The sequence below is a fragment of the Curtobacterium sp. MCPF17_047 genome, from assembly GCF_003234045.1.
In the GTDB taxonomy this organism is placed as follows: Bacteria; Actinomycetota; Actinomycetes; order Actinomycetales; family Microbacteriaceae; genus Curtobacterium.
Genome location: NZ_QKSF01000010.1, coordinates 1 through 56291, shown reverse-complemented (window position 1 = coordinate 56291; position 56291 = coordinate 1). Strand labels below are relative to the sequence as shown.

Sequence of the window (56291 nt, the reverse complement as noted above, 5' to 3'; positions counted from 1 at the left end):
TCGTCGCCGGTGCGACCGGCGACCTCGGTTCGCGCATCGTCCGCGAACTCCTGCTCCTCGACACGCACTTGCGGGTCCTGACCCGCGGGGGATCGAACCGCGCGGCCGAGCAGTTCGCCGACCAGGACCGGGTCGAGGTCGTCGTCGCCGACTACACCGACCGCGCCGCACTGCTCCGGGCGCTCGAGGGCGTCGAGGTCGTGGTCTCCGCCGTCAGCGGCACCCGCTCGGTCATCGTCGACGCCCAGCGCGCCCTGCTCGCAGCCGCGGTCGACGCCGGCGTGCAGCGGTTCGTGCCGTCCGACTACGCGGCCGACTACCGCTCGGTCACCCCGGGCACCAACCGCAACTTCGAGCTCCGCCGTGAGTTCGCCGCCGACGTCGATACCGCGTCGATCCGCGCGACGTCCGTGCTCAACGGTGCCTTCGCCGACATGCTCACGGGGCAGGCGCCGCTGGTGCTGTTCGACCGGCAGCGCGTGCTGTTCTGGTCCTCGCCGGACCAGGTGCTCGACTTCACGACGAAGGACGACGTCGCGTGGGTCACCGCGCGGGTGGCGCTCGACGACGACGCCCCGCGGGTCGTCGAGGTGGCGGGGGACCGGGTGACCTCCCGGGAACTTGCGGACACGATGTCCCGGCTCACCGGACGGACGTTCCGGCTGCAGTGGGCCGGGACCACGGGCCTCCTGTCCGCGATGGCCCGCACCGGACGGCGACTGTCGTCGACCGAGGACGAGACCTTCCCTGCCTGGCAGGGGATGCAGTACTTCGTGAGCATGTTCAGCGGCGAAGCCGAGCTGCGCCACGTCCGCAACGACCGCTACGGCCCCCACGACTACACGTCGGTGCGGGACGTGCTGGCGGCGCACCTCGGGGTCTGACCGCGAGGTCCGGGCCGCCGAGACGCCGCCGGGCTGTCGAGACGCCGCCGTGTCGTCGAGACGCCGCTGGGAACGGCGGCGTCTCGACGTCGTGGCGGCGTCTCGTGGCGGCGTCTCCTGTCCGGCGGGGTGTCTCACGGCCGGGAGGCCCGCACCACGTCGGTCGTCCGGGGTACCGTCGACGCATGGACCGTTCCGAGATCCTCGCGGCCGCAGCAGCGGCCCACGCCGCCCGCATCGCCGCCGCGGGCGGGGACGACACCGCCGCACGTGACCGCGCCGAGGCGGCCTCGGCTGTGCCGGCACCCGAGCGTCGTCGGTCCGCGGACGCCGAGCTCGCCGCGGAGTCCGGCCGCGCCGCCGACCGCACGGAGGGCGCGCTCTCGGACTGGCGCCGGATGGGCACCCGTCGCGGGGTCACGCCGGACGCACAGGTCCGGAGTGCGTGGACGGTGACCGGCATCCCGGAGCAGGGGGACGCCCGGGCCTTCGCGAACGTGCTGCTCTCCACCGCGGGGCACGCCGGCCGGGTCGCCGACGCCGCGCGACGCAACGAGCGGCTGACCGGTGCGGCACGCGCTGCCGCGCGACGGACGGTCCGCCGCTACACGGACCACGGCGCCGGCATGTCGGCCCTCGGCGACGTCCTCGACGCCGGGCCGGTCGGGCACGACGGGCCGGTCGGGCACGACGGGTCGGCCGGGCGCGACGGGTCAGCCGGGCACGACGGGGCGGTCGGGCTTGACGGGTCGGCCGGGCCCCATGGATCGGCCGGGCGAGACGACACAACCGGACGCTGACGTCCGCTCTGCTTAGCGCCGGAACGGGTCCAGGTTGAGCAGGGTGTCCTCGTAGAGGTACTGCTGGTCGCCGTAGACCGTGACGTCCGGGTTCAGCCAGACCAGGTCCTTCACCGAGAGTCCGAAGCGGTTCGCCACGGCGCCGATGAGGTCCTCCGACGCGATCCGGTAGGCGGTCGGGGCGCCGTCGGTCGAGCCCTCGCTGCTCGACTTGCCGGTGGCGTTCGGCCGGGCTCCGCCGTCGACCGGGTGCACGTTCGTGGTGCGGGCCGGTACCGACCACCGGACGGGCTGCACGGCGAGCACCTTGCCGGGCCCGATCTCGACGGGCAGGTCCGGGCTGGCCGAGGCCGCCGCCGAGTAGACGACGATCGTGCCGAGCCAGGACGGGTCTGCGCGGCCGGGGTCGAGCGCCGTCGAGGCGGGTGCTGCCGCTGCGCCGGGGCCGCCGCCGAGGGTGGTGTCGCCGACGCCGTGCCAGGTGATCCCGTCGCCGACCGAGGGCGGCGTCTCGAGGAACGTGGTCGCGACGGGGACTGGCAGGGTCGAGGCGAAACCGGTCCACTGCGCGGTGGGGGTGCCGTCCGCGCCGACGACGACGCGGTAGTGGAACCGGACGCTCCCCTTCGGTGAGACGACGTCGGCCTCGCTGAGGACGCTGCCCACCGGGATCGGCGAGACGGTCGGGTCCGGCGCGGCGGCCTCGGTCGGGACGGCCGTCGGCGTTCGCGGAGAGGCGGACTCGGAGATGCGGCGGGCCTCTGCACTCGCGCTCGGGTCGGCCTGGGGTGTGCGGGGAGCGGCGCTGGCGGAGCTGCGCTGCGGCGCGGGGAACTCGTCCGGACCGCGGAGCAGCGAGCAGCCGGCCGTGGCGGTCGTGACCACGACGGCGAGCACGAGTGCTGCCGTCAGTCTGCGGCTGTTCCCCTGGAGTCCGTCCCCGTGGTGCATGGTCCCCCTGCGCTCGTCCCCTGCGATCCGTGTCGTGCGTGATGGATCGTCGTCCTCTGACCCGGAGAGCCTACCGGCGGCGACGTCACCAGCGGGATGGGAAGATCAGAGACGGTCCACCTCGCGAGCGGAGACGCTCTCCGGACACGCGATGGACCGCTCCGACGCTGACCAGGGCTTTCATGGACCGGTCCAAGTCGGAAACGACAGGTTGTCCGGTTGACAGGACAAAGTTTCTGGGTCACGATCACTTCCACGCGACGACGCGCGATCACGGACGAAGGAGTCACCGACATGGTCGACATCAAACCGGCAGCACCGACTGTCGCCCTGCCCCCGGTCGGCACCGGCCCGCACCGCCGCCGCCTCGGGCTGCTGGCGCTGGTCGCCACCTTCGGCGGGCTGCTCTTCGGCTACGACACCGGCGTGATCAACGGCGCCCTGCTCCCGATGAAGCAGGAGCTCGGTCTGACGAACTTCACCGAGGGCGTCGTGACGAGCTCCCTGCTGTTCGGTGCGGCCATCGGCGCCATGCTCGGCGGACGCATCGCCGACGGCTGGGGTCGCCGGAAGACGATCCTGGTGCTCGCGGTGACGTTCTTCGTCGGGACGCTCGCATGTGTGTTCGCTCCGACGTTCGGCGTCATCGTGGTCGGCCGCGTGCTCCTCGGCCTGGCGGTCGGCGGGGCGTCGACGGTCGTCCCGGTGTTCCTCGCCGAACTGGCCCCGTACGAGATCCGTGGGTCGCTGTCCGGCCGGAACGAACTCATGATCGTGATCGGGCAGCTCGCCGCCTTCCTGGTGAACGCGCTCATCGGCAGCCTCTGGGGAGAGGGCAACGGTGTCTGGCGGATCATGCTGGCCGTGTGCGCCCTGCCCGCCATCGCCCTGTTCGTCGGCATGCTCCGGGTCCCGGAGTCGCCGCGCTGGCTGGCGTCGAAGGGCCGCAACGACGAGGCGCTCGACGTCCTGCGGCAGATCCGCTCCGACGAGCGGGCCGAGGCCGAGATCGAGGACATCAAGCGGAGCAACGAGATCGAGGCGCAGGTCCAGCGTCAGAGCGGCTGGCACACCCTGCTCGGCAACAAGTGGCTGATCCGGATCGTGCTCATCGGTGCCGGCCTCGGTGTCGCGCAGCAGCTCACCGGCATCAACTCGATCATGTACTACGGCCAGACCGTCCTCATCGAGTCGGGCTTCCAGGCCTCCGCGGCCCTCATCGCCAACATCGCACCCGGGGTCATCGCCGTGATCGGTGGCGTCATCGCGATCATGAACATGGAGCGGATCAACCGCCGCACGACGCTGATCATCGGGTTCTCGCTGACCACGGTCTGCCACTTCCTCATCGGCATCGCCTCCGTCGCCCTGCCCGACGGCAACCCCGCCCGCCCCTGGGTGATCCTGTTCCTCGTCGTCGCGTTCGTCGGCTCGATGCAGACGTTCCTCAACATCGCCGTCTGGGTCGTGCTGTCCGAGATCTTCCCGACGCAGATCCGCGCGCTCGGCATGGGCATCTCGGTGTTCTGCCTGTGGATCGCGAACGCCTTCCTGGGGCTGTACTTCCCGTCGATCGTCGCCGCGACCGGAATCACCGGCACGTTCTTCGGCTTCGGCATCGTCGGTCTGCTGGCGCTGCTGTTCATCTGGAAGTTCGTGCCGGAGAGCCGCGGTCGCACCCTCGAAGAGGTCGAAGAAGGCGTCACGACCGGCAACATCTTCACCGTCGACAAGGTCGGTCGCCGCACGCACTGACGTCGCGACCTCACGACGGACGGGAGGCCCGGTACCAGCTGGTACCGGGCCTCCCGTCCGTCGCGTGGTCGCGTCCTACGGGCGCAGGAGCACCTTGCCGACCCGGCCCGCGGTGTCGCTCGCGCGGGCGGCGTCACGGGCGTCCTCGAACGCGAAGGTCTCGGACACGGGCAGTGTCAGCGACCCGTCGAGCACGCGTGTGATGAGTTCGCCGAACAGCTGCTGCTTCGTGTCGGACGGCATCGTGCGGCTGACGACGCTGCCCCAGAAGCCCTTCACGGTGAGCTGGCCGAAGATGACCTTGCCGGACGGGATCTCGAGCGTGGGGGAGGCCATCGCGCCGAAGACGACGAGGGTGGCCTCGTCGCCGAGGACCGAGGCGATGTCGCCCGCTGCCGGTCCGCCGACGGACTCGACGCCGGCGAGGATCGGGGCACCGCCGGTGATGGCGGTCACCTGGTCGCGCCAGTCGTCCGCGTCGGTGGCGACGATGCGCTCGATGCCCTGCTCGCGGAGCTCGTCGACACCGGCGGCGCGACGCACCAGGCCGATGACGTTGATGCCGCGCGCGGCACCGAGCTGCGCGACCATGCGGCCGACGGCACCGTTCGCCGCGTTCTGGATGAGCCAGTCACCCTCGTGCAGGTCGAGCGAGTGCAGCAGGCTGATCGCGCTGAACGGCATCGAGACGAGCTGGGCGGCGGACTCGTCGGGCATCGCGTCCGGCACCGGGATGAGCCCGGCCGCGTCGGCGACGTAGTACTCGGCCCAGACGCCGAACGTGCCACCGGCGACGCGCTGGCCGACGGTCAGGTTCGTGACGCCCTCGCCCAGGGACTCGACGACGCCGAGCGCCTCGGTGCCGGACTGGGCGGGCAGGTCGGGCTTGAAGCCGTAGGTGCCGCGGATCGTCCACAGGTCGTGGTTGTGGATCGGGGAGAGCACGGTCCGGACCAGGACCTGGCCGACGCCCGGGGTGGGGACGGGGCGCTGCTCGACGGTCAGGACGTCGGCGGGCTCGCCGAACTCCGGGTGGACGACGGCGCGCATCGTGGTCTGGTCTGCCATCGGTTCAGTCCTCCGAGACGGTGATCGTGACGTCGATGTTGCCGCGCGTCGCGTTCGAGTACGGGCACACCTGGTGGGCGGCGTCCGCGAGGGCCTGGGCCTGGTCGTGGTCCATGCCGGGGATGACGACCTCGAGCATGACGGCGAGCTGGAAGCCGCCCTGGCCGTTCGGGCCGATCTGGACGCGACCGCCGACGGAGGAGTCCGCGACCTTGACCTTCTGCGCACGGGCGACACCCTGCAGCGCGGAGTGGAAGCACGCGGCGTACCCGGCGGCGAAGAGCTGCTCGGGGTTGGCGCCGGCGCCGGAGCCGCCCATCTCCTTGGGGATGGCCATGTCCAGCTCGAGCGTGCTGTTGCTGATCTGGACCTTGCCGTTCCGGCCTTCGCCGGTGGACAGGGCTTCTGCGGTGTAGAGGACGTCCATGTGGGGTTCCTTCCTTCGTGGGTCTGTCGGGTCAGTCCGCGACCGGGGCGGGCGCGGCCGCCGCTCGGTGCATCGTCTCGGTGAGGTGCTGCAGGGTCGCGATGAGTTCGACGGCCGACTGCTCGTCGGCCAGCCCGGTGCCCGCGGCGATGCGTGCCGGGACGTGGGCGAGTTCGGAGCGCAGGGCCAGGCCGCGCTCCCCGGTCGTCACGGTCACGACGCGCTCGTCGGTGCTGCGGCGTTCGCGGCGGACCAGGTCGGCCTGCTCCATCCGCTTGAGGAGCGGGGAGAGCGTGCCGGAGTCGAGCTGCAGGTGCTCCCCGAGGCTCGAGACGCTCTGGTCGCCCTCCACCCACAGGGTCACGAGGACCAGGTACTGCGGGTAGGTGAGGCCCCACGGCTCGAGCAGCGTGCGGTACGCCTGGGTCGTCGCCCGGGTCGCTGCGTAGAGGGAGAAGCACACCATCTCGTCGGTCACGGGCATGTCCACCACTGTTGCACGCCACCGGGTTGCGCACAACTGAAAGGGGTGGATGTCCAGGCAGGGCGGGTGACGCCGGGGCCGGTTAGGCTGGCCGGACCGACGATGACCAGCAACGACCCAGCCTCCGCACCGACGACGACCCCAGCGATCCCGCGAGTCGGCTCCTCGGCGTCCCACGGCAAGACGATCCTGATCGGCGAACACGCCGTGGTCTACGGCGCACCCGCCCTCGTCCTGCCGGTGACCGACGTCCGGGTGACCGCCACCGCGAGCCCGCTGCCGGCCGATGACGAGCACACGCTCGAGTCGACGGTGCACACCGGGCCGCTCGGACTCGCGCCCGCCGCCGTGCTCCCGACCGTCACCGCGGTCACCGCGACGCTCCGACACCTGGCCCGGCACGGCCACGCCGACGCCGAGGGCACCCCGCTCCACGTGCTCGTCGACAGCCAGGTCCCCACGGCGCGTGGGATGGGGTCGAGCGCAGCCGTCGCCGCCGCCGTGACCGCTGCCGTCGCGGACGTGTTCGGCGTCGCGCTCGACACGGACACCCACCACGAGCTCATCCAGGAGTGCGAGCGCGTCGCCCACGGCCGCCCGTCGGGACTCGACGCGCGCGGGGTCGTGGCCACGGAGCCGGTCTGGTTCGCGGACGGCGTCATCGAGCCCGTGCAGGTCACCGGCCGGTTCGTCTTCGTCGTCGCCGACACTGGCGTGCCGGGCCACACCCGCGAAGCCGTCGCCGCCGTCCGCGGCCGCCACGACCGCGCCCCCGCCGCGGTCGACGCCGTCGTGGACCGGATCGGCTCGCTCGCCACGACCGCGCGGGGGACACTCGGCGACGGCGACGCCCAGGCCCTGGGTGCCACCATGGACGCCGCGCACGAACTGCTCACCACCCTCGACGTGTCGAGTGCGGACCTCGACCGGCTCGTCGGCGCCGCACGGAAGGCGGACGCCCTGGGCGCGAAGCTCACCGGCGGTGGCCGCGGCGGATGCGTCCTGACGCTCGCCGCCGACGACGAGCACGCCGTCCGCATCGCGACCGCACTGCGCAGCGCCGGCGCGACCGCCACCTGGACCACCTCGATCGGAGCCCGTGCCTGATGACTTCCACCGCCGTCGCGCACCCGAACATCGCGCTCGTGAAGTACTGGGGCAAGGCGGACGCCGACCTCGCGCTGCCGGCCACCGGCAGCGTCTCGATGGGCCTCGACGTCTTCCCCACCACGACCTCGGTGACCCTGGCCGACCAGCGGGAGCACGACGCCTTCACGCTGAACGGCCGCGTCGTCGACGACGGCGCACTGGTGCGGGTCGAGCGCTTCCTGGACCTGGTCCGCGAGCTGGCCGGATCCGACGCCCGCGCCGTCGTCGTCTCGGAGAACACCGTGCCCACCGGCGCCGGACTGGCCTCGAGCGCGTCGGGCTTCGCCGCCCTCGCGGTCGCCGCCGCCGACGCGTACGGCCTCGACCTGTCGCCGCGCGAACTCTCACGACTCGCCCGACGCGGCTCCGGTTCGGCCACCCGGTCGATCCCCGGTGGGGTGTCGGTGTGGCACGCCGGCGACGACCAGGCCTCGTTCGCCGAGACCGTCCCCGCGCCGCCGATGGCCATGGTGGTCGTCACGATCGACGACGGCCCGAAGGAGATCGGCTCACGGGAGGCCATGCGCCGCACGATCGCGACGTCGCCGTTCTACCCGGCCTGGGTGAGCTCGACGACCGTCACCGTGGACGACATGCTCGCCGCGTGTGCCGCCGGGGACTTCACCCGGATCGGCCAGCTCACCGAGAGCAACGCGCTCCGCATGCACGCCACGATCGAGGGCGCGTTCCCTCCGATCCGCTACCTGAACAGCCGGAGCGTCGCGGTGTTCGACGCCGTCGCCGCGATGCGTGGCGAGGGGCTCGAGGCGTACGCCACCGCGGATGCCGGCCCGAACGTCGTCGTGCTCTGCCGTCCGGAGGACCGTGCCCGCGTGGCGGCGGCCCTGGACGGGTTCGGAGCGGTCATCGAGTCCGGCACCGGACCAGCCGCAGGGCTGGTCCGCTCCGAAGGCACGGGGGAGAACCCCGAGGCAGAGGAGAGCACCGCGTGATCGAGTTCCGAGCCCACGGCAAGCTGTTCGTGGCGGGCGAGTACGCCGTCGTCGAGCCCGGACAGCCGTCGGTGCTCATCGCCCTCGACCGGGCGATCACCGCACGCGTGAGCGAGGGCCACGGCGCCGGCAGCGTGCACTCCGAGGAGTACGGCAACCTCCCGCTGACCTGGACCCGGGCCGAGGACGGCCTGGCGCTCGACCGCGAGCACCACCCCTACGACTACGTGATGGCGACGATCGACCTGGTCGAGAAGCTCCGCGCGGAGCTCGGGATCGCGCCGCGGTTCCACGACCTGCGCATCGAGAGCCAGCTCGACGACGCCAGCGGCCGGAAGTTCGGTCTCGGGTCCTCCGCCGCGGTGACCGTGGCGACCGTCGGGGCCCTCGACCGCTTCTACGGCCTCGGACTCTCGCAGCGCCGACGCTTCATGGTGGCACTGCTCGCGACGATCCGTGTCGCACCGCGTGCATCCGGCGGCGACCTGGCCGCGAGCACGTTCGGCGGCTGGCTCCGCTACAGCGCGCCCGACCGCGAGGTCCTGGCCGGCCTGCTCGACGAGCGCTCGGTTTCGTCGATCCTCGACGACGACGAGGCCTGGGCCGGCTTCGACGTCGAGCACCTGCCCGCCCCGACCGACCTGCGCCTCCTGGTCGGCTGGACCGGTTCGCCGGCGTCCACCACGAAGCTCGTCGGCGTCGTCCGCCGACACCGTGACGGCGACTACGCGGCGTTCCTCGACGCCAGCCGGGCCTGCGTGGACGACCTGACCACCGGCCTTCGGACCGGCGACGCGGATCGCACGCTCGGTGCGCTCCGACGCGCGCGCGGCCTGCTGCAGGACCTCGGGACGTCCGTCGGGTCCCAGATCGAGACCCCGCGGCTGGCGACCCTCTGCGACGTCGTCGAGGCCGCCGGTGGTGCGGCGAAGCCCTCCGGCGCCGGCGGCGGCGACTGCGGCATCGCGCTCGTCCCCGCGGACAGTGACGCAGCCGACATCTTCCGCGCCTGGGAGGCGCACGACATCAGGCACCTCAGCGTCGCGGTGCAACCCGAGGAAGGGACCACGCGATGAGTGACCTGCAGACCCCGATCCCCACGAAGTGGGTCGGACCGATCCGCGTCAGCGGCAACGCCGTCGAGGGTGAGCACGAGGTGCCCCTCGCCACGTACGAATCGCCGCTCTGGCCGTCCGTCGGCCGTGGCGCCCGGATCTCCCGCATGATCGAGGGCGGCATCGTCTCGACGGTCGTCGACGAGCGGATGACCCGGTCGGTCGTCGTCCGTGCCGCCAGCGCCGCCGCCGCGCACATCTCCGCCGGCCGGATCCTGGCGCGCCAGGCCGAGCTCGAGGCGATCGTCGTCGGGCAGAGCCGGTTCGCGAAGCTCATCGAGGTGCACCCGGAGATCGTCGGGGACCTGCTCTTCCTGCGCTTCGCGTTCACCACGGGGGACGCCTCCGGCCACAACATGGTGACCCAGGCGGCGGACACCCTGCTGCCGGCGATCCTGGCGTGGGAGCCCGAGCTCCGCTACGTGTCGATCTCCGGCAACTTCTGCTCCGACAAGAAGGCCACCGCCGTGAACGGCATCCGCGGCCGCGGGCGGAACACCATCGCCGAGATCGTGATCCCGGGCGATATCGTCGAGAAGCGGCTGCGCTCCTCGACCGAGCGGATCGTCGAGCTCAACACCGCGAAGAACCTGGTCGGCTCCACCATCGCCGGGGCGCTGCGCTCGGCGAACGCGCACTACGCCAACATGCTGCTCGGCTTCTACCTGGCCACCGGACAGGACGCCGCGAACATCGTCGAGGGCTCCCAGGGGATCACGCTCGCCCAGGCCCGCGGCGACGAGCTGTACTTCTCGTGCTCGCTGCCGCACCTGATCGTCGGCACCGTCGGCAACGGCAAGGGCAACGACCTGCCGGTGGTGGAGGACGCCCTGGTGCGCCTCGGCTGCCGGGAGGACCGCGAGCCCGGCGCCAACGCCCGCCGTCTGGCCGCCCTCTGCGCCGCCACCGTGCTGTGCGGGGAACTCTCGCTGCTCGCCGCCCAGACGAACCCGGGCGAGCTGATGGCGGCCCACGTCGCCATGGAACGCCGCGGACACCGACCCGAAGGAGCCTCGGCATGACCGCCCAGCACCCACTCGCACTGGGCATCCACGACCTCGCCATCGCGACGGGGCACCACGTGCTCGACCTCGACGACCTCGCCGCCGTGAACGGTGTCGATCCGGCGAAGTACCACGTCGGCATCGGCCAGGACGCGTTCAGCGTGCCCGCCCCGGACGAGGACATCGTCACGATGGGTGCCGCCGCCGCGAAGGAGGTGCTGGACCGCCACGGGGTCGACGGCATCCGGACCGTGCTGTTCGCCACCGAGTCCGGGGTCGACCAGTCGAAGGCGGCCGGCGTGTACGTGCACGGACTGCTCGGACTGCCCCGCAACGTCCGCGTCGTCGAGCTGAAGCAGGCCTGCTACGGCGGGACCGCCGCGGTGCAGATGGCTCTCGGCATCATCGCGCGCGACCCGAGCGAGCGCGTGCTCGTCATCGCCGCCGACGTCGCCCGCTACGACGTGGAGACCGCGGCCGAGCCGACGCAGGGTGCCGGTGCGGTCGCCATGCTCATCGCCGCCGACCCGGACCTGATCGAACTCGAGCCGCAGTCCGGCCTGTTCACGGCGGACGTCGACGACTTCTGGCGGCCGAACGACCGGTCCACCGCGCTGGTCGACGGCCGGCTGTCGGTCACGGCGTACGTCGACGCCTTCATCGGGGCCTGGGACGACCTGGCCTCGCGAGGTGGCCCGGGCATCGAGGCGATCGACCGCTTCGTCCATCACCAGCCGTTCACGAAGATGGCGATCAAGGCGCACCGGAAGCTCGCCCAGCACGTCGGGGTCCCCTTCGAGGAGACCGAGCTGGCCGTCGGCTTCACGTACAACCGGCAGACCGGCAACACGTACACGGCGTCGCTCTGGATCGCCCTCGGTGCGCTGCTCGACCTGGACGACGACCTGGCCGGCGCCCGCATCGGCATGTTCAGCTACGGCTCCGGCAGCGTCGGCGAGCTCATGACGGGCGTCGTGCGCGACGGCTACCGCGACCACCGCCGGGACGGACGGGTCACCGAGTTGCTGGCGGCCCGGGTGCCGCTGTCGGTCGAGGCCTACCGCGAGCTGCACGCTGCCGGTGCCGCGACGAGCGAGGACGTCGAGCGTCCCCGGGTGACCGCGGCGCCGTTCCGCTTCGCGGGGGTGTCCGGTGGCGCTCGGCACTACGAGGCGACCGGGACCGGACCGACGGCGGCCAGCTGAGCGGTTCCTCGTCCGATCCGTGCGGACGGCCGGTGCCCGTGCCAGGGCGAGGGCGAGGGCGAGGGTGAGGTCCAGCGCAATCCGCCGTGCGCGGCCCCCGTGTACGCGATCCGCGGATGGCCGGACCTGCGTGGTCGCGGCTCGGATCCCGACGTAGCGTTCGGTCACGAGCAGCACCGCGTCAGGGTGCGGTGCTGCGGAGACCAGGGAGGCGTCATGGGCGCACACCGAGCACCGCAGACCGGGGTGGCACCGTGACCCGGCACGAGACACATCCCGGTCTCGCGCCGGCGACGGCCAGGAACCACCGCGAGCAGCAGTGGATGCCGCCGTTCCGCGACCTGATGTGCAACACCGTGGACGTCGTCCAGACCCAGTTGGTCCGCGGCGCACCGTTCGCCAGTGCCGGAGCACGTGGGCGCGAGCGGGTCGCGGTGCTGTCGGTCAGCGGACTGGGCTGATCTCCGGAGGCGGCGTCGGACCTCCCGGTCGTCAGCGGGAGCATGCGGACCGCCGCACCACGGGCACCCCGGCGGGTTCCCGCTGGTGGCGCGCGCTACGAGACCGGGCTGTGGTCGTCGCGTTCGCGTTCCGTGTCGTGCACCACGGTCGACGGCAGCGCGGCTCCGGGCAGGAACTCGCCGCTCGGCGCGACGGCCGTGCCCGGGACGTCGGCGTCGAACGCTGCGGCCGTCGCAGGGCTCAACGTGTCGGGTTCGTCGTGGTGCAGGTGGATCGGGTGCACGAGACGACCGTAGCGACCGTCGCGGCCTCCCACCAGTCGGTGCACCGCCGGCCGGTCCGGGTTGCGCGGCCGCTCCCGACCGGCACCGGCCCTCCTCGTCACTCCCCGGTGACCGCCCGACGGATCTGCTCGATCGGGACCTTCGGCGACCGGTCCGCGTTGAGCAGGCCGTTCGTCTCCTGCATGGTGTCGGTCAGCTGCGTCCAGCAGGACCCCGCCAGGAAGGTGCTGGCCCGGACCGCGTCGTGCAGCGCGGTGATGCGGCCGACCCAGTCGTCCCCGTCGACGGCGGTCGTGTAGCCCCAGCCCTCCTCGCGTCGGCCACCGGACTGGTGCCGGACCCCGCCGAACTCGGTGAGCATCACCGGCTGTCCGCGGTCGACCGCGCCGCCGACGAACTGCGGGTGGCCGGACGGGGCGAGCCCGTTGAGCGCACGCGTCCGGGCCGCGTCGTCGGCGTAGGTGCGGGCCAGGACGTCGCCGTCGCCCTCGTAGTCGTGGATCGTCACGATGTCGGTGTCCTGCTGCTCCCACCCGTCGTTGCCGATCACCGGTCGCGACGGGTCGAGGGCCCGGGTCAGGTCGACGAGTGCCCGGGCGTACGCCTGCTGCGCTGGGTCGGAGATGACGTGCTGGATGCCCCACGACTCGTTGAACGGCACCCACGTGACGATCGATGGGTGCGAGGCGTCCCGTTCGACGGCGGCCGTCCACTCGGCGGTCAGCAGCCGGACGGCGGTGGGGGAGAACTCGTACGCGGCCGGTGCCTCGCCCCACACCAGGAGGCCCAGGCGGTCGGCCCAGTGCAGGAACCGGGGGTCCTCGATCTTCTGGTGCATCCGGGCCGCGTTGAAGCCCAGGGCCTTGATGAGCTCGACCTCCTGACGGTGTGCGAGCGGGTGCGGGGCGGCCAGGTGCGACTCCGGCCAGAACGCCTGGTCGAGGACGCTCCGCACCGGGTACGGCTGGCGGTTGAGGAGGAACCGACCGCCGCCGACACCGACGCTGCGGAGCCCGAGGTAGCTCGAGACCGCGTCGAGCACCTGACCGGCGTCGTCGACCAGGGTGAGCACGGCGTCGACGAGGCGCGGGTGCTCCGGGGACCAGGTGAGCTCGTCCTCGGCCTGGCCGTTCCGCTGCCGGGCGACGGGCACGGTGACGTCGAGGGTGGGGCGGTTGGCGGTGGCGTCGAAGTCGGTGGTGCCGAGGTCCTCGTCGCGCTCGTCGAACCGCAGGGTGACGCGGAGGCGGGCACCGGCGGGGACGCGCCCACGGAACCGGACGGTCAGGTCGACGGCCGTGGGTCCGGCCGGGGTCCACCGGAGGGTGCTGATCGCGGTGGTGGGCACGGCCTCCAGCCAGACCGGCTGCCAGATGCCGGTCGTGCGTCGGTACCAGATGGCGTGCGCGTCCTCGTGCCAGTCCTGCTTGCCGCGCGGCTGCGTCACGTCGAGGGGGTCGTCCTCGGCGCGGACGACGAGGAGGTGCTCGATCGGACCGGCGTCCTCGCCGGCCTCGGCCAGCAGCGCGGTGACGTCGAACGAGAACGGGGTGTGGCCGCCCTCGTGCTCGCCGACGAACCGGCCGTCGATCCAGACCTGCGCCCGGTGGTCGACGGCGCCGAAGTGCAGCAGCAGGCGCGGCCGCTCGGGCCCGTGACCCGCGGCGTCGAGTTCTGCCCGGCGGATGGTCCGGGCGTACCAGACGACGGGGTGGAACCCCGGGTCGCCGATGCCGGAGGCCGTCGACTCCGGCGGGAACGGCACCGTGATCGCGAGCGGGTCCGGGAGGCCCGTGGTCCATCCCGAGTCCGCTCCGGTGTCCGCGTCGTCGTGTCGGAAGGACCAGGTGCCGCTGAGGTCGGTCCAGTGGTGCCGCAGCATCTGTGGCCGGGGGTAGCGACCGTCCTGTCGGCTCGCGAGGGGGACGTCGGGGACGACGACGGGGGCCGGGGAAGCGACGGTGCTCATGGTGACGCAATTTACAGCGCTGTAAACCAGCCGTCAACGACCCGGGTCGCGGCGGGTGCGCGTCGACGGCCGCGGTACGGTGAGCGCGTGGGCCAGGTCACGTTGCAGGACGTCGCGGAGCACGCCGGCGTCTCGATGAAGACCGTGTCCAACGTCGTGCGCGGCTACCGGCACGTCAGCGACGCCATGCGGACCCGCGTGCAGCACTCCATCGACGCCCTCGGCTACCGGCCGAACGTCTCCGGCCGCAGCCTGGCGACCGGCCGCACGAACATGCTCGCCTTCGCGTTCCCGGACCTCCGGCGACCGTACTTCGCCGAACTCGCACACGTCTTCTCGCGCGTCTGTGCCGACCGCGGATACCAGCTCCTGCTCGAGGAGACCGCCGGTGCTCCGGGGGGCGAGCTCTCCGCCGTCCGCGGGCGCGAAGCCGGCGTCGTCGACGGTGTCGTCATCCACCCCCAGGTCCTCACGCCGACCGAGATCGACAGCGCCCGCGGGGACACCGCCGTCGTGTTCCTCGGCGAGGACGTCCGGCCACCGGGGAGCGACCTCGTGGCGATCGACAACGTGCTCGCGGCGTCCGAGGCCGTCGCCCACCTCGCCGCCCTCGGACGTCGGCGCATCGGGTTCCTCGGACACGAGGTCGGCGAGCAGTCCCGCACCTCCGCCTTCCGCCTGGAGGGGTACCGCGACGGCCTGACCGCGGCCGGCCTGCCGTTCGACGCGTCACTCTGCGTCGCGCGTGAGGTCGGCGACGCCCGCGGGGCCGAGCACGCGTTCGGGCAGGCGCTCGACGCCGGCCTGTCCATCGACGGGCTGCTGTGCCGTGACGACCTCGCGGCCGTCGGCGCGCTCCGGGCGATGCGCCTGCGCGGACTCGAAGCACCACGGGACATCGCCGTCGTCGGGTGGGACGCGATCGGCCTCGCCGCCAGCCTGGTCCCGAGCCTGACGTCGGTCGCGCCGGACACCGTCGCGCTCGCCGAGGCTGCCCTGGACCGCCTGCAGGAGCGGATCGCCGGGCGTCCCGGGGAGGGGCGCGCCGTGACCGTCGGGCACCGGATCCTGGTGGGGGAGAGCGCACCGTACCCCGACGGATCGGTCGACTGACCGCTGCCGGTCGGTGATCGGACCCGCTCGACGGGCTCAGGTGCCGGGCGTACCGCCTGCGGTCGCGGCGTCCCGTCGGACCCGGCGACGGGCCTCCCGGATGCTCGCCCGCTGCAGGCGCATGGACTGCCAGCCGGAGGCGCGCGCGTGCGCGGCGAGCCCCTGGTCCGGGTTCACCACGACCGGGTGCCCTACGAGCGACAGCAGCGGGATGTCGTGGCGGGAGTCGGAGTACGCCCAGCACGCGGCGGGGTCGGCCCCGGTCTCGGTGAGCAGTCGGCGCGCGGCGACGGCCTTGTGCTCGCCGTGCAGGAACGCACCCTCGAGGCGGCCGGTGTAGGCCCCGTCGCTGGTCTCGAAGACGCTGCCGAGCGCACCGGTGAGCCCGAGGCTGCGGGCGATCACCTCTGCCAGGAACGTCGGTGTCGCGGTCACGAGCCACACCTCGTGGCCCTTCGCCAGGTGCTCCTGCGCGAGTGCGGCGGTCTCCGGCCACACCGTCGCAGCGGTGTGGCGGATGTAGACGTCGTCGGACAGCTTCGCCATGTCGGCGACCGTGATGCCCGTGATCACCTCGAGCCCGCGGGTCTGGGCGGAGGCCAGGTGCCGGTCGTTCTCGCCGCGGACCTTGAAGCGCGCGTGCTTCCAGCCGGCGCTGACGATGTCCCGCATCGTGATGAGCCCGGCGGCACGGAGTCCGCGCACCAGGTGGAACGCGCTCGCGCCGTGGATCAGGGTGTTGTCCACGTCGAAGAACGCGAGGACCGGGGTGCCCGCCTGCTCGTCCGTCATCGGCCCAGGCTAGGCGGTGTGGCTGAACCCACCGCGGAACGCAACGTCGGCGGCGTCCCGCGACGGAGTACCGCGGCGAGACGCCGCCGACGTTGCGTGTTGCGGTCAGACCTCCGGGTGCACGCTCCCGAGCAGCTCCACGAGCGCGCTCCGGAGCGAGTCGGGCAGCCCGACGGTCTCCAGCTCCACGAGTCGGTCGGCTCGCGGGACGGCCCGGTCCACGACCTCCCACGCGGTGAGCTTCTCGGCGTTCCCCGCCTGGGCGCTCTCCAGCAGCTGCCGGGCGGCGTCTCGGGCGTCGACACCGACGGTCGGCGCGCCGGCGAGGGTGAGCGTCGCGCCCTCGTCCGTCACGACGTCCAGGTCGACGGAGAAGCGGTCGGCCGCGGCGACCTGCACCTCTTGCCCGTCCGCGGGCGAGCCGAGGAACGTGATCCGCCACCGTCGCCGGACGGGCACGCTGTCGACGTCGCCGTCCGCCGGGTCGATCCGGAAGGAGGCCGTGCTCCGGTCCCAGGTCAGCGTCGTCCGGCAGACGCCGCCGTCCGGGTCCTCGGGCCCCTCGCGGTCCTCCACGAGCGTGAACGACCCGGAGGCCCCGGGCGCGACGAGCACCTCGAGGGCCGCCGGGTTCACGGTCGCGTCGACCTCGTCCGGTGCGGCGAGCGGCAGGATCCCGCCGGCACGGAGCAGCACGGGGATGGTCTCGAGGCTGCGGTGCAGGTCCACGAACCGGTCGCCGGCGTAGGTGGTGCCCGTGAAGACGTCCGTCCAGGTCCCCGCCGGCAGCCAGGCCCGGGCGCGACCGCGGAGGGTCACCGGGTCTCGCGGTTCGACGATCGGCGCGACGACGAGCTCGGTGCCGAAGGCGTACTCGTTCGGCACCCGGTAGGCCTCGTCCCGGTGCGGCTCCAGGTGGTACATCGGTCGGACGAGCGGTGTGCCGGCGGCGGCGAGGTGGTTCATCGTGTGCAGGTACGGCACGAGTCGGTGCCGGAAGCGCAGCGCGTCGCCCATCGCGGCCCGCGGCTCGGCGGGGAACACCCAGGGCTCCTTGCGGATGAACGGGTTGTTCGCAGAGTGCAGCCGCATGACGGGGGAGAACACGCCGAACTGCACCCACCGGGTGGCGAGTTCGTCGTCCCGGACACCGCGGGTGTGGCCGCCGATGTCGTGGCTCCACCAGGGGTACCCGATGTTCGCGGCGGTCGCGGTGAACTCCGGTTGGAACGCCAGCGACGCCCACGAGACGACGGCGTCCCCGGAGAAGCCGACGGCGTACCGGTGGCTGCCGGGGCCGGCGTAGCGGGAGAACGTCATGCCGGCACCACCGTCGCGGGCCGAGTCCAACAGGTGGAAGTGGTTGAGCACCCAGAGCGGGTCCACCCCCGGGACGGAGGACGTCCGGCCCTGCTGCCAGTCGATCCACCAGAAGTCGACGCCCTGCTCCTCGAGTGGACGGTGCAGGACCTCGAAGTACGCGCGGAGGAAGTCGGGGTCGGTGGGGTCGAACGGGATCGCCTGCTCGGTGTCCGGGTCGACGCCCATCGCTGCGGCCATCGCGGGGTAGGCGTCCTCGAACGCCCGGACACCGTCGGCGGGGTGCAGGTTCAGCGTCGTACGCATCCCGCGCCGGTGCAGTTCGGCCAGGAACGCCTGCGGGTCGGGGAAGAGCGAGGGCTCCCACGAGTAGCCGGTCCAGCCGTTGCCGAACCGGGACGGGACGGAGTCGACACGGTGCCAGTCCATGTCGATCACGGCGACGGAGAACGGCAGACGCTCTTCGTCGAACCGGTCGAGCAGGGCCAGGTACGACTCGTCCGAGTACGGGTGGTACCGGCTCCACCAGTTGCCGAGCGCCCACCGGGGCATCAGGGTCGGTGGCCCGGACACCGCGTGGAAGGCCCGGAGCGCCTCGGCGTAGTCGCGGCCGTACGCGAACACGCTGACGTCCCGGCGGCCGGGGACCCGGCTGCCGACCCAGCCGTCGTCCTCGAACAGGAACGACTCGCTGTCGTCCAGCATGACGATGCCGTCGCGCGCCAGGACGCCAGACTCGAGCGGCATCCGCCCGTCCACGTCGTCGAGGGTGCGTCCGGTGCCACCCAGGTCGCGGGCCTCCTGTCCGTACCGCCACCGGTTGGCGTCGGGTCCGGAGGTCTCGACGACCAGGCCGGCCGAGGAGAAGGGCCGACCGTCGTAGCGCAGGGTGGCGCGGCCGGTCGTCACCTCGACCCCCTCGCCGCGGCGGGTGACGGTGTACTCGGGGACGTCCAGCCGTCGCCGGATCGCGAAGGTGGAGGCGCGGTCCTCGAACCCGCCGTCCTCGCTCCACTCGATCCGGAACAGCCCGTCGCGGAGGACGGTGACCCGCCAGTGGTCGCCGGTGACGGTCGCGTCCGGGGACGCGACCGGGTCGGAGCCGGGGAACGGGCGGATGGTGGGCAGTGGCGACGTGGTCACGTGTGGTGGTCCTGTCTCGGCCGGTCGGGCCGGGGTCGGTCTGGAGGCTCGGCTCAGCTCTTGACGGCGCCCTGCGTCACGCCGCTGATCACCCAGCGCTGCGCGAACAGGTAGACGACGATCGTCGGCGCCATCGCCATCAGGTACGAGGCGAAGGCGACGTTGTAGTTCGTGCCGAACTGGCTCTGGAAGATGTTCTGCACGACGGGCAACGTCTGCAGTCCGGGGTCGGCGGTGATGAGCGACGGCATCATGAAGTCGTTCCAGCTGGCGAGGAACGCGAAGATGCCGACGGTGGCGTTCATCGGCCCGAGCAGCGGCAGGATGACGCGCCAGAAGATCTGCCACGTGGAGGCGCCGTCGATGCGGGCGCTCTCCTCCAGCTCGACGGGGATGGACCGGAGGAACGCCGAGTACAGCAGCACACTGAACGACAGTTGGAACATGGCGTGCAGGATCGCGACGCCGACGGGGTTGTCCAGCGAGATCATCGCGGTGAGCTTGATCTGCGGCAGGGCGACCACCGGGAACGGCAGGAACATCGCGGCGAGCAGGTAGACGAACGACCAGCGGAAGAACCGGCGGTGCCAGTTCCGCACGATCGCGTACGACGCGAACGAGCTGAGCAGCAGGGTCGCGACGACGGTGAGCGCGGCGACGCCGAGCGACACCGAGAACGAGATCGGGAAGCGCGTGAGCTGCCACGCCTCGGCGAAGCTCGCCGGGTTGAACGGCAGCGGCAGGGACAGGGCGTTCCCGTCCACGGCCTGCGCGCTCGTCTTGAACGCCATCGCGACGGTGACGTACAGCGGGATGAGGACGCTGAGCGAGGCGATCGCCAGGATGACCGTCAACGGCCAGTTCACCCGGTCGAGTCGACGGCGACGCGGTTGACCGGGGGTGGTGCGGGCGGCTGCGGTCGCGGGGGACCGGGTGTCGATGGCGCTCATGCGAGTCGGAGGTTCCTTCCGCGCGTCACTGCGAGCTGCAGGACCGAGATGAGGACGGTGATGATGAAGAAGACGGTCGCGTTGGCCATCTGGTAGGCGTAGTCGCCGCTGGTGAAGCCGGTGAAGATCGTCATCGCGACACTGCTCGTCGCGGAACCGGGTCCGCCGTTGGTCAGGCCGACGATGACGTCGTAGGCACCGAGGTAGCCCTTCACGCCGAGCACCGTGTTGATCACGATGAACCCGCTGATGAGCGGCAGGGTGATCGACCGCAGCTGCTTCCACGTGCCGGCGCCGTCGAGCGAGCTGGCCTCGTAGACGTCCGACGGGATCGAGGTCAGCCCCGCCGTGTAGATGAGCAGGGCGCCGGGGATCGTCTGCCAGGCGGAGACCACGACGATGGCGAGCCACGCCAGGTTCGGGTCACCGAGGATGCTCTGCTCGAGCGGGCCGAAGCCGACGGAGGTGGCGAACGCCGGCAGCGTGTTCGAGAACAGGTAGTTGAAGACGTAGGCGACGACGATCCCGGACACCACCATCGGGATGACCAACACCGACCGCAGGCCGGCGGCGAAGCGGACGCGCTTCGACAGGGCGACGGCGAGCGTCAGTGCGATCACCTGGGTGACGATGACCGTCACGACCGCGAAGCCGAGCGTGAACCCGTAGGACCCGAGGATCGCCGGGTCGGACACGAGTGCGCGGTAGTTCGCCAGACCCAGGAAGTGCCACTGCCCGAACCCGAGGTAGTCGGTGAAGCTGTAGAAGATGCCCACGCACGCCGGGGCGACGACGAACGCCGTGAACAGCACGAGCGCGGGGACGAGGAACAGGTAGTACATGCCCTCGGTGCGGTGCAGCGAGCCGACGCGTCGGTGCACCCGGGTCGCTGCCGTGGCGGGACCGGGACGCGGGTCCTGCGTCTCGGGGGTCAGTGGGGTCTGCATGGTCATGGTCGCTCCTGGGTTCCGGGTTCGGTCCGACGGGTGCTGGTCGCGCCGGTCAGACCGTCGCCGAGCGTCCGGCGAGGCGTCGCCAGTCGGTGTCGAGCCGCCGCAGCATCGAGTCGAAGTCCCCGCTGCGGATGGCCGTCTGCAGGTAGTTCCCGAGCGGGATGGAGGTCGGGATGAAGGTGCCGGCGCCCTGGTAGAAGGCGCCGTCGTCGACGTAGGACTGCAGGCCGGCGATGCGCTCGTCGGTCTGCGGGGTCGCGTCCTCGGTGGTCGAGAACGCCAGGTTGTCGAGGTTGTAGGCGTTGATGACGTCCGGCTGCATGAGGAACTCGACGAGCTGCTGTGCCTGGTCGGGGTTCGACGTGGTGGTGGGGATCCAGAGGCCGAGGTCGATGTTGACGCGGGCCTTCCGGTCGCCCGGGTCGTTCGACACCGGCAGCGCGAACGTGCCGACCGGCAGGTCCTCGTCGACCAGGGCGATCTGGCTCAGTGCCCACGGCCCCTGCAGGTACATCGCGGCCTTGCCCTGCCCGAAGGCGAGGTTGCCGTCGGCGTAGGAGCGGGTGGCGTGGTCGGGGTTGAAGAACGACGAGATCGTCTTCGCGCGCTCCATCGGCAGGGCGAAGTCCTTCTCGAACGACACCTCGGCGTCCGGGCCGACGTCGGTGCCCAGGGCCTTCATCTTCCGGAAGAACGAGCCGGTCTCGACCAGGCTGCCGACCGAGTAGTCGAACAAGCCCTGCCAGAGGGTCCAGGTGTCGCGGTCGGTGGCGTAGACCGGGGTGATGTCGGCCTTCTGCAGCGCCGTGCAGACGTCGACGAACTCGTCCCAGGTCGTCGGCACGGGCAGGCCCTGCTCGGCGAAGATCCGCTTGTTGTAGATGACCCCGGCGGCCGCGAGCGAGAACGGCAGGACACTCGTCCGGTCCTCGTACTCCGCGTACTGGTTCGTCAGGCCGTCGATGCTCTTGCGGACCCGGCCGGCGGCGGGGAGGTCGCTGAGGTCACTGAGCACCCCGCGCTCGATGTAGCGGGCGAGCTCCAGGTTGTCGTTGAAGCAGCCGACGTCAGCCGGCTCACCGCGGACGAACTGGGGAGCGATCGCGACGGTGCTGTCGTGCACGACCCGCATGCCCCGGTTCTCCTTCTCGAACCGTCGGAGCAGGTCGTCGAAGTAGGCGATGACCTCCTGCTTCTGCTCGTAGAAGCGCAGGGTGGTCCCACCCGCAGCGGTGCCGGCGGCCGAGGGAGCCGAACAACCGGCGAGCGTCAGGGTCCCGAGGCCGAGTCCGCCGACCGCGCCCGCCAGGAACCCGCGGCGGCTCAGCGCCGTCCGTGCCGTTGTGCTGCTCATGACCATGGTCACTCCCTCGTGCGCTCCGTCGCGCACGCCAATCTTTACAGCGCTGTAAACCGAAAGTCAACGACCCGACCACGCCACCGGTGGGAGCCCCGGTGAGCGGGGTCGGGTCGGACACCGGACACCGGACCCCGGCGGGCAACCGCTCGACGGGGTCCGGTGTCGTCAGCCCGGGGGTCGTCCGGGCGTCGACCTCAGTCGGCGTCGACGACGACCGCCGTGATGACCGGAGTGCGGCGGTGTCGACGGAGGAACCACCGCTCGAGCCCCTCGGCGATGGCGTGTTCCGCCGCGGCGCCGTCGATGTGTCCGCGCCGGGTGGCTTCGGCGATCGCCTTCGACGCGACCTGCTCGGCGTGGGCCATCCAGCCGGCTTCCTCGACGAAGCCCTTCGGCAGGAACTCGACCGGGTCGACGAGCCGCTGCGTGCCCTCGTCGAAGATGCCGAGCACCGTGATGTGCCCCTCTTCAGCGAGCGACAGGCGGTCCTTCAGGGCCGCCTCGGTCGCGACGCCGATGGTCGATCCGTCGACGAAGACGTACGGGGCCGGGATGCGCCCCGCGATGCGGGCCTTGCCACGATCGAGGTCGACCACGACGCCGTCCTCGACGACGAGGACACGGTCCTCCGGGACACCGGTCCGGACTGCCAGCTCGGCGTTCGCCACGAGGTGGCGCCACTCGCCGTGCACGGGCAGGACGTTCTTCGGCTTGACGAGGTTGTAGCAGTACACCAGCTCGCCGGCGCTGGCGTGACCGGACACGTGCACCTTCGCGTTGCCCTTGTGCACGACCGTGGCACCCCAGCGGATGAGGCCGTTGATGACGCCGTAGATCGCGTTCTCGTTGCCCGGGATCAGGGAACTCGCCAGCAGGATCGTGTCGCCCTCGCCGACCTTGATGATGTGCTCGCGACGTGCCATCCGCGACAGCGCGGCCATCGGCTCGCCCTGGGAACCGGTGCAGATCAGGACGCTCTTGTGGTCGGGGAGCTTCCCGAGCTGCTTGAGGTCGACCACCAGGCCGTCCGGGATGTGCAGGTAACCGAGGTCGGCGGCGATGCCCATGTTCCGGACCATGGACCGGCCGACGAAGGCGACCTTCCGGCCGTGGCGCTTCGCGGCGTCGAGGACCTGCTGGATCCGGTGCACGTGGCTGGCGAAGCTCGACACGACGATGCGCTTCGGTGCTTCGCGGAACACCCGGTCGATCGCCGGACCGATCTCCTGCTCGGCCGTCGTGAAGCCGGGGACCTCGGCGTTGGTCGAGTCCGTCATGAACAGGTCGACGCCGGCGTCGCCGAGCCGCGCGAACGCGTTCAGGTCCGTCAGGCGGTGGTCCAGCGGGAACTGGTCCATCTTGAAGTCACCCGTGTGCAGCACCGTGCCGGCGCTCGTGCGGATCGCGACGGCCAGGCCGTCGGGGATGGAGTGGTTGACCGCGACGAACTCGAGGTCGAAGGGGCCGGCCGAGTGCTCGTCGCCGGCGGCGACCTCGTGCGTGACGGGGGTGATGCCGTGCTCCTGGAGCTTCGCCGTGATGAACGCGAGCGTGAGCTTCGACCCGATGACGGGGATGTCCGGGCGTTCCTTCAGCAGGTAGGGCACGCCACCGATGTGGTCCTCGTGCCCGTGGGTGAGGACGATGCCGTCGATCTTGTCGAGCCGATCGCGCACGGCCGTGAAGTCGGGCAGGATCACGTCGATGCCCGGCTGCGTCTCTTCCGGGAACAGCACACCGCAGTCCACGACGAGCAACTTGCCGCGGTGTTCGAAGAGCGTCATGTTCCGACCGACGTCACCGAGTCCGCCGAGCGGAGTGACGCGCAGGGCGCCGCGCTTGAGCGGTGCGGGTTGCTTGAGGTCGAGGGCGTGCTGGGGAGCGGGCATGGCGGCGATGTGCCTTTCATCGGTGTGGCTCGGTCGCGCAGCGGAACACGCGGGTCGTGAGCGGCTCCGCCGTTCGCGTCGCTGGTGAGCGCGAGGGGGCCGTTCGGTCGCCGCGAGGACTCCTGCAGCGAGGTACCGCCGACCAGCGTAGGCGAGATCGACGGCGAGCCGATGACGGCGAGCCCGACGACCGCGGTGTCAGGCGTAGCGGCGAGCTGCCCGGAGCGCCGCGTCCGTGTAGGAGCCGCCGAACAGCAGGACGTGCAACAGCAGGGGTGCGAGCTGGTGCAGCTCGACGCGCTCCTGCCACCCGGGGGCCAGGCGCGACTCGGCGTCGTACGCGGCCAGGACGGTCTGCAGTCGGGGCAACCCGAACAGTGCGAGCAACGCCAGGTCCGTCTCGGCGTGCCCGCCGTGCGGGTTCGCGTCGATGAGCACCGCACCCGTCGGCTCGGCCGCATCCCGCGGCCACAGCACGTTCCCCGCCCACAGGTCACCGTGCAGCCGGGCGGGTCCGTCCCCGACCAGCGCGGGCTGCGGCGAGCCGAGCGTGCCGTCCTCCAGGCGGTCGCACACGCGCTCGAACACCGCGGCCTCGGACCCGTCGTAGCCGCCCGCGTCGACGATGCGCTGCACGTAGTCGCGGATCCGGTACTCGGCGAAGAACTCGCCCCAGCGCTCCGGTGCCTCGGTCGCGGGGACGAACGGTGTCCGCGAGCGGCCCATCCGCAGCGGCCCGTTCACCGGGAACCCGGGCGACGGTGCTCCCCAGTGTGACGCGCCGGCAGCGTGGGTGTGGGCGAGTGAGCGGCCGAAGCGCTCCGCCTGGGCGGTCGACGGTTCCCTGTCGGAGACGAACTCGAGTTCGAGCACCGTCGGGCGCGGACGAGCCACGACCCGGGCGACGCGGGTGCCGCCGGCGTCCTCGGCCTCGGCGAGCCACTGCAGTCCGGCCGCCTCGGCAGCGGCCTCGTCCGGGCTGGTGAACGTCTTGACGTAGGTCTCCGACATCACCCCATCCTGCCGAGCGCGCCTGGTGACGGGGTCGACGTGGATGCCGCTCACACCGCGTCGACCAGCGCCCGCGCCAAGGGGTGCCACGGTCGGGACGACGGTCCGGACAGCACCAGGGTCCGCTCGTACCGCGGTGCCACCGGCAGCATCACGAGCCCGGCGGGCAGCATCACGCGACCGAGCGTCGGCACGATCGACACCCCTTCGCCGCGTTCGATCATGCCGAACATGGTGCTCATCTCCCGGACGCGGTGGGCGTACCGGAAGGGCTGTCCGGCGATCTCGTGCATCCGCTGGATCTGGTGCTCGCAGCCCCCGCCGCCGGCGACCAGGCCGTCGTCGTGGAGGTCGTCGAGCGTCAGCGCCTCGGCTCCGGCGAGCGGGTGGTCGCGCCGGACCACGGCGGCCATCTCGTCCGTCGCCACGACGACCCCGCCGTCGGGGACGGTGACCGGGTCGACGAGCACGGCGGCGTCCACGGTGCCGGCCTCGAGCCACTCCGGCATCTCGTCGTCGTCGCCCTCGTAGACCTGCACGTCGACGTCGGGCAGCGCCACCGACCAGAGTTCCCGGAGCCGGGGGAGCAGTCCCTGGCACACGGTCGGCACGGCGGCCAGGCGCACGGTGCCGCGGGCCGTGGCGGGCCGGACCACGGCCTCCAGGGCGTCGACGGAGGCGAGCACGCTGCGGGCGTGGGCCAGCAACCGGTCGCCCAGCGGGGTCGGGGCGGTGGCCGTGCCACGGCGGAGCACGGGACCGCCGACCTCGCGTTCCAACCCGGCCACGGCGTGTGAGACGGCGGACTGGCCGACCCCGAGGACCACGGCCGCCGTGGTGAACGAGCCGGCGTCGACGGTGGCGACGAAGGCGCGGAGCTGCGGGAGCGAGACGGTCATGCGTGTCCTTCATGTCGACATGAGGTCCATGCGTTTGCCGCATGTGCGTGCTGTGCCGAGACTAGGCCACATGAACGCCCTCCTCTACGTGCTCGTCGCCCTGACCTGGGGCTCGAGCTTCTTCTTCGCGAAGATCGGGCTCGACGGTCTGGCACCGCAGCAGGTCGCCACCGTCCGCACCGTGCTCGGTGCGCTGACGCTCGTCGTGGTGCTCCTGGTCACCCGTCGACGTTGGCCACGCGAGAAGCGCGTCTGGGGGCACCTGCTCGTCGTCGCGGTGTTCCTCAACGCGGTGCCGTCGTCGCTGATGGCGTGGGCGGAGCAGACCGTGCCGTCGGGACTCGCGAGCATCTACAACGCCACGACGCCGATCATGACGCTGCTGGCGTTGGCCGTCCTGGTCCCCACCGAGCGGCTCACCCGCCGGCAGGTCGGTGGGGTCGTCCTGGGCATCGTCGGGGTGCTGGTCCTGGTCGGACCGTGGGACGTCCTCGGCGATCCGCAGGTGCTGGCGAGTGTCCCCGGGCAGGTCGCGCTGCTCGGCATGACCGCCTCCTACGGCATCGGCCTCGCCTGGCTCCGCCGCTTCGGCGTCGGCGGCGGGTACGACCCGACCACCGTCGCGACGGTGCAGCTCACCCTGGCCGCCGGGCTGATGCTCGTCGTCGCGCCCGTCGTCGCCACCGGTCCGGTGCAACTGGACTGGAGGATCGTGGGCGCCATGGTCGCGCTCGGCGCCGTCGGCACCGGGCTGGCCTACGCATGGAACACCCGGTTGGTCGGCGCGTGGGGCGCGGGGCGCGCCTCCACCGTGACCTACCTGACACCGGTCGTCGGCGTCGCGCTCGGCGTCCTGGTGCTCGGCGAGCCGCTGCGGTGGAACGAACCGGTCGGCGGGCTCGTCGTGCTCGCCGGGATCGCGTTGGCCTCCGGGCTGCTCGGGGCACGGCGTCGCCGCCGCACCGGGGCGGTCGCCGGGCCCGTCGAGTCCGCGCCCGCCGACTCGCCCGTCACCGATCCGTCGGCACCTGCTGGCGCAGCGGCTGCGTACTCGTCTCGTGCAGACCTCGACCCGTCGTCTCCGGTGCCATGACCTGCGACAGGATCCCGCCGGCGACGCACACCGCCGCCGCGATGAGCATGCACGCCCCGATGCCGATCGACGAGATCCCGACCGGCAGCAGGAACGTGCCAGCAGCAGCACCGATCCGACTGCAGGCGGCGGCGAAGCCGACCCCGGTGGAACGGACCTCGGTCGGCAGCACCTCGATCGGGTAGACCGCGGTCAGGTTGCCCTGGGCGGCGTTCATGAACGAGAACACCGCGAAGCAGAGCACCACCACGACGGCGGGTGCCGACCCCCAGACCCCGACCACGGCCAGGGCGACCGCCATGATCCAGAACGGCGGGATGAGCTGGCGACGACGGCCGAGCCGTTCGATCGTGAGCATGCCGACGAACGCACCGACCGCAGCCATCGCGTTGACCGTGATGGTGCCCGCGGCCTCGTTCTGCAGGCGCAGGGCGTCGAGCACCGTGGGCGCGAACGTGAAGATCGCGAAGTACGGGGCGACGTTGCACGCCCAGAACAGCGAGATGAACGCCAGTCGCTGCCGGTTGTCCTTCGAGAACAGCACCCGGTAGCCGCCCGCGCGCTGCTCCTCGGCCGCGTACTGCTCCTCGCGGAAGTACGCCTCGCCGCCCAGGTGCGCCGTGACGATCGCCCGTGCCTCGTCCACCCGGCCGCGGGACAGCAGCCACCGCGGCGACTCCGGGAACCCGATGCGCGCGATCGCGGTGACCACCGCGGGCAGGGCACTCGTGACGAGCACCCACCGCCAGCTGAGGTCGAACGCGTCGATCATCACGTACGCGGTGACGACGGCGATCAGGTAGCCGCCGTACCAGCAGACGAGCAGCCCGGAGAGCCGTCGCCCGCGGTCCGCCGCCGGCGCGAACTCGGCGAGCATCGCGGCCCCGATGGCGTACTCCGCACCGATCGCGATCCCGAGCAGCACCCGGACGACGAACAGTTGCCACCCGTCGGCGACGAACGCCTGCGCGAGTCCGAGCACGATGAACGCCAGCACGTCGATCGTGAAGACCCGCCTCCGCCCGAACCGGTCGGTCAGCCACCCGGCGAGGGGCGCCCCGATGAAGATCCCGATCAGGGAACTGGCCCCGATCAGCCCGGCGAGCACCGGGTCCAGCCCGAGCGCGACGGTGATCGCGGGGAGCGCGACGCTGATGACACCCAGGTCGAAGCCGTCCAGGCCCTCACCCCAGGCGCAGGCGAAGGTCATCCGACGCAGGAAGCCCGTGCGGCCGGGCGGGGTGTTCGTCGTGGTGGTCATGGTCGTTCCTCCCGCGCCGGGGGTCGACGCTGCTCGGAACCTAGGCCGCGTCCGACCGGACACGACCCAGGATGTCCACGGAGCGGGACCGGCCGTCCACCGCTTCCGTACGCTGGCCGGGTGACCTCTCCGCGCAGGCCCTCCACCATCCGCCTGCTGTTCGCGTCCTCGCACCCGGGTCCCACCGTCACCGTCACCGTCCTGGCGGCGGTCATCGCCACCGCGGTCGGGTATCCGTTCCGGGTCGTCGTCCTGGTGGCGCTCGCCGTGGTCGCCGGGCAGCTGTCGATCGGGCTCGCCAACGACTGGATCGACGCCGACCGGGACCGCGCGGTCGGGCGGAGCGACAAGCCGGTCGCCCGCGGGATCATCGCCGTCACCACGGTCCGGACCGCCGCGTTCGTGACAGCCGGGGTCGCCGTCGTGCTCTCGCTGTTCCTCGGACCGGTCGCCGCCGTCGCGCACGTCGTGCTGGTCGCAGCCGGGTGGGCCTACGACGGGGGACTGAAGCGGACGGCGGCCTCGGTCGTGCCGTTCGTCGTCGCGTTCGGCCTGCTGCCGGTCGTCGCGGTCGCCGCCGGACCGGACGGCGGCTGGCCGGCGACGTGGGCGATCGCCACCGGGGCGGTGTTCGGCGTCGCGATCCACTGCACGAACGTCCTGCCCGACCTGGTCGACGACGCGGCCACCGGTGTCCGGGGGTTCCCGCACCGCCTGGGGCTGCACGCGTCCGGCATCGTGGCGTTCGGTTCGCTCGTCGTCGCTGCCGTCCTGGTGCTGGTCGGGCAGCTCGGCGGGGACGACCCGGTCCGCGGTGCCGGTGCGGTGCTCGCGGTCCTCGGTGCCGTGGTCGTGGTCGTGCTCGCGGCGGTCGGGGTGCGGCTCGTGCTCACCGGTCCGCCGACCCGCACCCTCTTCCGGCTCGTCATCGCGTCGTCACTCGTGCTCGTCGTCGAGCTCGGGATCGCGGGGGCCGCACTCGTCGCGTGAACCGCAGCCCGGGCGCGCCGTACAGTGCACCATGACCGAAACCACGCCGACCCCCCACCTGCTCCGGCTCGGGGTGCTGGCTGTCTCCCGGAAGGCCGACGAACGTCGCCTGCCGATCCACCCCGCCCACTTCGGGCGCATCGACCCGGACCTCCGCGCACAGATGGTGCTGGAGCGGGGGTACGGGGACCGGTTCGGCGTCCCGGACGGTGACCTCGAGCCGCTCGTCGCCGGGATGGCCACGCGTGCGGAGATCATCGCCACGTCCGACGTGGTGCTCCTGCCGAAGCCCCTGGCCGCCGACCTCGCCGACCTCCGCGACGGCCAGGTGCTCTGGGGCTGGCCGCACTGCGTGCAGGACCAGGCCCTGACGCAGCTCGCGATCGACAAGCGCCTGACCCTGATCGCCTGGGAGGCGATGAACCACTGGCGCGAGGACGGCGGCTTCGGCCTGCACGTCTTCCACAAGAACAACGAGCTCGCCGGGTACTGCTCGGTGCTCCACGCCCTGCAGCTCTGCGGCTCCACCGGGGACTACGGCCGACGCCTCACCGCCGTCGTGATCGGGTTCGGGGCCACCGCGCGCGGAGCCGTCACCGCGCTGAACGCGCACGGCGTCCACGACGTCCGCGTCCTGACCAACCGGGACATCGCGGCGGTCGGGTCACCGATCCCGTCGGTCGACATCCTGCAGTTCGAGCACGACGACCACACGCCCTTCGCGAGCACGGTCCGGACACCCGACGGCCCGGTGCCGCTGGCGCCGTACCTGGCGGGGAACGACATCGTCGTGAACTGCACGCTCCAGGACCCCAACGCCCCGCTCACGTACCTGCGCACCGAGGACCTCGACGCCTTCCGGCCGGGGAGTCTCATCGTCGACGTGTCGATCGACGAGGGCATGGGCTTCAGCTGGGCACGCACGACGTCCTTCGCCGAGCCGATGATCACGGTGGGCGACTCGACGAACTACTACGCCGTGGACCACAGCCCGTCGCTGCTCTGGAACTCGTCGACGTGGGAGATCAGCGAGGCGCTGATGCCGTTCCTCCGGACCGTGATGTCGGGGCCGTCGGCCTGGGCGGAGTCCGACACCATCCGTCGTGCAGTGGAGATCGAGGACGGCCGGGTCCGCAACGACGCGATCCTCGCGTTCCAGGGTCGTGCGCCCGAGTACCCGCACGCCGTGACCGCCTGACCCCGGTCGCGCCGAGCCCGGTCCGTCCCTGGTCGGACCGGGCGGCCGACCCGGCGCGCAGGCCGGCGCTCGCGTTCTGCGGACAGGACCGTGCCCCGACGTGCACCGGCGCGGGTCCGGTCGTATCCTCGGCGCACGGTCACGCAACGGTGCGTGACGGGACATCGAAGAGGACCGGCCATGCCAGTTGTCGACGTGACACGAACGACCACCCCCGCGCTCGGACGGGACGGCGCGCAGCTGTCCTGTCCCCGGTGTTCCCGCCCGCTGCGCGTGGCGCGGAACCAGTACTACGGCGTCGGTCTCGCCGTCCACGAGTGGCTGCACGTCTGCCCCGTGTGCCCCTGGTTCGCGTTCGCACCGTCCCCCACCGCGGCGGCGGTCGTGTCCGGTGAGCGGCGCGCCCTGCCCCGGTGGGCGGCCCTGTTCCAGCGGTACGGACGGCACCGCACCGCCCGTTGAGCAGCGCCGGGAACGGTTCCGGCTACGCCCACGCCATCGCGTAGAGCCGGGCGAGCGCACCGGAGGTCGGGAGGGTCAGGACGGACCGGAGCAGTGCCTCCCGGCCGATGCCGACGGCGTCCGGGACGGCACGGCCGAGGGCCATGTTCGCCTCGGCCTGCCGACCCGCTCGACGGGCGGCGGCCTGCCGGCGGCGCGCGTAGGACGGCCACGGGCCGGCCTCGCCGGTCCGCACCGCGTCGGCGAGCAACGGTCCGAGTTCCGCGGCGTCCAGCCAGCCGAGGTTCATGCCCTGCCCGCCGATCGGGCTGATCTCGTGAGCTGCGTCACCGACCAGGACCACGCGGCCGACACCGACACGTTCCGCGGTGCGGCGTCGCACCCGGAACGCGCTGAGCATCGAGCAGGTGGTCGGATCCGGTGCGACGCCGGTCCGTCCGCGGACGATCGCCGCCAGCCGGGAGGCCCGTCCCGCCTCCGGTGCGTCCGCTGCGGTCGCCGGGGCGGCCGGGTCGACGAGCGGGTCGTCGGCGTGCAGCAGGGCGACGTAGCGCCGGCGACCGTGGGGGAGGGGGAAGGACTCCACGACCCCGGCCGGCCCGACGTCGACGAGCGCCGTCGCGCGGGCGTCCGGGGCCTCGGGGTCGGCGAAGTCGCCCATCACGTACCGATCCGGGTAGTCCCGACCGGTCGTGCCGATGCCGAGCAGGTCGCGGACGACGCTCCGGGCGCCGTCGGCACCGACCACGAACGAGGCCCGGACGGTGACGGTCCGGCCGTCCTGGTCGGTCCCGGTCGCGTCCACGTGGTCGGCGTGCCGGGCGAGGTCGACGAGCGTGGTGCCGGTGCGGAGGGCCTCGGGTGCGCTGGCGTCGAGACATCCGCGCAGCAGGGTCTCGGTGCGGTGTTGGTCGAGCGTCGCCACGTAGGGGTGCGTGTCCGAGGCGCGGGCGAACGACAGCGCGCCGAGGACCCGACCGCGACTACGGGCGACGCCGGTACGGACGAGCACGGCCTCGGCGAGCACCGGGCCGGCCAGGTCGAGGTCGGCGAACGCGTCGAGGGACGGCGGGTGGATCCCGATGGCGCGGGAGCCGACCGGGTCGGTGGTCCGGCGTTCCCAGACCTGGACCGCGGTGCCGCGTGCTGCGAGGAGCGCGCCGAGGAACAGGCCGACCGGTCCGCCGCCGACGACGAGGACGTCCGTGGTGTCCGTGGTCACGGGGAGAGCCTACGCACGACCGTGATCGCCGCCGGCAGGAGTGCGGATCCCGACCCCCAAAGAGCCCTTTGACGGTGCCGACCCCCGACTGCCACGATGCCTCCGTGTCCACGATCGACGAACTCCGCGCGACCGCGCACCCCATCCGCCTGCGACTGCTGTCCCTGCTGACGGGCGTCGCGATGAGCGCCGCCGAGGCCGGACGGGAGCTCGGGCTGTCCCAGGCGACCGCGAGCTACCACCTCCGGGTCCTCGAGCGGGCCGGGCTCGTCCGGGTCGTCGAGGTCGTCCGACTGCGGGGTGGCGAGGCGAAGCGCTACCGACACGAGGCCTCCTCGGTGCCGTTCGACGCCCACGAGGTGCATCCGCTCGACCCCGAGGCGGCCGAGGACCGGCTGGTGTACCTCGACGCCGTCGCCGAGGAGCTCCGCCGACGCGCCCGCGACCAGGTCGACGGTCCCGGCGTCTCGACCGACGCCGCACTGTGGGTCGACCCGGAGACCTGGCGTCGTGTGGTGCAGCACATCGGCCAGGCGTCCGCGATCCTGCACGCCGCTGCCCGTCCGCCGCGGACACCCGGCACGCGTCCGGTGTCGGTCACGGCCGCCCTGTTCCCCCTCCGCCGCTCGTGAGCACCACGGTCGACCGGCTCGGTCCGCTGCGTTCCGCGCCCTTCCGGTGGCTCCTGGCAGCGCGGACGACGAGCATCCTCGGCAACGCGGTCGCCCCGATCGCCCTGGCGTTCGCGGTGCTCGACCTCACCGGGTCCGCGGCGGACCTGGGCCTCGTCGTGGCGGCCCGCTCGGTCGCGAACGTCGCGGTCCTGCTCTTCGGTGGGGTGATCGCGGACCGGTTGCCCCGCGACGTGGTCCTGGTCGGGACGTCGTCCGCGGCTGCGGTCACGCAGGCCGCGGTGGCCGCGCTCATCATCTCCGGGACGGCGAGCATCCCGTCACTGGTGGTGCTGAGCGTCCTGAACGGGGCCGTCGCGGCCGTCAGCCTGCCCGCGGCCGGGGCGCTGGTGCCGGACACGGTGCCCGAAGCGCAGCTCCGGCCGGCGAACGCCCTGCTCCGGCTCGGGCTCAACGGCGGGAGCATCCTCGGAGCGTCGGCCGGTGCCGGACTCGTCGCGGTGGTGGGACCGGGTTGGGGGCTCGCCGTCGACGCAGCGGGCTTCGCCGTCGCCGCGGTCCTCTTCACCCGCATGCGACTGCCGCGCGGGCGGGCCGAGGCCGATCGGCCCGAGCGCACCTCGGTCGTCGCGGACCTCCGCGAAGGATGGCATGAGTTCGTCGGCCGCCGCTGGGTCTGGATCGTCGTCCTGCAGTTCGCCGTGCTCAACGCCGCCTTCGTCGGTGCGACCGCGGTGCTCGGGCCCGTCGTCGCGGACGCCTCGTTCGGCCGGGCGGCCTGGGGGCTCGTCGTCGCCGCGCTGTCGGTCGGACTGGCGGTCGGCGCGGTGATCGCCCTCCGGTGGCACCCCCGGCACGCACTCGGCATCGGTGTGGCGCTGATGGTCGTCGCCGCGGTACCGGTCCTCGCCCTGGCACTCCGACCCTCCGTCCCGGCCTTGATCGTGTCGTTCGCCGTCGCCGGGGCCGCGATCGAGGTCTTCTCGATCGCCTGGGACCAGTCCCTGCAGACCAACGTGCCGCGGGACGTCCTGGCGCGGGTCTACTCGTACGACGCCGTCGGGTCGGTCGTCGCCGTGCCGTTCGGCGAGGCGCTCGTCGGACCGCTCGCGCACGCCGTCGGGACCACGCCGACCCTGCTCGGCTGCGCGGTGCTCATCGTGGTCGCCACCGTGGTCGCCGCCGTCACCCCGAGCGTCCGCCGCGTCACGGTCCAGGAGGCTCCTCCGGCCTGATCCGCGGGACTGTCCGCGAACCGCACGGCCGTCGTCGTCTGCCCGCGCTCCCACCCGCTCCGGTGTTCCGTACCGGGCGGATCGAACACCAGCACGAGCACCACGCCAGGAGGCAGCCATGAGCACACCCGACGACGACACCCGGCCCGTCCGTCACGCCGGAGCGAGCGACGGCACCGGCCCGGAGGGAGCGCACCGCGACGGCGAAGCCTCGCACGCCGTCGCGGCACACGACCAGGACGGACCGGACGGGGCCCAGAACCACGGGACCCGGGACCACGGGACCCGGGACGGGGCAGCGGCAACAGCCGTCGGCGGCGGCGCCGCCCGCGCCGACCGCGGCCCGACCCAGCGCGAGAGCGTCCTGGAGCGCGAGAAGGACGAGTTCGCCGGCTTCAAGTGGGGCTCGGCGTTCTTCGGCTGGCTCACCGCCACCGGTACCGCCGTCATCCTCACGGCGGTGCTCACCGCGGTCGGCGCGGGCGTCGGTCTCGGCCAGAACGCCGGTGACGTCGACAGTGCCGCGAAGGACGTCACGAAGAACGGCGACGTCGTCGGCATCGTCGGCGCCATCGCACTCGCGGTGATCCTGTTCGTCGCCTACGTCGCCGGTGGCTACGTCGCCGGCCGGATGGCGCGCTTCTCCGGCGCCAAGCAGGGCGTCGCGGTGTGGATCTGGGCGGTCGTCATCGCGATCGTGGTGGCGATCGTCACCGCCGTCGCCGGCAGCCAGTTCAACGTGCTCGGGAACCTCAACAGCTTCCCGCGCATCCCCGTCGACGAGGGCACCCTGACCGTCACGGGCATCATCACCGTCGTCCTGGTCGCGGTGATCAGCCTGGTCGGCGCCGTCCTCGGTGGCCTGGCCGGCATGCGGTACCACCGCAAGGTCGACCGCGTCGGCCTCGGTCGCTGACGTCCGGCTCCGACCACCCCACGAACTCACACGTCCGCAACCCCACAGCACGAACGGAAGGAACGACCATGATCGACACGAACACCATCAACAGCGTCTTCGGCGCCAAGGTCATCGACCCGGACGGCCAGAAGGTGGGCACCGTCAAGCAGGTCTACGTCGACAACGAGGACGGGCACCCCCTCTTCGCCAGCGTCTCGACGGGGCTCTTCGGCACGTCCGAGTCCTTCGTCCCGCTCGAGGGCGCCGACCTGACCGGCGACGAACTCCGCGTGGCCTACGACAAGGACCGCATCAAGGACGCTCCGCGCATCGACGCCGACGGCGACCTGAGCGACGACGAGCAGGACCGGATCTTCGACCACTACGGCCTCGGCAGCGGTGCCGCGGGCACGACCGGCGACGGCGACGGCACGAGCACCGACACGGGCGCGGACGACGGCACGATCGGCGTCGACCCCGACCTGACCCCGACCGACCCCGCTGCCGCAAGTCCCCACCACGCAGGCGACACGTCCGGTCGTGACCTCCCAGCCACCGACGACCGTGTGGCCGGAGCGGCCGGGTACGACACCACCGCGGACGCGGCAGGCGTCGCCGACAGCGACACGGTCACCGGCCGCGACACGACGGACACCGACCGCGGCGTGACCGACACGACCGCGTCCGCAGGGCACGACACGACCCCGTCCGCCGGGCACGACACGTCGGGGCCGGACACCGACGACGCGATGACCCGGTCGGAGCAGCGCCTCGACGTCGGCACGCAGCGTGTCCAGACGGGCCGAGCCCGTCTCCGCAAGCACGTCGTGACGGAGCAGCAGAACATCACCGTGCCGGTGCAGCACGAGGAACTGCGCGTCGAGACCGAGCCGATCACCGACGGCAACGTCGGTGCTGCGACCGACGGCCCGGACCTGTCCGAGGAGGAGCACGAGGTGACCCTCAGCGAGGAGCGCGTCGTCGTCGACAAGGAGACCGTCCCGGTCGAGCGCGTCCGCCTCGGCACCGAGACCGTCACCGAGCAGCAGCAGGTGTCCGAGGACGTCGCGCACGAGGAGATCGACCTCGACCAGGACGGCGACACCCGCCGCTGAACCGTCAGCACCGTTGCGGTCCGGACAGCGACCGGACGGGAGGCCCGGTGCCGGTCGGCACCCGGGCCCCCTCCGGCCGACACCGTCCCGACGCGCCAGCGGCGGGACGGCCGTGTCGGGTGGGGAGCCTCCCGTCCGTGGTTCCACCGGAACGCACGACGGGGTCTCCGATCTGTCCGGGGCACTACCGTGTGCACATGGCCGAGACGGATGAGCCCCAGACGGATGAGCCGCCAGCGGGCGAGCTGACGCCCGCGCAGCACATCGACGCGATGATCGCGGCGCACCCGGACTGGCGCGGTGCGGTCCTCGCCGACGCCCGTGCCGCGGTGCTGGCCGTCGACCCCGCCATCGAGGAGACGTGGAAGTGGCGCGGTGCCCCGGTGTGGGAGCTCGACGGCATCCTCGTCGTCGGCAACGTCTTCAAGCAGGCCGTGAAGCTCGGCTTCATGTACGGCGCGTCCCTCGACGACCCGGACGGTCTCTTCAACGACGAGCTCGGCGGCAACCAGCGCCGCGCGATCAAGTACTCCGCCGGTGACCCCGTCGACGTCCCGGCGTTGCAGGCGCTCGTCCGTCGGGCGATCGAGCACAACCACACCCGACGCCAGGCCGGTCGCCGGCGTTAGCTCGTGGCGGCGCTCCGCGCGGCCCGGTCCTCGGTGACCAGGCGGTGGGCCTCCCGGGTGCGGGCGCGGAGCTTCTCGACGGGGACCTCGACCGCGTAGGCCGCGCCGATCGACACCACGACCGCGGCGGCGAAGAGCCAGACGTCGCCGAACCAGCCGATCGCGAACGTGCCGAGCAGCGCGATGACGAGCGGGTGCCAGAGGTACGCGGAGTACGAGACCCGGCGGCCGAACCAGGCGACGGGGGTCCAGGAGAGCGCCGCCGACACCGGGGTGCGGACCGAGACCAGGCCGCCGATGAGCACCGCGGCGAAGACCCCGGTGACCGGCATGAGCAGCCCGAAGGTCCAGGCGTGCTCGGTCCAGTCGTCGTCGATCCAGAACTGCACGCCGAGGACCGCAGCCGCACCGGCCCAGGTACCGATGTGTCCGGCGAGACCTGAGGCGAACGAACGGAAGCGCTCGTCGTCGAGCAGCAGCGCGAGCAGGCACCCCGTGGCGAGCGGGACGACGCCGAGCACGGGCGAGAAGTACACGTCCGGGGTCGATCCCCCTGAGGGCGTGCGGTAGCTCAGCCAGGCTGCTGCCGAGGCGCCGACGACCACGGCGGACAGGCCGGTGACCAGCGTGCGCCGGCGTCGTCCCAGGGCGAACAGGAGCACGAGCACCGGCGGCCAGACCAGGTAGAACTGCTCCTCCATCGACAGGCTCCACGTGTGCGCGAAGACGCCCTGCGTGGTGTCCCAGAACGACCGGTAGAGGTTGCCGGTGTAGGTCAGGGCGATGAACGCGGCCTCGCCGGCCGAGAACGAAGCACCCTTGTAGTCCCCGACCCAGTTCCAGAGCAGCAGCCCGGCGACCACGAGTGCGAGGAGCGCCGGGTAGAGCCGGAGCAGCCGCTTCCACCAGAACGACCCGAGTCGGATCGTGCCGGTCTTCCGACGTTCACGGAGGAGCAGCGTGGTGATCAGGTACCCGGAGAGCACGAAGAAGACGGTCACGCCGATCCACCCGCCCTCGAACTGCGGCACGTGCAGGTGGTAGAGGACCACGATGACGATCGCGACCGTGCGCAGGCCGTCGAGGGCCAGGGCGCGGTGCACGAGCGGAGCGGGTGAGGCCGTACCGGTCGGGACGGCCGGGGTTCCCGCCTCGGGGACGGTCCTCTGGGCTGGCGCCGGGGCTGCGGTCCGGGTCATCCCGCCAGTGTGCTCCGGGAGTCCAAGAACGGGCTCAGTGCGCTCCGGTCACCCAGCGGTCAGGCGTGCTGTCGACCCAGCGTGCTCGCCAGGGCCTCCAGCCGTTCGGTCGCCAGATCGGGCATCGTCCGCGTCTCGCCAGGCGAGATCCACTGCGCGAACGCCAGGTGGAACACGGTCACGCCGGACTGGGCCACGAGGGTCGCGGCCGGCTCCGGGACACCGCGGTCGCGGAGGAGCTCGGCGAGCCGGGCGCCGAGGCCGGACAGCTTCGCGAGCTCCCGTTCGCCGAGCGCTGGTTCGGCGTCGATCACCCGCTGGCGGGTACGGGACCACTCGCGGCGGTCCTCGGGGAAGAACGCTCCGGCGCCCGCCAGTGCCCGCGCCACGAGTTCGAGCGGCGGAGTGCCGGCCGGGGCCTCCTGGATCGGGCCGACGAACATCTGCAGGAAGTCGTCCTGGCCGGCGAACAGGACCTCGCGCTTGTCGGCGAAGTGCCGGAAGAAGGTGCGTTCGGTGACCTGGGCGGCACGGGCGATGTCGGCGACCGTGGTGGTCTCGAAGCCGCGGTCGAGGAACAGCTGCAGCGCGGTCCCCTGCAGTCGCTGCCGCGTCCCGGGTTGCCATCTCGCCATGCCCGGAGTCTACCGAGCGATGACGGCGATGACAGCCGCTGACGCCGGGTGTACGGTTCTTGATGTCAGCAACTGACATCATCGAGAAGGGCACCACCATGCACGTGTTCGTCACCGGAGCCTCCGGCTGGATCGGCTCCGCCACCGTCGACGAGCTCCTCGCCGCCGGCCACCGCGTCACCGGGCTCGTCCGGTCGGACGCAGCCGCCGCGTCCGTCCAGGGGAAGGGCGCCGAGGTCCTCCGCGGCGACCTCGACGACCTCGCGGCCCTGCGTCACGGAGCCGAAGCCGCCGACGGGGTCGTCCACCTCGCCAACAAGCACGACTGGGCACACCCGGAGGAGACCAACGCCGCCGAGCGTGCCGCGGTCGAGACCCTCGGCGGGGTCCTCGTCGGCAGTGACCGGCCGTTCGTCGTCGCCTCCGGCGTTGCTGGACTCACCGCCGACCGCCCCGCCATCGAGGACGACCCGAACCCCTTCGTCGGTCCGCAGGCCATGCGCGGCGGCAGTGAGAACCGCGCGCTCGACTTCGTCGACCAGGGCGTGCGCACCGTGATCGCGCGGTTCGCCCCGACCGTGCACGGGCACGGCGACCACGGGTTCGTCGCGCTGCTCACCGCGGCGGCACGGCGCCACGGGGTCGCCGCGATGATCGGCGAGGGGACGAACGGCTGGGCCGCGGTGCACCGCACCGACGCCGCTCGGCTGGTCCGGCTCGGCCTCGAGAGCGCCCCCGCGGGCACCCGGATGCACGTCACCGCCGAGGACGCCGTCCCCACCCGCGACATCGCGCAGGCGATCGGGGACGCCCTCGGTGTGCCGGTCACCTCGGTCGACGCCGCCGACGCGGTCGACCACTTCGGCTTCATCGGGCGGTTCTACGGCATGCCGATGGCTGCCTCGTCGACCGCGACACGCGAGCTCCTCGGCTGGCAGCCGACCGGGCCGACGCTGCTCGAGGACATCGCCGACGGCGCGTACACGGCGCCGCGCGGCTGACGGTCCCGCCCGACCACGTGACAGACGGGAGGCTCCCCACCGGACCGGTGGGGAGCCTCCCGTCCGTCATGTGGTGACGGCTGTCACCCCGTGACGGCTACTCCGCCTTCTGCAGCTGCCAGGGCTCCGGCTCGCGGTCGCCGTTCGGGCGGACCGGACGGACGTCGCCGACGATCGGGATCGAGCGCTTCCGCATGAACCACACGTAGCGGACGAAGAAGTGGGTCAGCGTCGACATCCGGTTGCCGTTGCCGAGCAGGCTGGTGATGTGGACGAACACCCACGCCGCCCAGGCCACGGGGCCGACCATCGTGATGCCGCCACGCAGCTGGGCGACCGCGGCGTTCGTGCCGATCGTCGCCATCGTGCCCTTGTCGAAGTACTTGAACCGTTCGGTCGGCTTGCCGGCCAGACGGCGCTTGATCTGCTCGGCGACGTGCTTGCCGCCCTGCAGCGCCGGCTGCGCGAGCTGCGCGAGCGCGTCGTCCTGCGCGGCGATGTCGCCGGCCGAGAAGACACGGTCGACGCCCTTCACGCTGAGGTCGTCGTTCACCTGGATGCGGCCGCCGTGGGTCTGCGGCAGCCCCCAGTTGCCGACCTCCTTGTGTGCCGACACACCCGTCGCCCAGATCACCTGCGAGGCGGGGATGACCTCGCCGCCGGCCAGGCGGACGCCGTCGGGCATGACCTCCTCGACACCGGAGTTCAGCCGCAGGACGACGCCGCGCTTCAGCAGGATCTTCGCCGCGTACCGACGCAGTCGCGGGGCGAACGGCTTGAGGAGCTCGCCGCTGCGGTGCACGAGCGTGATCGAGATGTTGCCGCGCTCGATCTCCGGGTACGCACCGACCAGCGCCTGGTCGCGGAGTTCCGCGAGCGCCCCCGCCATCTCGACACCAGTCGCACCGCCGCCGACGATGACGACGCGGATCTCGTCCGGACCCTGCTTCGCGGCGGCCTGCTCCAGGCGCGTGAACAGCTCGTCGCGGATGCGCAGGGCCTGGGAGCGCGAGTACATCGAGTACGCGTACTCGTAGGCGCCGGGCGTCCCGAAGTAGCTCGTGTTCACGCCGTTGGCCAGGATCAGGTAGTCGTAGTGCAGGTGCTCGCCGTCGGACATCTCGGCGATCCGCTCGTCGTGCCGGATCCCGGTGAGCAGGCCGTGGCGGAAGTCGGCGTTCGACTGGCGGGCACGCAGGCTGCGGAGGAAGTACGTCACGTCGCCCGCGTTCAGGCCGCCGGTCGCCACCTGGTACATGAGCGGCTGGAACATGTTGTAGACGTGGCGGTCGACGAGCGTGACCCGGACCGGAGCGTCCTTCAGCTCACGCATGGCGGCGATCCCGGCGAATCCACCGCCGACGATGACGACGTGTGGGCGGGTGTCCTGCGGCATGGTGAGCTCCGGTTTCGTGCGGTCTGGGCCACCCAGAAGGGTACGCCGATCGCGCGCACCTGCCGTCCACCCCTGTGGCTGACGGCCGGGAGGCGCGGCTTCAGTCCGCCGACTCGGCGTACCGCCCGTAGGTGCTCAGGACGTTGCCCTTGCTCGTCACGGAGTTCGCGACCAGCCGGAGGCGCGTGGGCGGGTCGGTCGGCTCGAACAGCTTCCGACCGCGGCCGGCGACGGCCGGGTGGATCATCAGCTGCAGTTCGTCGAGCACCCCGGCGAAGAGCAGGCTGCGCACCAGGGTGACGCTCCCGCACACGGCGATGTCCGCTCCGTCACGCTGCTGCAGCTCGCGGACGAAGGTGGGGACGTCGCCGGTGATGCGCGTGCTGTTCTCCCACGCCAGGTCGTCGCCGAGGGTGGTGGATGCCACGTGCTTCTCGATCGGGTTGATCCACTGGCCGAAGGGGTCCTCCGGGTGGGCGGGCCACCACTCCGACCACTCCAGGTAGCTGTTCCGGCCGAGCAGCACGGTGTCGGTGGCGTCCATCCACGCGGTCATGCCCGCGCCGAGTTCGTCGTCGAAGCTGTCGTACTGGAACTCGTACGGGTCCTGCACGACACCGTCGACCGAGGTGAAGAGCCCCGCTGTGACCTTGCGCATGGGCGCGAGCGTAGCGCTGGCGGGAGTCGGAGCACCAGGGTCTGCGCCCGCGCCGCGGTCAGTTGCCGCTGCCGTCCGTCCCGCCGTCGGTCTGGCCGCGGGGGCCGGAGCCGGGGCCGGAGAACGATGCGCCGCCGTGCGCTCCACCGACCGCGTGGCCGACCGCGAAGCCGACGCCGCCGCCGACGAGCAGTGCTGCGAGACCGACGGCCACCGCCACGATCGGCCAGAACCACGGCGGTCGCGGTGTGGTCCGTCCGGTCGGTGCCGGAGCGGGGGTGCCGGACCAGGCCGGGGGAGCGGGGTGCGTCCCGGCGAGAGCGGGACGAGCGATGTCGGGGCCCGACTGCGGGGCGGCGGTGGCGGTGCCCGCGGTCGGGCCGGTGGGGGCGGGTGCTGGGGCAGCCGACCAGTCGTCGGGGCGCCGTCCGGAGGGGTTCGTGTCGGTCATGGGAGCAGTGCACCGCGTCGACCTTGCAGGAATCGAAGACGGTGCTGACTCCCCGCTGCGGATCGTTCACAGGCAGCGGGTGGTGAGCCGCCTAGTCTCAGGGGATGCGCGCTCTCGTCGAGACCGTCCGGATCGACGGACACCCCGTGCGCTTGCGCACCCTCGCCCCGGCAGGACGCGTCCGGGACGCCCTCGCTCCGACCATCGTCATGGTGCACGGCATCGGCATGTCCCACCGGTCGTTCCTCCGGGTGCAGACACTGCTCTCGCAGACGCACCGGACCGTCTCGGTCGACCTGCCCGGGTTCGGTGGACTGACCCGTGCCGGGCGCAGGTTCCAGGTGGACGAGTACGCCGACCTCGTCGTCCGCGCGGTCACCGCTCGTGGCATCAGCGACCTGGTCGTGATGGGGCAGTCGATGGGCACGCAGATCGCCGTCGCCGCCGCGCTCCGCCACCCCGACGTCGTCAACTCCGTGGTCCTGGTCGGGCCGGTCGTCGACGACCGGCGGCGCTCGCTGCCGCGTCTGGGTGCGCAGCTCCTGCTCGACTGCGCGATCGAGGGCCTCCGGATGAACGTCATCGTCTTCGGGGACTACGTCCGGAGCATCCCGCAGTACGCCCGGGAACTCCTGCCCATGCGGGACTTCCGGATGCTCGACAGCGTCCGGGCCCTGACCGTGCCGGTGCTCCTGATCCGCGGCGAGCAGGACCCCATCGCCAAGCACGACTGGGTGGAACGGCTCGTGGCCGCCGCGGACGCGGGCGCGCTCGTCGAGCTCCCCGGGCCGCACCACGTGCAGGAACACCAGCCCGTCGCCGTCGCCCGTCTCGTCGACGAGTTCCGTCGCGTCCAGACCCTGGAGGCGACCCGGGACGGCGTCCCGCTGTGACCGGCGCGACCGCCGAGACGAGCCCGGTCCGGGTCGGACTGGTGCGTCGTGCGCGATGGGCGCTCCTCGACTGGGTGTACGCCGTGGTGTGGCAGGTCAGGAGTCTCGGGCCCACGACCGCCGACGACTACCGCTCCGGCGACCGGCAGGCCGTGATCGTGATCCCCGGCGTCTACGAGACGTGGCACTTCATGCGCCCCCTGATGGACGTGCTCCACGACCGCGGCCACCCGGTGCACGTGCTCACCGTCCTCCGGCACAACCTCAAGCCGGTGCCCGTCTCGGCGGAGGAGGTGATGGCCTACCTCGACGAGCACGACCTGCACCGGGTGCTCGTCCTCGCGCACAGCAAGGGCGGCCTGATCGGCAAGTACGCCATGACCCGACTGGACCCGCACGGCCGCATCGACCGGATGGTGGCGGTGTCGACGCCGTTCGCCGGGTCGAAGTACGCCGTCCTGGCACCCGTCCGACACCTCCGGGTGTTCCGCGCCGCCGACCCGGTGCTCGCGGGCCTGGCGCGGGAGCTCGACGCGAACACCCGGATCACCTCGGTCTACGCGGTCTTCGACACGCTCATCCCCGGCGGCAGTGAGCTCGCCGGGGCGGAGAACGTGCGGCTGGACCTCGGCGGCCACTTCCGGATCCTCGCCGACCGGCGCACCGCGGCCGCCGTGCTGCGGGCGGCGGACGGCGACTGACGGCGTCGCTGCCGCTGGTGATGGCACTCGGGCCGGCACTACGCTCAGCCCCGTGGCCAGCCGGAGCATCTACGTCGAGACGCTGATCGACGCCGACGTCGACGCGGTGTGGGCCGCCACGCAGGACCCCCGGCAGCACGTCCGCTGGGACGTCCGGTTCTCGGAGATCGTGCCAGAGCCGGCCGACACGGACGGAGCCGCTCGCTTCACCTACGTCCGACGCTCGGCCCTCCACGACGTGCACGGCACTGGCATCTCCATCGGCGAGCGACTGCGTGACGACGGCACGCGCACCTCGGCGCTGCGCTTCGCCACCGACGACCGACTCTCCCCGATCCGCACCGGGCGGGGCTACTGGCGGTACGTGCCGACCGACGACGGCCGGACGCGGTTCATCACCGGGTACGACTACGACTCCGGGTGGGGACCGCTCGACCTCGTCGTCCGACCGCTCCTCGGGTGGGCGACCGCGTGGAGTTTCGACCGGCTCCGCGTCTGGCTCGAGGGCGGGGCCGAACCGGAGGCCTGGCCGCTCACCAGCGTCCTGGCGGTGTGGCGCCGGGACCGGCCACGGGCCTCCCGGACGCGCCGCGCACCGGTCGGCGGGACCCGTCGAGCCGACCACCTGCGGGACGCCCCGGCGACCCTGGCGACGCTGGCCCGACCCGGAGGAACGTCATGACCTCGGTGTTCCAGGAGGCGCTCGGCGCCGACTTCGACCGGCTCCACCCGATGATGCAGCGACGGTTCGGTGTCGGACTCGACGCCGCTGAGGCCTGCGTCGGCCACGGCACCATGCAGTCGATCCGCCGAGGTCCGTGGTGGACGGTGCCGTTCCTGCAGATCGGCCGGCTCCGCAACATCCTGGTACCCGACGTCGGGAACGACGTCCCGTTCACCATTGAGAACTACCCCTACCGCGACGTCCTCGGCCGCGAGACCGTCACGTTCGTCCGGACGTACACCGTGCGGTCCGGACGCACCGCACGGTTCGACGCGACGATGGTGCTCGTCGACGGTCGGGTGCTCGACTACCTCGGCTCGCACCAGCACCTGGCGGTCGACCTCGACCTTGCCGTCGACGAGCGTGGTGGGCTGGTCCTGACCTCCGATGCGCAACGGTTCCACGAGGGGCCGTTCTCGTTCCGGTTCCCGATGCTGTTCAGCGGCCGGGCGACCCTGCACGAGTGGTGGTCGGACGAGGACCGGTCGTTCCACGTCGACCTCGAGGTGCACAACCGGCTGTTCGGGTTCCTCTTCGGGTACCGCGGGTCGTTCACCTGCGAGTGGGTGCCGGCGACGGACGCTCCCGAGCGGTTGAAGCCGCGGCGGACCGAGGCGCGGACGTAGGCGTCAGCCGGAGCGTGCTCAGATGTCGAGGACGCCGTCGACCGCCGCGCGCCGGGATGCGATGTGGCCGGTCGCGATGTCCTCCTCCAGGTGCACCGTGACGTACTGCCGGTCGATCGGGTACCCGGCGTCGTCGAAGACCCGGTGACGCCTGCGGAGCCGCAGGAACGGCACCGCCGTGTGTTCGAACGACACGACCACCTCGGTGTCCGGCCACGACCTCTCGACGTCCACCTGCACCGAGCGGTAGTCGCTCCGCACCCGGGTGACGGTGTCGGTGTCGGCCGACCACATGATGCTCGGTTCGCTGAGCCCCGCGAGCTGCTCGCGGACCGCCGCGACACTGCGCTCGACCGTCTCCGGGTCCGGTTCCGGCGTCTGCCAGGAGGCTCCGCTCACCCCCGTCAGGTCGAGTCGCCCGATCCAGGGCGCGCGTCGGGCCTGGAGCGCGGCGTCCTCAGCCGACCACACCACCTCGAGTTCCTCGAGGTCCGCTCCGGCGTCCTCGTCCGCAGCCGGCTCGGAGGCATGGTCCTCGGTGACGACGACCGACGGGATGCCCGCTGCGACGTCGATGACCACCTCGCGCGCGTCGTACACGGTGTCCCAGCTGCGCCAGGGCCCGCGTTCGCCGAACGGCACCTCGACCTGTCGGGGACCGGCGGGGTGGAAGCGCAGGGTCATCCGGCCGTCCTCGATCGAGACGGCGTCGACCAGGTGGTCGACCTGCACCGTGGTGCGTTCGTCAGCCGGGGTGACGCGGACGATCTCGGTCGGTGGAGTCGGCAGGGAAGTGCTGACCGGACCGTCGCCGTCCGCGTCGTCGTCCTGGTCGTCGTCGCCGCCCAGCGGGTGGGCGAACCGGATCGTCCACTGGCTGGCGGTGCCGACCATCGTCTGGTCGTCACTGTCACTGTCACTGTCACTGTCGTCGGTCCCGGCACGGTCTTCGTCTTCGTCGTCCGGCTCGGTCCACGCGTCACGGTCGGGCCAGAACGGTGCCACCTCGGCCCACTCGAGCGTCTCCGGGTCGATCCGGGACATGTCGTCGTCCTCGTCCGTGCCGCCCGTCCCCGACGTCCAGAACGAGGCGTCGCGGGGATCGCCGACCCACAGCCCCTCGGCGTCGACCCCGATCGGTCGCCGGTCGCCGAGTTCCACGGACCGCGGCGGCTGCTCGGGTGACAGGAACACGGCCGTCCGGGACGACTGCTCCAGGTTCTCCGCCTCGTAGACGACCCACACGCCGGACGGGATCGCCCAGATGTCGGTCCGTTCGACGGTGACCACCGGCAGGGGTGCCGTCGGCCAGGTCAGCCACCGTCGGAACTCGTCACCCCGCACCACGGCGGCCACCGGCCTGTTCGTGTCCGGGACGATCGTCACCGCTCCGACCGCGACGGCGTCGAGCGGGTCGAGCGGGTCGAGGGGGGCGGGAAGTCCGGGCTCATCGGTCACGTCGACGACGCTAGCGGCCGGGTCTCGGACCTGCGGCCCCGACCGCGCCTTCACCGCGTCGCGACGCTCGCGCGCTCGACGATCCGGTGTGGCACGACGACGGTCCGGACCGGTGCCTCCCGGTCCTCGATCCGTCGTTCGAGCAGGTCGAGCGCCGCGCCCGCGAACGCCCGCCTGTCGAACGACACCGTCGTCAGCGCGGGGACCGCGAACGCGGCCTGGTCGACGTCGTCGAACCCGACGACGCTCACCTGCTCCGGCACCCGGACGCCCCGGCTCGCCAGGACGTGCAGCACTCCGAACGCGATCGAGTCCGTGAACGCGAACACCGCGTCGGGCAGTGGGTTCCGGTCCAGCCACTCGCCGAACGTCCGTGCCGCGGCCGGCGTCGTCCACTCCGGCAGCGGGACACGGAGCGTCGGGTCGACGGGGACACGCCGTGCGGCCAGCGCGTCCTCGTGCCCGAGCTGCCGCGTCCGTGCGGTGGCGGTGACGACGTCACCCCGCTCGGCACCGACGATCGCGATCCGCCGGTGTCCGCGGTCGAGGAGCATCGTCGTGACCTCGCGCGCAGCCGCCCGGCTGTCGACGTGCACCTGGTCGACGTGCTCCGGTTCGACCTCGCCGATCACGACGGTCGGCGGCAGGCCGTCGGTGTTCGCGAGGGTGCTGGCGTCGAGCGACACCGGGTTGAGGACGAGCCCGTCGACCAGGTGCGCCCGCGCCCGCGAGACCAGGTCGCGTTCCCGCTCCGGGTCGGTCGCGGTCTGTTCGAGCTGCACGACGAGACCGCGGTCGTGCGCCAGGACCACGAACCACCGTGCGAGGTCGGCCGAGTACGCACTCGCGAGCTCCGGCAGCGTCACGGCGATCGCCCCGGTCCGGCCGTTCCGCAGGCCCCGAGCGGACAGGTTCGGCACGTAGCCGAGTTCGACGACCGCGGCTTCGACGCGGGCACGGGTCTCCGGGCGCACGACGACCCCGCCGTTGACGACGTTGGAGACGGTCTTGGGGGACACCCCGGCGAGGGCGGCCACGTCCCGCACGGTGGCGCGCATGACAGCACCGTAGCGCGCGGGGCGCATGCGATCGGCGGGTCGTCGCTGGTCCGAGCCGGCCGCGTGTCGGACGGGAGACGCGTCCCGACCGGTCACGCGCCTCCCGTCCGACGGCGGTCGCGCCCGCACGGCGGGACGGTCAGTCCGTCGTCAGCCGGAGTTCTGTCGGCGTGTCCCGACCGATCGTGAGTGTCGCCTCCGCGCTGCCGGCACGGACCGCGTAGTCGCCACGGAACCCGCGGAACGTCGCCCGTCCGGAGTCGTCGGTGCGGAGGGTCGTCGGCCCGGTCCACCACTCGTCCTTCACCAGTCGACGGAGTGTTTCGTAGGCGGGCTTCGGCGTGCCGTCTGCCCGCACGAGCCCGATCGGCGCGTTGAGCCAGGCGCCCTGGTCGGTGATGCCCCAGTAGGTGATCGCCTCGACGGCGGGGTGCCAGACCAGGCTGCGGTAGTGCCGTTCGAGTTCGTCGGCCTGACGTGCTTCCCCCTCGGGCGTTGACGGCCACGAGTCCACCCGGTGGTCGTTGAGGTCGACGATGTGCGCGGGCATCAGGTCGCCGGACACGAGGGAGGTCTCGGTCAGGTGCAGCGGCAGACCGTACCGGGCGAAGCGGTCGACCATCGCGAGCATGGTGTCCTCGCCCCAGTACCCCTGGTGCATGTGGGTCTGCAGCCCGATGGCGTCGATGCGGATGCCGGCCTCGAGGACGCCCTCGATCAGGCACTCGTACGCGTCCGACAGGTCGAAGTCGTTGAGCAGCAGTGTGACGGCGGGGTTGGTGGCGCGGGCCTCGTCGACGGCCATCCGGATCATCGCGAGCCGGCCGCGGGCCAGGGCGAGGGGCGTGATGCCGTTGTCGCCGTTCGCGAAGTGCGGCATGATCACGACCTCGTTGATCGCGTCCCAGGTGTCGACGAGGCCGGTGAAGTCGCGCACCTCGCGGCGGATCCGCTCCCGCTGGAGACGCTCGACCTCGTCCGTGTCCAACCCGAGCAACCAGTCCGGCTGCACGGTGTGCCAGACCAGCGGGTGCCCCTTCGTCGCGACACCGCGGTCTCGGAACCAGGCGGCAGTCCGCTGCAGTCGTTCGGTGTCGGGGCGGCCGCGCTCCGGCTCGAAGCGGCCCCAGTAGAAGGGCAGCGTCGCGGTGTTGAACACGTCGAGCCAGAGGTCGGCGAGCTCTGGCGTGCCGGGGTCCTCGTCCGGGTCGTGTTCGTCGGGCGCGTCACCGTTCGCGAGGCCGACGAAGTCGAACCCGATGTTGCCGAACCCGAACGCGTGGCGCTGCTGTTCCACGACGACCTCGGTTCCCGCCCGGGGTGTGCCGTCCGCGTCGAGCACGGTGACGAGGGCCTCGCCGGTCCGGTGTGTTGTGTCCTGGTGCGTCGCCATCGACGGCCTCCCGTATTTGTTGTGAGCGGGAACTTATCAGGTCCGCCCGCCGCGCGCGAGGGCGGCTGCGTGGCCGCGTGGCTGCGTGCCTGCGTGCCTGCGTGCCTGCGTGCCTGCGTGCCTGCGTGGCCGAGTGCGCGAGACGCCCCCGTCTGCGCGAGACACCCCCGTCTGCGCGAGACGCCGCCGAGTGGGCGAGGCGCCGCCGGGAGTGGCGGTGTTTCGCCGGGGAGGCGGCGTCTCGCGCCGACGCCGCCGTCTCGCGGGGCGGACGGGAGGCGCGGGGCGGGCTGGCACTGTGCCTCCCGTCCGACGTCGCCGAGTGGGCGAGACGCCGCCGAGTGGGCGAGACGCCGCCGGAAATGGCGGTGTTTCGCCGGGGAGGCGGCGTCTCCGCCTCAGGATCCGGGTGGGGGCGGAGCCGTGCTCGCCCGGACCACGAGCGATGCCGGCAGCTGCACGTGCGCCGGCACGTCGCGGCCGCCGAGGAGCTCGAGCAGCATCCGGAGCGCCTCGGCGCCGAGGTTGTGCAGCGGCTGCGCGACCGTGGTCAGCGGGGGAGTGGCGTTCGCAGCCTGGGGGACGTCGTCGAAGCCCACGACGGACAGGTCCTGCGGCACGCGGAGCCCGAGTTCCCCGGCGACCTGCAGCACCCCGATGGCCGAGCTGTCGTTCGCCGCGAAGACCGCGGTCGGTCGGTCGTGGCGTGCGAGCAGTCCGCGGGCGACCTCGGCGGTGGCAGCGGTCTGGTAGTCCCCGACCCGCACCTGGTCGGGGTCGAAGGGGATGCCCGCGGCCTCGAGCGACTGTCGGTACCCGAGCTCGCGGAGTTCGGCCGACGCCAGGTCGGCACGCCCGCGGATGTGGGCGATCCGGCGGTGACCGAGGGCGATGAGGTGCTCCGTGGCCGCCCGGGCACCGCCGACGTTGTCCGAGTCGATCGCGGCGTGGCCCTCGGGCCCGGTGTGCGGGTCGATCGAGACGACGGGGATGGGGGTGCTCGCCATCAGGGTGGTGGGGGTGACGACGATCGCACCGTCGATCAGTGTGCCGGCCAGGCGGGAGAGGGACCGGCGCTCCCAGCCGGGTCGGGCCTCGCCGCTGACGAGTCCGGCGTAGGCGAGGAGCTCGTACCCGGTGCCGTCAGCAGCGGACGAGATGCCCTTGAGTAACTCGGTGGAGAAGGGCTCGAACTCGGTGACCAGGATGCCGATCACGTCGGTACGGCTGCGGCGCAGGCTGCGTGCGACCAGGGAACTCTCGTACCCGAGGGACTCGATCACGGCCATCACCCGCTGCGACGTTGCGGCGGCGACACCATCGCGTCCGTTGATCACCTTCGACACGGTCGGGACGGAGACACCGGCGGCTCGCGCGACATCGCTGATGGTGGTCCGCCCCGGCAGGGGAGCAGGACGGGCGATGGCATCCACGTCGACACCGTACTCGTCCCCGGGCCCCGTTCCGTCCCGATGAACCAACTTCGTGCCGCGTGGCGCACCGGACAGAAATCGTTATCGAAATCGATTGACAAGCCGTTCGAGCGCCAGGCATGCTCTCCGTGCGGCCTCGCGGTCGCATGTCAACGACGACTACCGAGGGACTCCACAATGACGAGGAAGAACAGGTTCGCGGCGGCCATCGCCATCGCAGCCGGCACCGCACTGCTCGCCACGGGCTGCTCGAGCGGCGGAGCCGCAGACGACGGCAACGGCAAGGTCACGATGACCTTCTGGCACAACTCCACCACCGGGCCGGGCAAGGCCTACTGGGCGGACACGGTCAAGGCGTTCGAGGCGAAGAACCCGAACGTCACGATCAAGATCCAGGCCATCCAGAACGAGGACCTGGACGGCAAGCTCCAGACCGCGCTCAACTCCGGCGACGGCCCCGACGTGTTCCTGCAGCGCGGTGGCGGCAAGCTCAACGCGATGATCAACGCCGGGCAGCTGCTCGACATCAAGGACTCGATCAGCGCGGACGCCAAGAAGTCCATCAGCGCCGGCACCTTCTCGGGCTACGACGCGAAGGACGGCACCTACGCCATGCCCGTCGCCGTGCTCCCCGAGGGCATCTGGTACTCGAAGGACCTGTTCGAGAAGGCCGGCATCGACGGCACGCCCACCACGATGGACGAGCTGAACGACGACATCGCCAAGCTCAAGGACTCCGGCGTCGACCCGGTCGCCGTCGGTGCGAAGGACGCCTGGCCGGCCGCGCACTGGTACTACAACTTCGCCCTCCGCGCCTGCAGCGAGAAGACCCTGACCGGCGCCGCGGAGTCGCTGAAGTTCGACAACGCCTGCTGGACCAAGGCCGGCAAGGACCTCGAGGCCTTCAACGACACCAAGCCGTTCAACCAGGGCTTCCTCACCACCGCCGCACAGCAGGGCGCCGGCAGCTCCGCCGGTCTCCTCGCCAACCACAAGGCGGCCATGGAACTCATGGGCGCGTGGGACCCGGGCGTGATCTCCTCGCTGACCCCGGACGCCAAGCCGCTGCCGGACCTCGGCTGGTTCCCGTTCCCGGCCGTCTCCGGTGGCAAGGGTGACGCGAAGTCGATGATGGGTGGCGTCGACGGCTACTCCTGCACCGCGAAGGCCCCGAAGAAGGCCTGCACGGACTTCCTCAACTTCATCGTGCAGAAGGACAACCAGGAGGGCTACTACAAGGCCTTCCAGGCGATCCCCGTCAACCAGGACGCCCAGTCCGTCGTGTCGGAGTCGTACCTGAAGACCGCGCTCGCCGCGTACAAGGACGCCCCGTTCGTGTCGCAGTACCTCGACACCCTCTACGGCCAGAACGTCGGCAACGCGCTGAACACCAGCGTCGTCGACGTCCTCGCCGACAAGGGCACCGCCAAGGACATCGTCACCACCACCAACCAGGCTGCGGCCAAGGGCTGACCATGACCCTCGACACCTCGCTCGGCACGAACCCGACCACCGGGTCGGACCGCGCCTCGGGGTCAACGACGGCGGGGAGCGGTGCGTCCAGCGCACCGCGCCCCGCCGGGCGTCGGCCCGCCAAGCGGCTCGCGGACTGGCGGAAGCGCGCCGAGATCGCCGTCCTCGCCGGACCCGCCGTGATCGTCTTCGTCACGTTCGTGATCCTGCCCGTCGGCATGGCCGCGTACTACGGGTTCTTCAAGTGGCAGGGCTACGGCCCGCCCACCGACTTCGTCGGGCTGCAGAACTACGTCATCATCTTCCAGGACCAGGCCTTCCGGTCGGTCCTCATGCACAACGGCTTCATCGTCGTCCTGTCGCTCGTGCTGCAGGGCCCGATCGCGATCGTCCTCGCGCTGCTCCTCAACCAGAAGATGCACGGCCGCGGACTCATCCGCGTCCTGGTCTTCGTGCCGTACGTGATCTCCGAGGTCATCGTCGGCACCGGGTGGAGCCTGCTGCTGCAGTCGAACGGCGCTGTCAACGACATGCTCCAGTCCATCGGACTCGGCGGTCTGCGTGCCGACTGGCTGTCCAACCCGGACATCGCCATCTGGACGCTGCTGCTGATCATCTCGTGGAAGTACATCGGCTTCGCGGTGATCCTGTTCCTCGCCGGCCTGCAGAGCATCCCCGAGGAGCTCTTCGAGGCCGCCGCGATCGACGGTGCCGGCTACTGGCAGATCCAGCGGCGCATCACGCTGCCGCTGCTCGGCCCGACCATCCGCATCTGGGCGTTCCTGTCGATCATCGGGTCGCTGCAGCTGTTCGACCTCGTCTACATCATCTGGGGGCAGTACATCGCCTCCACCGCAGGTACCTCGACCATGGCGACCTACATGGTGGGCAACGGCCGCAACTCCGGGAACTACGGCTTCGGCAGTGCCGTCGCCGTCGTGATGTTCGTCATCTCCCTGGCCGTCGCGCTCATCTACCAACGATTCGTGCTCCGCCGGGACACCGCGGGCGCGATCACCGAAGGGAAGAAGTGATGGCCACCACGAGCATCGTCGCCCCCGGGCGTCGTGCGACACGGGAGCGCCGGTCGAGCGCGGCCATCGGTCGCGCCAACCCGCTCACCTACGTCGTGGCGATCCTGTTCGTCGCCGCGAACCTCGCCCCGGTGCTGTACATCGTGCTGGGCGGCTTCCGGACGAACTCGCAGATCACCACGAGCCCCGCCGGCCTGCCGGCCCCGTTCGAGCTCGGCAACTACGGCTCGGTCCTCGGCAGTTCGATCTTCTGGCAGGAGCTCGGCAACTCGGCGATCAGTGCGATCGCGACGACCGTCGGTGTCGTCGTGCTCGGCCTGATGGTCAGCTACATCCTGGCCCGCTACCGGTTCGCCGGCCGCGGCGCCCTGTACGCCCTGTTCGCCGCAGGCCTGATGTTCCCGATCACCGTCGCGATCACGCCGCTGTACCTGCTCATCAAGGACCTCGGTCTGACGAACAGCCTGGCCGGCGTGATCCTGCCGCAGATCGCCTTCGCCCTGCCCACGACGGTCATCATCCTGGTGCCGTTCCTCCGGGCCATCCCCGACGAGCTCGAGGAGGCAGCGTCCATCGACGGTGCCAGCCGCCTCGGGTTCTTCTTCCGGATGATCGTGCCGCTGTCCCTGCCGGGCGTCGTCACCGTCGGGATCCTGGCGTTCATCGCCAGCTGGAACAGCTACATCCTGCCGCTGTTCATCCTCAACAACGAGGGCAGCTACACGCTGCCGCTCGGCGTGCAGGCGTTCTCGTCGCAGTACTCCGTCGACACCGCCAAGGTGCTCGCCTTCACGTCGATGTCGATGATCCCCGCGCTGATCTTCTTCACGATCTTCCAGCGCCGGATCGTCGGCGGTCTCACCGGGGCGGTCAAGGGATGACGATCACCAACGAACCGAGACAGGCAGTGGACACCGTCCGCACCGACCTGTCGGACCCGGCCCCGGGCCTCCCGGCCGTCCCCGAGGTGAGCGACCGCGTCCGCGACCTGCTCGCCCGGATGACGCTCGAGGAGAAGGCGGCGCAGATCGTCGGCTACTGGCTCGACCAGAACGGCGTCGTGGCACCCATGCAGGGCGAGATGGCAGCCGGGCAGGACGCCCAGGCGACCCTGCCGGAGGTGACCCGCGACGGCATCGGGCACTACACCCGCGTCTACGGCACCCGCCCGGTCGACGCCGAGGAGCGGGCCGCCTGGCTCTGGCAGGAGCAGCGTCGCCTCAAGCGGGAGACCCGACTGGGCATCCCCGCGCTCGTGCACGAGGAGTGCCTCACCGGACTGGCCGCCTGGAAGGCCGCGACCTTCCCGACCCCGCTCGCGTGGGGCGCTTCGTTCGACCCGGAGCTCGTCGAACAGGTCGGCCGCGCGATCGGCGACTCGATGCGTGAGCTCGGCATCCACCAGGGGCTCGCGCCGGTGCTCGACGTCGTCCGCGACCCCCGCTGGGGCCGGGTCGACGAGTGCATCGGTGAGGACCCGTACCTGGTCGGCACCGTCGGCACCGCCTACGTGCGGGGTCTGCAGGACGCTGGCGTGCACGCCACGCTGAAGCACTTCCTCGGCTACTCGGCCTCCCGCGCCGGACGCAACCACGCGCCCGTCTCGGCCGGGCCCCGTGAGATCCGGGACGTGTTCCTGCCGCCGTTCGAGATGGCGCTGCTCGACGGCAACGCCCGCTCGGTCATGAACTCCTACACCGAGACCGACGGCGTCCCGATGGCCGCCAGCCCCGAGTACCTGACCGGGGTGCTCCGCGAGCAGCTCGGGTTCGACGGCGTCGTCGTCGCCGACTACTTCGCGATCGCGTTCCTCGAGGTGATGCACGCCGTCGCCGCCGACCGCGGCGAGGCCGCTGCACTCGCGCTCGAGGCCGGCATCGACGTCGAACTGCCCACCGGGGACGCGTACCTGCGCCCCCTGGTGGAGCGGGTGCGTTCGGGGCAGTTGGACGAGGGGTACGTCGACCGGGCCGTCCTCCGTGCGCTCGCACAGAAGGAAGCACTCGGTCTGCTCGACCCCGACGCGTACGAGGACGAACCGCCCACCGGCGTCGACCTCGACTCACCCCGACACCAGGCGCTCGCCCGTCGCCTCGCGGAGGAGTCGATCGTGCTGCTCGGCAACGACGGCGTCCTGCCGGTCCGGCGGACCCCCGACACCGTCGCGGTCATCGGCCCGAACGCCGACCGTGCCGAGGCGCTGCAGGGCTGCTACTCGTTCGCGAACCACGTCCTGGCCGCCCACCCCGGGCTGCCGCTCGGGTTCTCGATCCCGACGGTCGCCGAGGCACTGACCGACGCCTTCGCCGGAGCATCGGTCCGGGTCGTCGAGGGCTGCGCGGTCGAGGGGGAGGACCGGACCGGCATCGCCGCTGCCGTCTCCGCCGCCACCGACGCCGAGCTCGCCGTCGTCGTCGTCGGCGACCAGGCCGGCCTGTTCGGCCGCGGCACCGTCGGCGAGGGCAACGACTCCGAGTCGCTCGACCTGCCCGGCGTGCAGCGCGAACTGGTGGAGGCCGTGGTCGCCACCGGCACGCCCGTCGTCCTGGTGCTCCTCACCGGCCGTCCGTACGCCATCAGCTGGGCGCTCGACGGCGAAGGCCCGCGGCCGGCTGCCGTCCTGCAGGCGTTCTTCCCCGGCGAGGGCGGCGGACTCGCGATCGCCGACGTCGTCACCGGTGCGGTGAACCCCTCGGGTCGGCTGCCAGTGTCGCTGCCGCGGTCCGCGGGTGCGCAGCCGTACTCGTACCTGCACCCGGCGCTCGGTGGACCCTCGGACGTCACGGCGACCGACTCCACCCCGGTCCGGCCGTTCGGGTTCGGTCTGTCGTACGCGTCGTTCGGGTACTCGGACCTGGTCGTCGACGACTCCGTGCAGGCCGGTTCGGCCTTCACCGCGAGCGTCACCGTCACGAACACCGGGACGGTCGCCGGCGCCCACGTGGTGCAGCTGTTCGGGCACGACGTCGTCGGATCGGTCACCCGGCCCGTCGTGCAGTTGCTCGGGTACGCCCGCGTGGAACTCGACGCAGGGGAGTCCGTGCGGCTCGCCTTCACCGTCCCCACCACCCGCCTGGCGTTCAGCGACCGGCGGATGGTCCGGATCGTGGAGCCCGGCGACGTGGAGGTCTGGGTCGGCTCGCACGCGGCCGCCTCGGCCTCGGTCGCGGACGCGGACACCGCGACCGGTGGCGTGATCGTCAACGAGCGCGCCACCGCAGTCCGGGTCCTGCCGGGTACCGCGACGCCGCGCGCGGTCCTCGCGGTCGAGGGACCCTTGCACGAGGTCACCACACGGGACGCGCGACTCGTCACGTGGGAGGTCGTCGGCTGACGGGGAACCGGCCGATGACGGCCGCCGCGGGGGAGCGCGGCGCCGTCGGACGGGAGGCCCGTGACCAGCTGGTCACGGGCCTCCCGTCCGTCGTGGGGGCGGCGCGGGGCTGCGGTGCGGAGTGGGCGGCTGCGGCGCTGTCGCTTATA

General features: G+C 71.9%; 53 protein-coding genes (1 of these 53 running past the window's edge). 28 read left to right on the top strand and 25 right to left on the bottom strand.

Annotated elements, in window-relative coordinates; translation table 11 throughout:
• Nucleotides 1–884: the 3' portion of an NmrA family NAD(P)-binding protein gene (locus DEJ33_RS11450; protein ID WP_111195092.1), read on the top strand. The gene continues 16 nt to the left of window position 1, outside the view; 884 of the gene's 900 nt are visible here — the last part of the coding sequence; the start codon falls outside the window, past its left edge; its stop codon occupies nt 882–884.
• Nucleotides 885–1069: 185 nt separating this feature from the next.
• Nucleotides 1070–1684 carry a collagen-like protein gene (locus DEJ33_RS17490; RefSeq protein ID WP_146242600.1) on the top strand — a complete coding sequence of 205 codons (615 nt, stop codon included), beginning with the start codon at nt 1070–1072 and terminating at the stop codon, nt 1682–1684.
• A gap of 12 nt (nt 1685–1696) precedes the next feature.
• Here DEJ33_RS17490 and DEJ33_RS11440 read toward each other — a convergent pair whose 3' ends face one another.
• Nucleotides 1697–2635, bottom strand: coding sequence for a LysM domain-containing protein (locus DEJ33_RS11440; protein ID WP_111195019.1), 939 nt, complete (start codon nt 2633–2635; stop codon nt 1697–1699).
• A 294-nt stretch (nt 2636–2929) separates the two neighbouring features.
• Between DEJ33_RS11440 and DEJ33_RS11435 the strand changes: the two genes are divergently transcribed.
• Entirely contained in the window at nt 2930–4390 is a 1461-nt protein-coding gene (locus tag DEJ33_RS11435; RefSeq protein WP_111078500.1) for a sugar porter family MFS transporter, read from the top strand.
• Nucleotides 4391–4465: 75 nt separating this feature from the next.
• Here the strand turns inward: DEJ33_RS11435 and DEJ33_RS11430 are convergent, their stop codons facing one another.
• Genes DEJ33_RS11430 through DEJ33_RS11420 form a run of 3 tightly spaced genes read right to left on the bottom strand, consistent with a single transcriptional unit; the run spans nt 4466 to nt 6369 of the window.
• On the bottom strand, nt 4466–5440 hold the full coding sequence (locus DEJ33_RS11430) for a zinc-binding dehydrogenase (RefSeq protein WP_111078583.1): 975 nt from the start codon (nt 5438–5440) through the stop codon (nt 4466–4468).
• A gap of 22 nt (nt 5441–5462) precedes the next feature.
• A complete protein-coding gene (locus DEJ33_RS11425) occupies nt 5463–5885 on the bottom strand; it encodes an organic hydroperoxide resistance protein (RefSeq protein ID WP_111195018.1) in 423 nt (140 codons plus the stop codon).
• Between the two features lie 31 nt (nt 5886–5916).
• Nucleotides 5917–6369 (bottom strand): MarR family winged helix-turn-helix transcriptional regulator, encoded by a 453-nt coding sequence (locus DEJ33_RS11420; RefSeq protein WP_181437296.1) that lies wholly within the window; start codon nt 6367–6369, stop codon nt 5917–5919.
• A 102-nt stretch (nt 6370–6471) separates the two neighbouring features.
• On the opposite strand from DEJ33_RS11420, the gene mvk reads away from it, so the two are divergent.
• The 6 genes from mvk (at nt 6472) to DEJ33_RS16920 (ending at nt 12256) form a co-directional block, all read left to right on the top strand.
• Entirely contained in the window at nt 6472–7476 is a 1005-nt protein-coding gene (mvk, locus tag DEJ33_RS11415; RefSeq protein WP_111195017.1) for a mevalonate kinase, read from the top strand.
• Nucleotides 7476–8471 (top strand): diphosphomevalonate decarboxylase, encoded by a 996-nt coding sequence (gene mvaD, locus DEJ33_RS11410; protein WP_111195016.1) that lies wholly within the window; start codon nt 7476–7478, stop codon nt 8469–8471. The genes mvk and mvaD overlap by 1 nt, the downstream gene beginning before the upstream one ends.
• Nucleotides 8468–9547, top strand: a complete 1080-nt coding sequence (locus DEJ33_RS11405; RefSeq protein WP_111078496.1) for a phosphomevalonate kinase — start codon at nt 8468–8470, stop codon at nt 9545–9547. The genes mvaD and DEJ33_RS11405 overlap by 4 nt, the downstream gene beginning before the upstream one ends.
• Nucleotides 9544–10608 carry a hydroxymethylglutaryl-CoA reductase gene (locus DEJ33_RS11400; protein WP_111195015.1) on the top strand — a complete coding sequence of 355 codons (1065 nt, stop codon included), beginning with the start codon at nt 9544–9546 and terminating at the stop codon, nt 10606–10608. Before DEJ33_RS11405 ends, DEJ33_RS11400 begins: the two co-directional genes overlap by 4 nt.
• A complete protein-coding gene (locus DEJ33_RS11395; RefSeq protein WP_111195014.1) occupies nt 10605–11795 on the top strand; it encodes a hydroxymethylglutaryl-CoA synthase in 1191 nt (396 codons plus the stop codon). The genes DEJ33_RS11400 and DEJ33_RS11395 overlap by 4 nt, the downstream gene beginning before the upstream one ends.
• Before the next feature lie 254 nt (nt 11796–12049).
• The gene (locus tag DEJ33_RS16920) at nt 12050–12256 is read left to right on the top strand and encodes a hypothetical protein (protein ID WP_146242599.1); all 207 of its coding nucleotides are present in this window, start codon (nt 12050–12052) and stop codon (nt 12254–12256) included.
• A gap of 95 nt (nt 12257–12351) precedes the next feature.
• On the opposite strand, the gene DEJ33_RS11390 is transcribed toward DEJ33_RS16920, so the two are convergent.
• Together DEJ33_RS11390 and DEJ33_RS11385 are read right to left on the bottom strand one after the other, a co-directional pair.
• Nucleotides 12352–12540, bottom strand: a complete 189-nt coding sequence (locus tag DEJ33_RS11390) for a hypothetical protein (RefSeq protein ID WP_146242598.1) — start codon at nt 12538–12540, stop codon at nt 12352–12354.
• A 98-nt stretch (nt 12541–12638) separates the two neighbouring features.
• Entirely contained in the window at nt 12639–14510 is a 1872-nt protein-coding gene (locus tag DEJ33_RS11385) for a sugar-binding domain-containing protein (protein WP_111195012.1), read from the bottom strand.
• Nucleotides 14511–14597: 87 nt separating this feature from the next.
• On the opposite strand from DEJ33_RS11385, the gene DEJ33_RS11380 reads away from it, so the two are divergent.
• Complete coding sequence (locus tag DEJ33_RS11380) at nt 14598–15623, top strand: LacI family DNA-binding transcriptional regulator (RefSeq protein WP_111078491.1); 1026 nt, start codon at nt 14598–14600, stop codon at nt 15621–15623.
• Nucleotides 15624–15659: 36 nt separating this feature from the next.
• Here DEJ33_RS11380 and DEJ33_RS11375 read toward each other — a convergent pair whose 3' ends face one another.
• The 8 genes from DEJ33_RS11375 to DEJ33_RS11340 all read right to left on the bottom strand — a co-directional run bounded on the left by DEJ33_RS11375 (nt 15660) and on the right by DEJ33_RS11340 (nt 25940).
• Entirely contained in the window at nt 15660–16415 is a 756-nt protein-coding gene (locus DEJ33_RS11375; protein ID WP_111195011.1) for an HAD family phosphatase, read from the bottom strand.
• 105 nt (nt 16416–16520) lie between these two features.
• Nucleotides 16521–18878 (bottom strand): glycoside hydrolase family 31 protein, encoded by a 2358-nt coding sequence (locus DEJ33_RS11370; protein ID WP_111195010.1) that lies wholly within the window; start codon nt 18876–18878, stop codon nt 16521–16523.
• 53 nt (nt 18879–18931) lie between these two features.
• Nucleotides 18932–19828 carry a carbohydrate ABC transporter permease gene (locus DEJ33_RS11365; protein WP_110904876.1) on the bottom strand — a complete coding sequence of 299 codons (897 nt, stop codon included), beginning with the start codon at nt 19826–19828 and terminating at the stop codon, nt 18932–18934.
• Nucleotides 19825–20781 (bottom strand): carbohydrate ABC transporter permease, encoded by a 957-nt coding sequence (locus DEJ33_RS11360; protein WP_111195009.1) that lies wholly within the window; start codon nt 20779–20781, stop codon nt 19825–19827. Before DEJ33_RS11360 ends, DEJ33_RS11365 begins: the two co-directional genes overlap by 4 nt.
• A gap of 49 nt (nt 20782–20830) precedes the next feature.
• Nucleotides 20831–22135 carry an ABC transporter substrate-binding protein gene (locus DEJ33_RS11355; protein ID WP_258378156.1) on the bottom strand — a complete coding sequence of 435 codons (1305 nt, stop codon included), beginning with the start codon at nt 22133–22135 and terminating at the stop codon, nt 20831–20833.
• 200 nt (nt 22136–22335) lie between these two features.
• Nucleotides 22336–24030, bottom strand: a complete 1695-nt coding sequence (locus DEJ33_RS11350) for a ribonuclease J (RefSeq protein WP_111195008.1) — start codon at nt 24028–24030, stop codon at nt 22336–22338.
• A gap of 198 nt (nt 24031–24228) precedes the next feature.
• Nucleotides 24229–25041 carry a fructosamine kinase family protein gene (locus DEJ33_RS11345; protein WP_111195007.1) on the bottom strand — a complete coding sequence of 271 codons (813 nt, stop codon included), beginning with the start codon at nt 25039–25041 and terminating at the stop codon, nt 24229–24231.
• Nucleotides 25042–25091: 50 nt separating this feature from the next.
• Nucleotides 25092–25940, bottom strand: coding sequence for a LysR family transcriptional regulator (locus DEJ33_RS11340; RefSeq protein ID WP_111195006.1), 849 nt, complete (start codon nt 25938–25940; stop codon nt 25092–25094).
• 70 nt (nt 25941–26010) lie between these two features.
• Between DEJ33_RS11340 and DEJ33_RS11335 the strand changes: the two genes are divergently transcribed.
• On the top strand, nt 26011–27033 hold the full coding sequence (locus DEJ33_RS11335) for a DMT family transporter (RefSeq protein ID WP_111195005.1): 1023 nt from the start codon (nt 26011–26013) through the stop codon (nt 27031–27033).
• On the opposite strand, the gene DEJ33_RS11330 is transcribed toward DEJ33_RS11335, so the two are convergent.
• The gene (locus DEJ33_RS11330) at nt 26951–28294 is read right to left on the bottom strand and encodes an MFS transporter (RefSeq protein WP_111195004.1); all 1344 of its coding nucleotides are present in this window, start codon (nt 28292–28294) and stop codon (nt 26951–26953) included. The two genes, DEJ33_RS11335 and DEJ33_RS11330, sit on opposite strands and share 83 nt — an antisense overlap.
• A 120-nt stretch (nt 28295–28414) precedes the next feature.
• Between DEJ33_RS11330 and DEJ33_RS11325 the strand changes: the two genes are divergently transcribed.
• The 3 genes from DEJ33_RS11325 to DEJ33_RS11315 all read left to right on the top strand — a co-directional run bounded on the left by DEJ33_RS11325 (nt 28415) and on the right by DEJ33_RS11315 (nt 30944).
• Nucleotides 28415–29284, top strand: a complete 870-nt coding sequence (locus DEJ33_RS11325) for a UbiA family prenyltransferase (protein WP_111078482.1) — start codon at nt 28415–28417, stop codon at nt 29282–29284.
• A gap of 31 nt (nt 29285–29315) precedes the next feature.
• Complete coding sequence (locus DEJ33_RS11320; RefSeq protein WP_111078481.1) at nt 29316–30482, top strand: N(5)-(carboxyethyl)ornithine synthase; 1167 nt, start codon at nt 29316–29318, stop codon at nt 30480–30482.
• A 195-nt stretch (nt 30483–30677) separates the two neighbouring features.
• Entirely contained in the window at nt 30678–30944 is a 267-nt protein-coding gene (locus DEJ33_RS11315; RefSeq protein WP_146242597.1) for a hypothetical protein, read from the top strand.
• A gap of 22 nt (nt 30945–30966) precedes the next feature.
• On the opposite strand, the gene DEJ33_RS11310 is transcribed toward DEJ33_RS11315, so the two are convergent.
• Nucleotides 30967–32166: an NAD(P)/FAD-dependent oxidoreductase gene (locus DEJ33_RS11310; RefSeq protein WP_111195003.1), complete on the bottom strand. Its 1200-nt coding sequence runs from the start codon at nt 32164–32166 to the stop codon at nt 30967–30969.
• Between the two features lie 104 nt (nt 32167–32270).
• On the opposite strand from DEJ33_RS11310, the gene DEJ33_RS11305 reads away from it, so the two are divergent.
• The 5 genes from DEJ33_RS11305 to DEJ33_RS11285 all read left to right on the top strand — a co-directional run bounded on the left by DEJ33_RS11305 (nt 32271) and on the right by DEJ33_RS11285 (nt 36675).
• Nucleotides 32271–32798, top strand: a complete 528-nt coding sequence (locus DEJ33_RS11305; protein ID WP_111195002.1) for a helix-turn-helix domain-containing protein — start codon at nt 32271–32273, stop codon at nt 32796–32798.
• On the top strand, nt 32795–34033 hold the full coding sequence (locus DEJ33_RS11300; protein WP_111195001.1) for an MFS transporter: 1239 nt from the start codon (nt 32795–32797) through the stop codon (nt 34031–34033). The genes DEJ33_RS11305 and DEJ33_RS11300 overlap by 4 nt, the downstream gene beginning before the upstream one ends.
• Before the next feature lie 118 nt (nt 34034–34151).
• Complete coding sequence (locus DEJ33_RS11295) at nt 34152–34949, top strand: hypothetical protein (RefSeq protein ID WP_181432782.1); 798 nt, start codon at nt 34152–34154, stop codon at nt 34947–34949.
• A gap of 68 nt (nt 34950–35017) precedes the next feature.
• Nucleotides 35018–36046 carry a DUF2382 domain-containing protein gene (locus tag DEJ33_RS11290; RefSeq protein ID WP_111195000.1) on the top strand — a complete coding sequence of 343 codons (1029 nt, stop codon included), beginning with the start codon at nt 35018–35020 and terminating at the stop codon, nt 36044–36046.
• 197 nt (nt 36047–36243) lie between these two features.
• Nucleotides 36244–36675, top strand: coding sequence for a DUF1801 domain-containing protein (locus DEJ33_RS11285; protein ID WP_111194999.1), 432 nt, complete (start codon nt 36244–36246; stop codon nt 36673–36675).
• Here DEJ33_RS11285 and DEJ33_RS11280 read toward each other — a convergent pair.
• The gene (locus DEJ33_RS11280; protein ID WP_111194998.1) at nt 36672–37874 is read right to left on the bottom strand and encodes an acyltransferase; all 1203 of its coding nucleotides are present in this window, start codon (nt 37872–37874) and stop codon (nt 36672–36674) included. The genes DEJ33_RS11285 and DEJ33_RS11280 overlap by 4 nt on opposite strands.
• A gap of 59 nt (nt 37875–37933) precedes the next feature.
• On the bottom strand, nt 37934–38509 hold the full coding sequence (locus DEJ33_RS11275; RefSeq protein WP_111194997.1) for a TetR family transcriptional regulator: 576 nt from the start codon (nt 38507–38509) through the stop codon (nt 37934–37936).
• Between the two features lie 62 nt (nt 38510–38571).
• Here DEJ33_RS11275 and DEJ33_RS11270 point away from each other — a divergent pair, with 62 nt between their 5' ends.
• Nucleotides 38572–39510 (top strand): SDR family oxidoreductase, encoded by a 939-nt coding sequence (locus DEJ33_RS11270; protein ID WP_258374517.1) that lies wholly within the window; start codon nt 38572–38574, stop codon nt 39508–39510.
• Between the two features lie 97 nt (nt 39511–39607).
• On the opposite strand, the gene DEJ33_RS11265 is transcribed toward DEJ33_RS11270, so the two are convergent.
• The 3 genes from DEJ33_RS11265 to DEJ33_RS11255 form a co-directional block, all read right to left on the bottom strand.
• The gene (locus tag DEJ33_RS11265) at nt 39608–40906 is read right to left on the bottom strand and encodes an NAD(P)/FAD-dependent oxidoreductase (protein WP_110904906.1); all 1299 of its coding nucleotides are present in this window, start codon (nt 40904–40906) and stop codon (nt 39608–39610) included.
• Between the two features lie 100 nt (nt 40907–41006).
• On the bottom strand, nt 41007–41564 hold the full coding sequence (locus tag DEJ33_RS11260) for a dihydrofolate reductase family protein (RefSeq protein WP_111122142.1): 558 nt from the start codon (nt 41562–41564) through the stop codon (nt 41007–41009).
• A 58-nt stretch (nt 41565–41622) separates the two neighbouring features.
• Nucleotides 41623–42015, bottom strand: a complete 393-nt coding sequence (locus tag DEJ33_RS11255; protein WP_111194996.1) for a hypothetical protein — start codon at nt 42013–42015, stop codon at nt 41623–41625.
• A gap of 104 nt (nt 42016–42119) precedes the next feature.
• Between DEJ33_RS11255 and DEJ33_RS11250 the strand changes: the two genes are divergently transcribed.
• Genes DEJ33_RS11250 through DEJ33_RS11235 form a run of 4 tightly spaced genes read left to right on the top strand, consistent with a single transcriptional unit; the run spans nt 42120 to nt 44959 of the window.
• On the top strand, nt 42120–42908 hold the full coding sequence (locus DEJ33_RS11250) for an alpha/beta fold hydrolase (protein WP_111194995.1): 789 nt from the start codon (nt 42120–42122) through the stop codon (nt 42906–42908).
• The gene (locus tag DEJ33_RS11245; RefSeq protein WP_258378155.1) at nt 42905–43609 is read left to right on the top strand and encodes a triacylglycerol lipase; all 705 of its coding nucleotides are present in this window, start codon (nt 42905–42907) and stop codon (nt 43607–43609) included. Before DEJ33_RS11250 ends, DEJ33_RS11245 begins: the two co-directional genes overlap by 4 nt.
• Before the next feature lie 52 nt (nt 43610–43661).
• Nucleotides 43662–44291: an SRPBCC family protein gene (locus DEJ33_RS11240; protein WP_111194994.1), complete on the top strand. Its 630-nt coding sequence runs from the start codon at nt 43662–43664 to the stop codon at nt 44289–44291.
• Nucleotides 44288–44959 (top strand): DUF4166 domain-containing protein, encoded by a 672-nt coding sequence (locus DEJ33_RS11235; protein ID WP_111194993.1) that lies wholly within the window; start codon nt 44288–44290, stop codon nt 44957–44959. The genes DEJ33_RS11240 and DEJ33_RS11235 overlap by 4 nt, the downstream gene beginning before the upstream one ends.
• A gap of 18 nt (nt 44960–44977) precedes the next feature.
• Here the strand turns inward: DEJ33_RS11235 and DEJ33_RS11230 are convergent, their stop codons facing one another.
• From DEJ33_RS11230 to DEJ33_RS11215, 4 genes are all read right to left on the bottom strand, one after another.
• Complete coding sequence (locus tag DEJ33_RS11230; RefSeq protein ID WP_146242596.1) at nt 44978–46417, bottom strand: hypothetical protein; 1440 nt, start codon at nt 46415–46417, stop codon at nt 44978–44980.
• Nucleotides 46418–46467: 50 nt separating this feature from the next.
• The gene (locus DEJ33_RS11225; protein WP_111195088.1) at nt 46468–47475 is read right to left on the bottom strand and encodes a LacI family DNA-binding transcriptional regulator; all 1008 of its coding nucleotides are present in this window, start codon (nt 47473–47475) and stop codon (nt 46468–46470) included.
• Nucleotides 47476–47614: 139 nt separating this feature from the next.
• Nucleotides 47615–48868: an endo-1,4-beta-xylanase gene (locus DEJ33_RS11220; protein ID WP_111194991.1), complete on the bottom strand. Its 1254-nt coding sequence runs from the start codon at nt 48866–48868 to the stop codon at nt 47615–47617.
• Nucleotides 48869–49266: 398 nt separating this feature from the next.
• Nucleotides 49267–50301 carry a LacI family DNA-binding transcriptional regulator gene (locus DEJ33_RS11215; RefSeq protein ID WP_258378154.1) on the bottom strand — a complete coding sequence of 345 codons (1035 nt, stop codon included), beginning with the start codon at nt 50299–50301 and terminating at the stop codon, nt 49267–49269.
• 177 nt (nt 50302–50478) lie between these two features.
• Between DEJ33_RS11215 and DEJ33_RS11210 the strand changes: the two genes are divergently transcribed.
• The 4 genes from DEJ33_RS11210 (at nt 50479) to DEJ33_RS11195 (ending at nt 56142) form a co-directional block, all read left to right on the top strand.
• Nucleotides 50479–51774, top strand: coding sequence for an ABC transporter substrate-binding protein (locus DEJ33_RS11210; RefSeq protein WP_111078466.1), 1296 nt, complete (start codon nt 50479–50481; stop codon nt 51772–51774).
• A gap of 2 nt (nt 51775–51776) precedes the next feature.
• A complete protein-coding gene (locus DEJ33_RS11205) occupies nt 51777–52808 on the top strand; it encodes a carbohydrate ABC transporter permease (RefSeq protein ID WP_111043988.1) in 1032 nt (343 codons plus the stop codon).
• Nucleotides 52808–53689 (top strand): carbohydrate ABC transporter permease, encoded by an 882-nt coding sequence (locus DEJ33_RS11200; protein WP_110904899.1) that lies wholly within the window; start codon nt 52808–52810, stop codon nt 53687–53689. Before DEJ33_RS11205 ends, DEJ33_RS11200 begins: the two co-directional genes overlap by 1 nt.
• Nucleotides 53690–53808: 119 nt before the next feature.
• Nucleotides 53809–56142, top strand: a complete 2334-nt coding sequence (locus tag DEJ33_RS11195) for a beta-glucosidase (RefSeq protein WP_111195086.1) — start codon at nt 53809–53811, stop codon at nt 56140–56142.
• Nucleotides 56143–56291 lie beyond the last annotated feature (149 nt).

Excerpts from the sequence above, each read along its gene's own strand:
- mvaD (WP_111195016.1), top strand. The coding sequence starts at position 7,476 with ATGACTTCCACCGCCGTCGCGCACCCGAACATCGCGCTCGTGAAGTAC.
- DEJ33_RS11235 (WP_111194993.1), top strand. The coding sequence starts at position 44,288 with ATGACCTCGGTGTTCCAGGAGGCGCTCGGCGCCGACTTCGACCGGCTC.
- DEJ33_RS11220 (WP_111194991.1), bottom strand. The coding sequence starts at position 48,868 with ATGGCGACGCACCAGGACACAACACACCGGACCGGCGAGGCCCTCGTC.
- DEJ33_RS11385 (WP_111195012.1), bottom strand. The coding sequence starts at position 14,510 with ATGAGCACCGTCGCTTCCCCGGCCCCCGTCGTCGTCCCCGACGTCCCC.
- DEJ33_RS11270 (WP_258374517.1), top strand. The coding sequence starts at position 38,572 with ATGTCAGCAACTGACATCATCGAGAAGGGCACCACCATGCACGTGTTC.
- DEJ33_RS11340 (WP_111195006.1), bottom strand. The coding sequence starts at position 25,940 with ATGACCGTCTCGCTCCCGCAGCTCCGCGCCTTCGTCGCCACCGTCGAC.
- mvk (WP_111195017.1), top strand. The coding sequence starts at position 6,472 with ATGACCAGCAACGACCCAGCCTCCGCACCGACGACGACCCCAGCGATC.
- DEJ33_RS11280 (WP_111194998.1), bottom strand. The coding sequence starts at position 37,874 with ATGACCCGGACCGCAGCCCCGGCGCCAGCCCAGAGGACCGTCCCCGAG.
- DEJ33_RS11350 (WP_111195008.1), bottom strand. The coding sequence starts at position 24,030 with ATGCCCGCTCCCCAGCACGCCCTCGACCTCAAGCAACCCGCACCGCTC.
- DEJ33_RS11420 (WP_181437296.1), bottom strand. The coding sequence starts at position 6,369 with ATGCCCGTGACCGACGAGATGGTGTGCTTCTCCCTCTACGCAGCGACC.
- DEJ33_RS11365 (WP_110904876.1), bottom strand. The coding sequence starts at position 19,828 with ATGAGCGCCATCGACACCCGGTCCCCCGCGACCGCAGCCGCCCGCACC.
- DEJ33_RS11335 (WP_111195005.1), top strand. The coding sequence starts at position 26,011 with ATGAACGCCCTCCTCTACGTGCTCGTCGCCCTGACCTGGGGCTCGAGC.
- DEJ33_RS11395 (WP_111195014.1), top strand. The coding sequence starts at position 10,605 with ATGACCGCCCAGCACCCACTCGCACTGGGCATCCACGACCTCGCCATC.
- DEJ33_RS11255 (WP_111194996.1), bottom strand. The coding sequence starts at position 42,015 with ATGACCGACACGAACCCCTCCGGACGGCGCCCCGACGACTGGTCGGCT.
- DEJ33_RS11360 (WP_111195009.1), bottom strand. The coding sequence starts at position 20,781 with ATGACCATGCAGACCCCACTGACCCCCGAGACGCAGGACCCGCGTCCC.
- DEJ33_RS11265 (WP_110904906.1), bottom strand. The coding sequence starts at position 40,906 with ATGCCGCAGGACACCCGCCCACACGTCGTCATCGTCGGCGGTGGATTC.
- DEJ33_RS11345 (WP_111195007.1), bottom strand. The coding sequence starts at position 25,041 with ATGTCGGAGACCTACGTCAAGACGTTCACCAGCCCGGACGAGGCCGCT.
- DEJ33_RS11290 (WP_111195000.1), top strand. The coding sequence starts at position 35,018 with ATGATCGACACGAACACCATCAACAGCGTCTTCGGCGCCAAGGTCATC.
- DEJ33_RS11200 (WP_110904899.1), top strand. The coding sequence starts at position 52,808 with ATGGCCACCACGAGCATCGTCGCCCCCGGGCGTCGTGCGACACGGGAG.
- DEJ33_RS11330 (WP_111195004.1), bottom strand. The coding sequence starts at position 28,294 with ATGACCACCACGACGAACACCCCGCCCGGCCGCACGGGCTTCCTGCGT.
- DEJ33_RS11285 (WP_111194999.1), top strand. The coding sequence starts at position 36,244 with ATGGCCGAGACGGATGAGCCCCAGACGGATGAGCCGCCAGCGGGCGAG.
- DEJ33_RS11355 (WP_258378156.1), bottom strand. The coding sequence starts at position 22,135 with ATGAGCAGCACAACGGCACGGACGGCGCTGAGCCGCCGCGGGTTCCTG.
- DEJ33_RS11210 (WP_111078466.1), top strand. The coding sequence starts at position 50,479 with ATGACGAGGAAGAACAGGTTCGCGGCGGCCATCGCCATCGCAGCCGGC.
- DEJ33_RS11375 (WP_111195011.1), bottom strand. The coding sequence starts at position 16,415 with ATGACGGACGAGCAGGCGGGCACCCCGGTCCTCGCGTTCTTCGACGTG.
- DEJ33_RS11275 (WP_111194997.1), bottom strand. The coding sequence starts at position 38,509 with ATGGCGAGATGGCAACCCGGGACGCGGCAGCGACTGCAGGGGACCGCG.
- DEJ33_RS11435 (WP_111078500.1), top strand. The coding sequence starts at position 2,930 with ATGGTCGACATCAAACCGGCAGCACCGACTGTCGCCCTGCCCCCGGTC.
- DEJ33_RS11430 (WP_111078583.1), bottom strand. The coding sequence starts at position 5,440 with ATGCGCGCCGTCGTCCACCCGGAGTTCGGCGAGCCCGCCGACGTCCTG.
- DEJ33_RS11195 (WP_111195086.1), top strand. The coding sequence starts at position 53,809 with ATGACGCTCGAGGAGAAGGCGGCGCAGATCGTCGGCTACTGGCTCGAC.
- DEJ33_RS17490 (WP_146242600.1), top strand. The coding sequence starts at position 1,070 with ATGGACCGTTCCGAGATCCTCGCGGCCGCAGCAGCGGCCCACGCCGCC.
- DEJ33_RS11260 (WP_111122142.1), bottom strand. The coding sequence starts at position 41,564 with ATGCGCAAGGTCACAGCGGGGCTCTTCACCTCGGTCGACGGTGTCGTG.
- DEJ33_RS11320 (WP_111078481.1), top strand. The coding sequence starts at position 29,316 with ATGACCGAAACCACGCCGACCCCCCACCTGCTCCGGCTCGGGGTGCTG.
- DEJ33_RS11440 (WP_111195019.1), bottom strand. The coding sequence starts at position 2,635 with ATGCACCACGGGGACGGACTCCAGGGGAACAGCCGCAGACTGACGGCA.
- DEJ33_RS11295 (WP_181432782.1), top strand. The coding sequence starts at position 34,152 with ATGAGCACACCCGACGACGACACCCGGCCCGTCCGTCACGCCGGAGCG.
- DEJ33_RS11425 (WP_111195018.1), bottom strand. The coding sequence starts at position 5,885 with ATGGACGTCCTCTACACCGCAGAAGCCCTGTCCACCGGCGAAGGCCGG.
- DEJ33_RS11205 (WP_111043988.1), top strand. The coding sequence starts at position 51,777 with ATGACCCTCGACACCTCGCTCGGCACGAACCCGACCACCGGGTCGGAC.
- DEJ33_RS11250 (WP_111194995.1), top strand. The coding sequence starts at position 42,120 with ATGCGCGCTCTCGTCGAGACCGTCCGGATCGACGGACACCCCGTGCGC.
- DEJ33_RS11400 (WP_111195015.1), top strand. The coding sequence starts at position 9,544 with ATGAGTGACCTGCAGACCCCGATCCCCACGAAGTGGGTCGGACCGATC.
- DEJ33_RS11225 (WP_111195088.1), bottom strand. The coding sequence starts at position 47,475 with ATGCGCGCCACCGTGCGGGACGTGGCCGCCCTCGCCGGGGTGTCCCCC.